53 protein-coding genes (1 of these 53 running past the window's edge) are annotated in these 57,671 nt (G+C 63.7%); 31 read left to right on the forward strand and 22 right to left on the reverse strand.

Translation table 11 applies throughout. From position 1 onward, the window contains the following. Nucleotides 1-30 precede the first annotated feature (30 nt). Complete coding sequence (locus tag QMA15_RS08505; protein WP_007733394.1) at nucleotides 31-567, forward strand: YbhB/YbcL family Raf kinase inhibitor-like protein; 537 nt, start codon at nucleotides 31-33, stop codon at nucleotides 565-567. 58 nt (nucleotides 568-625) lie between these two features. On the opposite strand, the gene QMA15_RS08510 is transcribed toward QMA15_RS08505, so the two are convergent. The 3 genes from QMA15_RS08510 to QMA15_RS08520 form a co-directional block, all read right to left on the reverse strand. Continuing rightward, nucleotides 626-1,696: a quinone-dependent dihydroorotate dehydrogenase gene (locus QMA15_RS08510; protein ID WP_133728089.1), complete on the reverse strand. Its 1,071-nt coding sequence runs from the start codon at nucleotides 1,694-1,696 to the stop codon at nucleotides 626-628. 75 nt (nucleotides 1,697-1,771) lie between these two features. Further along, a complete protein-coding gene (locus QMA15_RS08515) occupies nucleotides 1,772-2,020 on the reverse strand; it encodes a DUF5703 family protein (RefSeq protein ID WP_003946171.1) in 249 nt (82 codons plus the stop codon). Continuing rightward, nucleotides 2,020-3,045, reverse strand: a complete 1,026-nt coding sequence (locus QMA15_RS08520) for a hypothetical protein (RefSeq protein ID WP_019748546.1) — start codon at nucleotides 3,043-3,045, stop codon at nucleotides 2,020-2,022. The genes QMA15_RS08515 and QMA15_RS08520 overlap by 1 nt, the downstream gene beginning before the upstream one ends. Before the next feature lie 183 nt (nucleotides 3,046-3,228). Here QMA15_RS08520 and QMA15_RS08525 point away from each other — a divergent pair, with 183 nt between their 5' ends. Next, nucleotides 3,229-3,651: a hypothetical protein gene (locus QMA15_RS08525; protein ID WP_020969683.1), complete on the forward strand. Its 423-nt coding sequence runs from the start codon at nucleotides 3,229-3,231 to the stop codon at nucleotides 3,649-3,651. Here the strand turns inward: QMA15_RS08525 and QMA15_RS08530 are convergent. From QMA15_RS08530 to QMA15_RS08550, 5 genes are all read right to left on the reverse strand, one after another. Next, nucleotides 3,632-4,495, reverse strand: coding sequence for a heme ABC transporter ATP-binding protein (locus QMA15_RS08530; protein WP_020969682.1), 864 nt, complete (start codon nucleotides 4,493-4,495; stop codon nucleotides 3,632-3,634). The two genes, QMA15_RS08525 and QMA15_RS08530, sit on opposite strands and share 20 nt — an antisense overlap. Then, entirely contained in the window at nucleotides 4,492-5,589 is a 1,098-nt protein-coding gene (locus QMA15_RS08535) for an iron ABC transporter permease (protein ID WP_290284192.1), read from the reverse strand. Before QMA15_RS08535 ends, QMA15_RS08530 begins: the two co-directional genes overlap by 4 nt. 63 nt (nucleotides 5,590-5,652) lie before the next feature. Further along, entirely contained in the window at nucleotides 5,653-6,660 is a 1,008-nt protein-coding gene (locus QMA15_RS08540) for an ABC transporter substrate-binding protein (protein WP_019748542.1), read from the reverse strand. Next, entirely contained in the window at nucleotides 6,657-7,343 is a 687-nt protein-coding gene (locus QMA15_RS08545) for a biliverdin-producing heme oxygenase (protein WP_003946162.1), read from the reverse strand. The genes QMA15_RS08540 and QMA15_RS08545 overlap by 4 nt, the downstream gene beginning before the upstream one ends. Before the next feature lie 92 nt (nucleotides 7,344-7,435). Beyond that, on the reverse strand, nucleotides 7,436-8,371 hold the full coding sequence (locus tag QMA15_RS08550; RefSeq protein ID WP_003946175.1) for an aldo/keto reductase: 936 nt from the start codon (nucleotides 8,369-8,371) through the stop codon (nucleotides 7,436-7,438). A 228-nt stretch (nucleotides 8,372-8,599) separates the two neighbouring features. Between QMA15_RS08550 and QMA15_RS08555 the strand changes: the two genes are divergently transcribed. The 4 genes from QMA15_RS08555 to QMA15_RS08570 are packed head-to-tail and all read left to right on the forward strand — an operon-like array spanning nucleotide 8,600 to nucleotide 11,665. Next, entirely contained in the window at nucleotides 8,600-9,445 is an 846-nt protein-coding gene (locus tag QMA15_RS08555; RefSeq protein WP_019748539.1) for an undecaprenyl-diphosphate phosphatase, read from the forward strand. Between the two features lie 58 nt (nucleotides 9,446-9,503). After that, nucleotides 9,504-10,199 (forward strand): histidine phosphatase family protein, encoded by a 696-nt coding sequence (locus QMA15_RS08560; protein ID WP_019748538.1) that lies wholly within the window; start codon nucleotides 9,504-9,506, stop codon nucleotides 10,197-10,199. A gap of 55 nt (nucleotides 10,200-10,254) precedes the next feature. Then, nucleotides 10,255-10,854 carry a DUF3090 domain-containing protein gene (locus QMA15_RS08565; protein ID WP_019748537.1) on the forward strand — a complete coding sequence of 200 codons (600 nt, stop codon included), beginning with the start codon at nucleotides 10,255-10,257 and terminating at the stop codon, nucleotides 10,852-10,854. Between the two features lie 4 nt (nucleotides 10,855-10,858). Further along, the gene (locus tag QMA15_RS08570) at nucleotides 10,859-11,665 is read left to right on the forward strand and encodes an SCO1664 family protein (RefSeq protein ID WP_019748536.1); all 807 of its coding nucleotides are present in this window, start codon (nucleotides 10,859-10,861) and stop codon (nucleotides 11,663-11,665) included. On the opposite strand, the gene QMA15_RS08575 is transcribed toward QMA15_RS08570, so the two are convergent. Further along, a complete protein-coding gene (locus QMA15_RS08575; protein WP_003946187.1) occupies nucleotides 11,662-12,123 on the reverse strand; it encodes a MarR family transcriptional regulator in 462 nt (153 codons plus the stop codon). The two genes, QMA15_RS08570 and QMA15_RS08575, sit on opposite strands and share 4 nt — an antisense overlap. A 30-nt stretch (nucleotides 12,124-12,153) precedes the next feature. Between QMA15_RS08575 and QMA15_RS08580 the strand changes: the two genes are divergently transcribed. Continuing rightward, the gene (locus QMA15_RS08580; protein WP_244891364.1) at nucleotides 12,154-14,343 is read left to right on the forward strand and encodes an MMPL family transporter; all 2,190 of its coding nucleotides are present in this window, start codon (nucleotides 12,154-12,156) and stop codon (nucleotides 14,341-14,343) included. Nucleotides 14,344-14,353: 10 nt separating this feature from the next. Beyond that, nucleotides 14,354-15,595, forward strand: coding sequence for a cysteine--1-D-myo-inosityl 2-amino-2-deoxy-alpha-D-glucopyranoside ligase (mshC, locus tag QMA15_RS08585; RefSeq protein ID WP_020969678.1), 1,242 nt, complete (start codon nucleotides 14,354-14,356; stop codon nucleotides 15,593-15,595). A 57-nt stretch (nucleotides 15,596-15,652) separates the two neighbouring features. On the opposite strand, the gene QMA15_RS08590 is transcribed toward mshC, so the two are convergent. The 6 genes from QMA15_RS08590 to QMA15_RS08615 form a co-directional block, all read right to left on the reverse strand. Beyond that, nucleotides 15,653-19,828, reverse strand: coding sequence for a TIGR02680 family protein (locus QMA15_RS08590; RefSeq protein ID WP_290283955.1), 4,176 nt, complete (start codon nucleotides 19,826-19,828; stop codon nucleotides 15,653-15,655). Then, a complete protein-coding gene (locus QMA15_RS08595) occupies nucleotides 19,825-21,267 on the reverse strand; it encodes a TIGR02678 family protein (protein WP_021344333.1) in 1,443 nt (480 codons plus the stop codon). The genes QMA15_RS08590 and QMA15_RS08595 overlap by 4 nt, the downstream gene beginning before the upstream one ends. After that, the gene (locus tag QMA15_RS08600; protein WP_070386259.1) at nucleotides 21,264-22,769 is read right to left on the reverse strand and encodes a TIGR02677 family protein; all 1,506 of its coding nucleotides are present in this window, start codon (nucleotides 22,767-22,769) and stop codon (nucleotides 21,264-21,266) included. Before QMA15_RS08600 ends, QMA15_RS08595 begins: the two co-directional genes overlap by 4 nt. A 33-nt stretch (nucleotides 22,770-22,802) precedes the next feature. Further along, the gene (locus QMA15_RS08605) at nucleotides 22,803-23,888 is read right to left on the reverse strand and encodes a hypothetical protein (RefSeq protein ID WP_019748530.1); all 1,086 of its coding nucleotides are present in this window, start codon (nucleotides 23,886-23,888) and stop codon (nucleotides 22,803-22,805) included. Nucleotides 23,889-24,034: 146 nt separating this feature from the next. Continuing rightward, nucleotides 24,035-25,150: an MFS transporter gene (locus QMA15_RS08610; RefSeq protein ID WP_175470298.1), complete on the reverse strand. Its 1,116-nt coding sequence runs from the start codon at nucleotides 25,148-25,150 to the stop codon at nucleotides 24,035-24,037. A gap of 41 nt (nucleotides 25,151-25,191) precedes the next feature. After that, nucleotides 25,192-26,046: a PAC2 family protein gene (locus tag QMA15_RS08615; protein ID WP_223257810.1), complete on the reverse strand. Its 855-nt coding sequence runs from the start codon at nucleotides 26,044-26,046 to the stop codon at nucleotides 25,192-25,194. 168 nt (nucleotides 26,047-26,214) lie between these two features. Here QMA15_RS08615 and metH point away from each other — a divergent pair, with 168 nt between their 5' ends. The 6 genes from metH to hisG all read left to right on the forward strand — a co-directional run bounded on the left by metH (nucleotide 26,215) and on the right by hisG (nucleotide 33,538). Then, nucleotides 26,215-29,784 carry a methionine synthase gene (gene metH, locus QMA15_RS08620; protein ID WP_020907816.1) on the forward strand — a complete coding sequence of 1,190 codons (3,570 nt, stop codon included), beginning with the start codon at nucleotides 26,215-26,217 and terminating at the stop codon, nucleotides 29,782-29,784. Continuing rightward, the gene (locus tag QMA15_RS08625) at nucleotides 29,777-30,475 is read left to right on the forward strand and encodes an HAD family phosphatase (protein ID WP_019748526.1); all 699 of its coding nucleotides are present in this window, start codon (nucleotides 29,777-29,779) and stop codon (nucleotides 30,473-30,475) included. The genes metH and QMA15_RS08625 overlap by 8 nt, the downstream gene beginning before the upstream one ends. 12 nt (nucleotides 30,476-30,487) lie before the next feature. Next, complete coding sequence (locus tag QMA15_RS08630; protein WP_003944828.1) at nucleotides 30,488-31,348, forward strand: rhodanese-related sulfurtransferase; 861 nt, start codon at nucleotides 30,488-30,490, stop codon at nucleotides 31,346-31,348. 3 nt (nucleotides 31,349-31,351) lie between these two features. Then, nucleotides 31,352-32,266 carry a pseudouridine synthase gene (locus QMA15_RS08635; protein ID WP_290283965.1) on the forward strand — a complete coding sequence of 305 codons (915 nt, stop codon included), beginning with the start codon at nucleotides 31,352-31,354 and terminating at the stop codon, nucleotides 32,264-32,266. Between the two features lie 41 nt (nucleotides 32,267-32,307). Then, nucleotides 32,308-32,589, forward strand: coding sequence for a phosphoribosyl-ATP diphosphatase (locus QMA15_RS08640; RefSeq protein ID WP_020907813.1), 282 nt, complete (start codon nucleotides 32,308-32,310; stop codon nucleotides 32,587-32,589). 97 nt (nucleotides 32,590-32,686) lie between these two features. Then, nucleotides 32,687-33,538 (forward strand): ATP phosphoribosyltransferase, encoded by an 852-nt coding sequence (hisG, locus tag QMA15_RS08645; RefSeq protein ID WP_003944905.1) that lies wholly within the window; start codon nucleotides 32,687-32,689, stop codon nucleotides 33,536-33,538. A gap of 46 nt (nucleotides 33,539-33,584) precedes the next feature. Here hisG and QMA15_RS08650 read toward each other — a convergent pair whose 3' ends face one another. Both QMA15_RS08650 and QMA15_RS08655 read right to left on the reverse strand, forming a co-directional pair. Then, nucleotides 33,585-34,394, reverse strand: coding sequence for a thioesterase family protein (locus QMA15_RS08650; protein WP_097387355.1), 810 nt, complete (start codon nucleotides 34,392-34,394; stop codon nucleotides 33,585-33,587). A gap of 1 nt (nucleotide 34,395) precedes the next feature. Beyond that, on the reverse strand, nucleotides 34,396-35,457 hold the full coding sequence (locus QMA15_RS08655) for a RecB family exonuclease (RefSeq protein WP_031333396.1): 1,062 nt from the start codon (nucleotides 35,455-35,457) through the stop codon (nucleotides 34,396-34,398). Between QMA15_RS08655 and QMA15_RS08660 the strand changes: the two genes are divergently transcribed. Next, nucleotides 35,425-36,348: a tRNA (adenine-N1)-methyltransferase gene (locus tag QMA15_RS08660; protein WP_007729892.1), complete on the forward strand. Its 924-nt coding sequence runs from the start codon at nucleotides 35,425-35,427 to the stop codon at nucleotides 36,346-36,348. The two genes, QMA15_RS08655 and QMA15_RS08660, sit on opposite strands and share 33 nt — an antisense overlap. A gap of 64 nt (nucleotides 36,349-36,412) precedes the next feature. Here QMA15_RS08660 and QMA15_RS08665 read toward each other — a convergent pair whose 3' ends face one another. Beyond that, nucleotides 36,413-36,937, reverse strand: a complete 525-nt coding sequence (locus QMA15_RS08665) for a hypothetical protein (protein ID WP_290283972.1) — start codon at nucleotides 36,935-36,937, stop codon at nucleotides 36,413-36,415. A gap of 195 nt (nucleotides 36,938-37,132) precedes the next feature. Here QMA15_RS08665 and arc point away from each other — a divergent pair, with 195 nt between their 5' ends. Then, nucleotides 37,133-38,908, forward strand: a complete 1,776-nt coding sequence (gene arc, locus QMA15_RS08670) for a proteasome ATPase (RefSeq protein ID WP_003944870.1) — start codon at nucleotides 37,133-37,135, stop codon at nucleotides 38,906-38,908. A 118-nt stretch (nucleotides 38,909-39,026) separates the two neighbouring features. Then, nucleotides 39,027-39,704, forward strand: coding sequence for a TIGR00266 family protein (locus QMA15_RS08675; protein WP_290283974.1), 678 nt, complete (start codon nucleotides 39,027-39,029; stop codon nucleotides 39,702-39,704). Nucleotides 39,705-39,786: 82 nt separating this feature from the next. Here the strand turns inward: QMA15_RS08675 and QMA15_RS08680 are convergent, their stop codons facing one another. Further along, nucleotides 39,787-40,344 (reverse strand): NUDIX domain-containing protein, encoded by a 558-nt coding sequence (locus QMA15_RS08680; RefSeq protein ID WP_020969670.1) that lies wholly within the window; start codon nucleotides 40,342-40,344, stop codon nucleotides 39,787-39,789. A 58-nt stretch (nucleotides 40,345-40,402) separates the two neighbouring features. On the opposite strand from QMA15_RS08680, the gene dop reads away from it, so the two are divergent. From dop to prcA, 4 genes are all read left to right on the forward strand, one after another. Then, nucleotides 40,403-41,902 carry a depupylase/deamidase Dop gene (gene dop / locus QMA15_RS08685; protein WP_019748516.1) on the forward strand — a complete coding sequence of 500 codons (1,500 nt, stop codon included), beginning with the start codon at nucleotides 40,403-40,405 and terminating at the stop codon, nucleotides 41,900-41,902. 147 nt (nucleotides 41,903-42,049) lie between these two features. After that, a complete protein-coding gene (locus QMA15_RS08690; RefSeq protein WP_003944925.1) occupies nucleotides 42,050-42,244 on the forward strand; it encodes a ubiquitin-like protein Pup in 195 nt (64 codons plus the stop codon). After that, a complete protein-coding gene (gene prcB, locus QMA15_RS08695; protein ID WP_019748515.1) occupies nucleotides 42,241-43,119 on the forward strand; it encodes a proteasome subunit beta in 879 nt (292 codons plus the stop codon). The genes QMA15_RS08690 and prcB overlap by 4 nt, the downstream gene beginning before the upstream one ends. Continuing rightward, nucleotides 43,116-43,883, forward strand: coding sequence for a proteasome subunit alpha (gene prcA, locus QMA15_RS08700; protein ID WP_019748514.1), 768 nt, complete (start codon nucleotides 43,116-43,118; stop codon nucleotides 43,881-43,883). The genes prcB and prcA overlap by 4 nt, the downstream gene beginning before the upstream one ends. Before the next feature lie 37 nt (nucleotides 43,884-43,920). Here prcA and QMA15_RS08705 read toward each other — a convergent pair whose 3' ends face one another. Next, nucleotides 43,921-45,339: a phosphatase PAP2 family protein gene (locus QMA15_RS08705; protein ID WP_290283978.1), complete on the reverse strand. Its 1,419-nt coding sequence runs from the start codon at nucleotides 45,337-45,339 to the stop codon at nucleotides 43,921-43,923. Nucleotides 45,340-45,483: 144 nt separating this feature from the next. Here QMA15_RS08705 and pafA point away from each other — a divergent pair, with 144 nt between their 5' ends. The 7 genes from pafA to QMA15_RS08740 all read left to right on the forward strand — a co-directional run bounded on the left by pafA (nucleotide 45,484) and on the right by QMA15_RS08740 (nucleotide 54,101). After that, nucleotides 45,484-46,842 carry a Pup--protein ligase gene (gene pafA / locus QMA15_RS08710; RefSeq protein WP_007729869.1) on the forward strand — a complete coding sequence of 453 codons (1,359 nt, stop codon included), beginning with the start codon at nucleotides 45,484-45,486 and terminating at the stop codon, nucleotides 46,840-46,842. A gap of 110 nt (nucleotides 46,843-46,952) precedes the next feature. Then, entirely contained in the window at nucleotides 46,953-47,966 is a 1,014-nt protein-coding gene (locus QMA15_RS08715; protein WP_031333394.1) for a YafY family protein, read from the forward strand. Next, nucleotides 47,966-48,943, forward strand: a complete 978-nt coding sequence (locus tag QMA15_RS08720; protein WP_021344321.1) for a YafY family protein — start codon at nucleotides 47,966-47,968, stop codon at nucleotides 48,941-48,943. Before QMA15_RS08715 ends, QMA15_RS08720 begins: the two co-directional genes overlap by 1 nt. Nucleotides 48,944-49,077: 134 nt before the next feature. Beyond that, a complete protein-coding gene (tatA, locus tag QMA15_RS08725; protein WP_003944836.1) occupies nucleotides 49,078-49,353 on the forward strand; it encodes a Sec-independent protein translocase subunit TatA in 276 nt (91 codons plus the stop codon). A 73-nt stretch (nucleotides 49,354-49,426) separates the two neighbouring features. After that, nucleotides 49,427-50,455, forward strand: a complete 1,029-nt coding sequence (gene tatC / locus QMA15_RS08730; RefSeq protein ID WP_019748510.1) for a twin-arginine translocase subunit TatC — start codon at nucleotides 49,427-49,429, stop codon at nucleotides 50,453-50,455. A 48-nt stretch (nucleotides 50,456-50,503) separates the two neighbouring features. Then, a complete protein-coding gene (locus tag QMA15_RS08735) occupies nucleotides 50,504-53,215 on the forward strand; it encodes an RNA helicase (RefSeq protein ID WP_290283983.1) in 2,712 nt (903 codons plus the stop codon). A 52-nt stretch (nucleotides 53,216-53,267) separates the two neighbouring features. Beyond that, nucleotides 53,268-54,101 (forward strand): DUF4333 domain-containing protein, encoded by an 834-nt coding sequence (locus QMA15_RS08740; RefSeq protein ID WP_020907805.1) that lies wholly within the window; start codon nucleotides 53,268-53,270, stop codon nucleotides 54,099-54,101. 4 nt (nucleotides 54,102-54,105) lie between these two features. Here the strand turns inward: QMA15_RS08740 and QMA15_RS08745 are convergent, their stop codons facing one another. Continuing rightward, nucleotides 54,106-55,071 (reverse strand): 5'-3' exonuclease, encoded by a 966-nt coding sequence (locus QMA15_RS08745; RefSeq protein WP_029255395.1) that lies wholly within the window; start codon nucleotides 55,069-55,071, stop codon nucleotides 54,106-54,108. Between the two features lie 37 nt (nucleotides 55,072-55,108). Here QMA15_RS08745 and QMA15_RS08750 point away from each other — a divergent pair, with 37 nt between their 5' ends. After that, entirely contained in the window at nucleotides 55,109-56,245 is a 1,137-nt protein-coding gene (locus QMA15_RS08750; RefSeq protein ID WP_021344317.1) for a Xaa-Pro peptidase family protein, read from the forward strand. Here the strand turns inward: QMA15_RS08750 and QMA15_RS08755 are convergent, their stop codons facing one another. Further along, nucleotides 56,246-56,671: a PPOX class F420-dependent oxidoreductase gene (locus QMA15_RS08755; RefSeq protein ID WP_019748505.1), complete on the reverse strand. Its 426-nt coding sequence runs from the start codon at nucleotides 56,669-56,671 to the stop codon at nucleotides 56,246-56,248. Nucleotides 56,672-56,701: 30 nt separating this feature from the next. Between QMA15_RS08755 and QMA15_RS08760 the strand changes: the two genes are divergently transcribed. Both QMA15_RS08760 and cbiE read left to right on the forward strand, forming a co-directional pair. Beyond that, a complete protein-coding gene (locus QMA15_RS08760) occupies nucleotides 56,702-57,463 on the forward strand; it encodes an SDR family NAD(P)-dependent oxidoreductase (RefSeq protein WP_021344316.1) in 762 nt (253 codons plus the stop codon). Continuing rightward, nucleotides 57,460-57,671, forward strand: partial view of a precorrin-6y C5,15-methyltransferase (decarboxylating) subunit CbiE gene (cbiE, locus tag QMA15_RS08765; RefSeq protein ID WP_279163880.1) — the 5' end (the start) only. Its footprint extends 1,072 nt past the window's final position; 212 of the gene's 1,284 nt are visible here — the first part of the coding sequence; its start codon is at nucleotides 57,460-57,462; its stop codon lies off the right edge, out of view. The genes QMA15_RS08760 and cbiE overlap by 4 nt, the downstream gene beginning before the upstream one ends.

Below are 57,671 nucleotides of genomic sequence, written 5' to 3' on the forward strand. Positions count from 1 at the left end.
TCGAGCTCTCTTGTCACAGAAAGGATTCGCATGGCGCACGATCCGTACGAACCATTGCCGAAGTTGCCGAGTTTCGAGCTGACCAGTGACGACATCACTGCGGGCCAGCCGCTGAAGCTTGCTCAGGCCAGTGGAGCCTTCGGAGTTCCCGGTGGCGAAGACATCTCACCGCAGCTCTCGTGGTCCGGCTTTCCAGCCGAGACGAAGAGCTTCGTCGTGACGGTGTTCGATCCGGACGCACCGACGGCGTCAGGATTCTGGCACTGGGCCGTGGCGAACATCCCCGCTTCCGTCACCGAACTCCCGGCCGGTGCCGGCGCGGCGGACAGCGATGTCCTGCCTGCCGGAACCGTCACCCTCCGCCACGACGGTGGCGGGTTCGGTTTCATCGGTGCAGGCCCGCCTCCCGGGCACGGTCCGCATCGCTACATCGTGGCGGTGCATGCCCTCGACGTGGAGACGCTCGACGGCGTCACCCCTGACTCGTCGCCGGCGTTTCTCGGTTTCAACGTGTTCCATCACGCGATTGCGCGTGCAACCCTGACCGGGACGTTCGAGGTCGAATAGTCACTTTGCTGTGCGCCTTTATTAACCGCGGGCGGTTAATAAAGGCGCACAGCAGTTCCTAGCGAGGGTTCTCAGCTCCCACAGCCTGGGCAATTGACGAGAAACCGGCTGCGCGGACCCGCTTGGCTATGCCCTTGTGGATGCTGCGAGCCCAGAACGGTCCGCCGTAGATGAAGCCGGTGTACCCCTGCACCAGCGTCGCGCCGGCGAGGATGCGCTCCCACGCCTGGTCGGCTGTTTCGATACCGCCGACCGAGATGATGGTCAGCTTGTCGCCGACTCGGGCGTACAGGCGCCGGAGCACCTCGAGCGAGCGGTCGGCCACCGGTGCACCGGACAGCCCGCCAGCGCCGAGTGCAGCTACCTCGGCATCCGGGGTCTTCAAACCGTCGCGGCGGATCGTGGTGTTGGTCGCGACGATTCCGGCAAGCCCGAGTTCGACTGCCAGATCGGCGACAGCGTCGACGTCCTCGTCCGAGAGATCGGGCGCGATCTTCACCAGTACCGGCACGCTGACGGTGTCGAGTACGGCCTGCAGGATCGGGCGCAGAGATTCGACGGCCTGCAGATCACGGAGTCCGGGCGTGTTCGGCGAGCTGACATTCACGACCATGAAGTCGGCCAGCGGACCCAGAAGCTGGGCGCTGGCCGTGTAGTCGGCAGCGGCGTCGACAGCTTCGACGATCTTGGTCTTGCCGATGTTGGCACCGATCGGCACCGTGACGCGGCGCTGTCGCAGGAAATTCGCCGCGTGACCAGCGCCGTGGTTGTTGAAGCCCATTCGGTTGATCAGAGCGCGGTCGGCCGGAAGTCGGAAGAGACGTGGCGCGGGGTTACCGGGCTGAGCTTGGGCTGTCACTGTTCCGACCTCGGCGAAACCGAAGCCCAACGGGCCCCAGGCGTCGACTCCGGTGGCGTCCTTGTCGAATCCTGCGGCCAGGCCGAGAGGTGCCGGGAACGTCAGACCGAAAGCCTGACTGCGCAGAACCGGGTCGTCGACGACAAGGACTTTTGCGACCAGCCAGCGAAGGGGAGCGAACCGTGTCACCAGTTTCATCGCGGTGAAGGCAATGTGGTGGATGCGTTCCGGTGGGACCCGGAACATCAGGCTCAGCAGCAGTTGGTACACGATTCTCCAGCTCTTCGATGGTGTGATTTTGTCAGCGGTTTCGATAGCGGCGGGTTCTGGTCGTCTGTTGAACGATCAGTGCTGAATGCCGTCCGGATCGGTCACGTGCAGCGGCGTCTTCTTTCGCTTGAGGAGCACGCGACGGCTGCCGTCGGGGTAGAGACGGACTCGGGAGAGTTCCCACCCGCCGAACTCGGCGGAGATCGCCAGGCGCATCGACGCCGTGACCCGCGAAACGTTCGGCGGTAGCCGGAGCGGCACGTAGTCGAACTTGTCGTCCGACGTCTCCCACTGCGCGGGGATCCCGCGCGTACGCTTTTCCATCAGTTCTCCCGTGACGGGATGACCTGCAGCCCGTCACCGGTTGCCGATCCGACGATCAGATTGCCGTTGGAAGAGTCTACGGCCAACGAATTCGGCTGTCGCACCGTCTTGAACCGTCCGGTCTCCACGGGGATGCCGGACGACAGATCGAAGCCGACCACTTCGTTGGTCGCCGTCAGTGTCACCCACACCCGATCCGCGGTCTCGTCGTAGGCGACGGCGTAAGGCGATTCGCCGACGGGGTAGCGCTGGTGCATCAGGAGCGGATCGGCAGTGAAGACGAGCAGTTCGTTGCCGGTGGTGTCGGTGACAAGGATGCGTCCGAAGCGATCGGTGGCCAGATGAGTTGCGCCCTCACCGGCGCGAAGAGCGACGCCGAGTTTGCCGTCTTCGAGATTGATCGCCGTCAGCGAGGTCTGACGGTGATCGAGGGCGCTCAGGTTGTCGCCGGTAACCGCAAGTTCGTCGACGGATGCAAACCCCGAAACCGTCTGTGACTGATCGGTCTTCGGGTCGACGATGTGAACTGAACCATTGTCCGTGCCGATCGCGATGCGGCCGTCGGTCAGCTCGACCGCGGAGTTCGCCTGGCCGTCGACCGGTATGGACGTCTGTTCGCCCGATGTCAGATTCAGCTTCACTACCTGGCGATCCATCGCCAGCAGAGCGCTACCGTCGGAGCCGATCGAAACGTCGCGTACGTCTGAATCCAGAGCTATCGGACGACCTGCGGAGGCGGGGTCGGCGCCGGCCAAACTGTCCGAAGGAACGACCAGCACCGATCGTGGGTCGTTGGCAACCAGAACAGCGCTGCGCGTGATCGGGTCGAATGTGATGGAATCGATCAGACCTGAATACGGGTGAACCACGCCGTCCGGGGTGCTGGTGGTGGCCGGTGAGACCGCTGCCGTAGCGGGATCGATCGTGATGAGGTCGTCTCCGCCATCTCCGGAAGAACATCCTGTGACCAGCAGAACCGCCGCCCCCATTGCTGCTGCAGTGGTGCGGATCCCTAGGCGAGCCATGTGTAGTTCCTCTTTTTCTTGTCATCTGTTCTTCACGCAGTGCGACTGTCATCGATCATCCCTGATCGCAGTCGGGCGCCGTTCATCGCGTCGAGGAACTACCGACCATTCCGCTCACACCCTTGACGCGATACCGTACGAACAGCGGTTGCGGTTGACGCTGCAATCACCGAGGAGATCATTGTGATTCCCACAGAACCCACCGATTCCGGCGCACAGCCGCCCGAACCGGCGCGGCCGGGCTTCGAGATCGAGGACCTCACCGTCGGCGCTCATGCACACGGTTTCGGCAGGTCCGACGGTCGAACTTTCGCGTTCCGCGTACGCAAGAGCGTGCTGTTCGTCGAGGTATACGGCGAATACTGCGAGCACAGTGTGCCGACCCCTTCGGACGTTGTCGCCACGGCGGAGCGATCGGTCACCGACATCGATCTGACCGACGAGCGAAGCATCGCCGGTGTGGTGCGCGACGCAGTTCTCTCGACCGAGACTGATTGGTCACATCCGGACGTCGGTGACGGCGTTCGTCAGGGCGAGGGACGCAGCCTGCCGACGGTGAGAGCAGTCCTGAACAGGCTGGGATCGATCATCGATTCTGTTCGGTGAATTCTCGGCGCGGGATAACCAGCGTTGCTCCGGTTGTCGGATGCGGGAACACCTCGACCGGATAACCGTAGACGCGGGTCAGAAGCTCTTCGTGTAGCACCGATTCCGGGGGACCGTCGGCGGCGATGCGTCCATTCTCGAGTACGACAATTCGGTCGGCATACGCCGCTGCCAACGCGAGATCGTGCAACACGACGACGACGGCATCGCCGTCCGCAGCGCGAGCGCGCGCCACGGACATCACCGCTTCCTGGTGTCCGAGATCGAGTGCTGCAGTCGGCTCGTCCAGCAGGATGGTCGACGTTTCCTGTGCCAGTACCCGGGCAAGAGCGACCCGCGCCTGCTCGCCACCGGACAGCACGGCGAATGGCCGATTGGCGAACCCCTCGACATCGCAGGTCTTCATCGCCGCGGTGATAGCAGCGCCGTCGCGGTCTTCTCGGCGCGTTCCGGCCCATGGCGCACGTCCCATGCGAACGACCTGGCGAGCGCTGAACGAAAATCCGATCGTGTGTTTCTGGGGGAGAACCGCGCGTCGGCGCGCCATGTCGATCGGCGACCACTGAGTGAGGTCAGTGCCTTCGACGTCCACCCGCCCAGCGATGACGGGCTGATCACCGGCCAACGCCGCAAGAAGAGTCGACTTACCGGCGCCGTTCGGTCCGACGAGGACGACGAGCTCGCCTGCCCGGACTTCGATGGATACGCCTTCGAGAATGTGTCGACCACCGCGTTCGACGGTGATGTCGCGCGCTTCGAGGGTGACATCACCGACGCCAGGGCTTTCCGGTTCGGGGGTGACGCGGCCGAACAGTTCGCGCCAGTTTCTTACGAGGCTGCTCATGCCCACCCGCCCTGTTGCGCGCGTGTTCGTCGGAGAAGCCAGAAGAAGAAGGGGCCGCCAACCAGAGCGGTCAGCATTCCGAGGGGCAGGTCTGCGTTGTCGATCAGCGACCGCGAGCCGAGATCTGCGACAAGCAGAACCAGTGCGCCGGCAAGGGCGCTCGCCGGAATCAGCGCGCGGTGGCCGGGGCCGACAAGAATGCGCATCAGGTGCGGAACGATCAGTCCGACGAAGAGGATGATGCCGGTGAAGGCAACACTCGCCGAGACCAGGAGAGCGACGATCAGAACCGCGAACTGGCGCAGCCGTTCGACGTTGACACCCAGGTGACGAGCTGCGTGTTCACCGAGTGCGAGAAGGTCCAGACGTGGAGCGATCATGACCGTCGCGGCAATGCCGACAACGGTCATCGGCGCCACGATCATGACGGCATTCCACGACGCTCCGTTGAGTGAGCCGAGTTGCCAGAACACGATCTGATCGCGAGCGGACGGGCTGGCGACGAAGGTGAAGAACGCGATGAGTCCGCCGGCGAACGCATTGATCGCGACGCCGGTCAGCACCAATGTCACGACTTCGGTTCGGCCTTCGTGGCGCGCAAGCAGGTAGACCGCCGCGGTGGTGAACAGCCCGGCGACGAACGCCGCCGCAGCAACGGCCCAGCCGGCCACGAACGTGCCGCCGACGACGATGACAGCGCTCGCGCCAACTGCAGCGCCCGCGGACACTCCGATCACCCCGGGCTCCGCGAGTGGATTGGAGAACACACCCTGCAGGAGCGCACCGGAACATCCCAGCGCCGCGCCGACACAGATGGCGAGCACGACGCGGGGGAAACGAACCTCCCACAAAGTCACTTCACCGCTGGGATGGGCGGGCATCGGACCGAGATCGAGCCCGATGCGGTGCAGGATGCTGCCCAAAACCTCGAGAGGCGATGTCGGAACTTGACCGATGCACGCCGACAGCACTGCGACGATCACCAGGGCGAGAGTCAAGCTGACCAGAACCGCACTCACCCGCGACCGCGACGCGGGGCCAGACGCCGACTTGTCGGCGCCCCCGACGTCATGTGAATCCTCGGCTGCGGTCACAGACTTACCTGCTTCGGAACTACCTGTTTCTGTACTCACGAATCAGCACTCACAAATCTTTGCTCACGATCCACCGGGCTCGTAGATCGCTTCGGCGAGTGCCGCCATGACGCGTCCGGTGTTCGGCCCGAAGCTGAGCAGGACACCGTCCTCCATGTCGACTACTCGTTTGTTCTTTCCGGCCGGCGTCTGAGCGATGCCAGGGACCTTTTCGAGGCCGTCGATTCCGCCGATCGATGCCAATCCGTCCGTCATCATCAGCAGGGCGTCAGGCGCTGCGGCGATGAGCGCTTCGCTGGTGATGGGTACGAACTGTTGTGTGATGCCCGAGGCGGTACCCGCATCTGTGGCGCCGAGGGCCTCGATCAAGGAATCGGCACCCGAACCTTCACCACCGATCATGGTGATGGCCGATCCGCGCATGTAGAGGAACGCGATCTTCAGTGGATCGCCGTCGTTGGGAACCAGATCGCGCGCAGCAGCGATCTCCGATTCGGTTCGATCGATCAGCGCTGCGCCCTGGGCCGGAACGCCGAGCGCGTCGGCGACTGCTTGGATCTGCCCCGGCACACCTTCGAGGGTTCGGGTCGGGTCGAAGAACACCACGGGAACACCGGCGGCGCGCAACTGATCCTGGACGCTCTTGGGCCCGATGCTCGTGTCAGTGAGAACCACGGTGGGATTCAGATCGAGGATGGCTTCGGTATTGAGCGATTGGCCGCCGACCGTGACAACCGGTACGTCCGCGACCGCGGGGAACTTGGCGGCGGTGTCGCGGCCGACAAGGTTGTCACCGAGGCCGAGCGCCACAGTTGTCGTTGCGAGCGTCCCGTAGCGGTCGGCCGCAACGATCCGGCTGTTGTCGGTGATGGTCACGTCGACGCCGTCGAAGCTCTTCACCGTCACGGGCAGCGTTGCGGTCGGGTTGTCGGACACGGGAACCGGGCTGGAATCTTCGAGTACTGCGGTCCGGGCACCCTGAGATGTCGTGGAGTTGTCGCTCGATCCGCAAGCCACCAGACCGAAACCGGCTGCTGCGACCAGTGCCGCCGCGGCCAAGCGCTTCATCATTTGACGAGGTAGCTCTCGATGTCGCCTTCGAGGTCGGCGAACAGGTCACCGTTGAGGCGGTACGCCAGATTCACCTCGTCGATGAAACGCTGCTGTTCTTCGGCCGGAATCTGCAGCGCATCCAGATTCGAGCGGTAGTCGTCCTTGAAAGGCTTCGGCTTGGGGATGCCTTCGAAGATGTAGAAGCGAAGTCCGTCGGTCTCGAATCCGTAGGCGCGCTCGAGCATCCGGCGGATGATCTGTCCGCCCGAGAGGTCACCCATGTATCGCAGGTAGTGATGTGCGACGAAGCCGGCGGGCCAGTCGAACGCCACTTCCTTCAGGCGGGCGATGTAACGCTCAGTTGCCGGCAAGGCCACGAGTTCGTCGCGCCAGTTCGGTCCGCCGAGGAACTCGAGATCGGCTTCGAGCGAAGCCACCCGCAACAGATCCTCGGACAGGAACGGAGCGACCAACTCGTTGTCGGCGTGTGTGCGGCCGGCCTCTTCGAGGCTCGTGTAGACGAGGTACGTCTGTCCCAGAAGAGCGGCGTAGCCAGCCGTGGTCAGCTCACCGCCGAGAAGCGCGCCTACGAATCGGGACTGCTCCGTCTCGCGGTGTGCTGCGTCCGTCTCGGTCTTGATTCGTTCGGAGAAGGCGGGGCCTGCGTCTGCGGAAAGGCTGTCTACGTCGAGCGTGGTCATTGATTCTCCTGAGGCTGTAGTCAAGCGTTGCCTACTAGGTTAGCCTGCCCTCGCCAACACGATACCTTCGGTATTTCGATCAGCGGGACAGATCAAGCGCTCACATCGTCGAGAGCCGCGGCAATCGCTTTCGGAAGTTCCAATTCTTCGGTTGCCAGTACTCCTGTCAACTGGGCGAGATCCCGCGTGCCGACGACGGCGCTGGCCACCCCGGCGCGATCGCGCGCCCAGGCCAGTGCCACCGCCAGTGGGGAAGTACCCAGACCGTCGGCGGCGGTAACGACGGCGTCGACCACCCGGATCGAGGAATCGGTCAGATAGCTCTGTACATCTTGCGAATGTGCTTCGTCGGCGCCGCGGGAATCGACGGGAATGCCGTCGCGGTACTTGCCGGTCAGAACACCGCCCGCCAGGGGTACTGCGGCGAACACTCCGACGCCGTGGTGGGCCGCCGCTGCGAACAATTCTTCCTCGACGCCGCGCGCGAGCAACGAGTACTCGGCCTGCGTCGCGGCGAGTGTTGTTGCGCCACCGGCTCCGACGGCCGTCGCGAGCTGCCAGCCGAGGTAGCCGCGCACGCCCACATACCGCACCTTGCCGCTCGAGACCGCGTAGTCGAGGGTTGCTGCAACCTCGTCGACGGGCGTGAGCGGATCCCAGGTTGCGACCTGCCACATGTCGAGGAAGTCGGTTCCGAGTTCACGAAGAGTCGCGTCGAGCTGACGGAGCAATCCGCGCCGCGAGCAGTCGACGCGGTCGGTGCCGATCGGAGTGGGATCGATGCCGGCGCTCGAGCTGATGATGAGTTCGTCACGTGGAACGACGTCGTCGAGCAACTCGGCGAGGATCCGTTGCGCCGCACCGGCGCCGTATGCGGGCGAGGTGTCGACCAAGGTTCCGCCGGCCTCGGCGAAGGCGAGCAGCTGCGCCGCAGCCTCGTCGCCGTCCGTGTCGCGTCCCCATGTCAGTGTGCCGAGCCCAAGTCGCGAGACCCGAAGTCCGCTCGTTCCGACAGATCTGTGCTTCATAACCGCCTGCATCTCGCGCCCGACTCGTGTGCGCAAGTGCGGCACCCGAGAGATCTCACCACGTGCAGACTAGTAGGCGCTCGCCTCGAGTCGGGGTATTCGGACACGGACGTGCCGGGCGCGGCGCGGCGTCGTGGGCCCCGGTAGCGTGGCGCCGGTGAAACGTGAACCCGACACACGAAACCTGTGTGCAGTAACCCCATTCGAATCAGCCGGGATCGGTGAGTGATGGGCGAAGCGATGACCTGGCTCCAGGCCGTGATCCTGGGCCTCGTGCAGGGATTGACCGAGTTCTTGCCCATCTCGTCTTCCGGACATTTGCGAATCGTGTCGGAGATATTCTTCGGCAGTGACGCCGGTGCGTCGTTCACCGCGGTGACGCAGCTCGGCACCGAACTGGCTGTGTTGATCTACTTCGCGCGCGACATCGTGAGGATCATCACTGCCTGGTTCCGGGGTGTGTTCAATGCCGAGCACCGGGGCGATCTCGATTACCGGATGGGCTGGTACGTCATCATCGGTACCATTCCGGTCGGCATCCTCGGGTTTCTGTTCAAAGACCAGATCCGTACCGGCGCACGCAATCTGTGGCTGATTGCCACGATGTTGATCGTGTTCGCGCTCGTCATCGCCGCTGCCGAGTACTACGGACGCAAGACGCGCCCGATCGAATCGCTCACAGCGCGCGACGGCATCATCATGGGTTCGGCTCAGGCACTCGCGCTCATCCCGGGTGTCTCACGTTCGGGTGGCACGATCAGTGCCGGTCTTTTCCTCGGACTCACCCGTGAGGCCGCAGCTCGTTACTCGTTCCTGCTGGCAATCCCGGCGGTTCTCGCCTCCGGTTTGTTCAGCCTCCCGGATGCCTTCGAGCCGGCCGGTGAGGGTCTGAACGCGAGCGGTCCGCAATTGCTGGTGGCAACCGTCATCGCCTTCGCGGTCGGTTACGCAGCGATCGCCTGGCTGCTTCGATTTGTTGTCGATCACTCCATGTACTGGTTCGTCGGATACAGAATCGCTCTCGGCGTAGTCGTCCTTGCGCTGCTGGCCACAGGGGTCGTGTCCGCGACATAGAGCCCGTTTCGACGTCGACCACCCGTCCGTGCGGCCACCGCCCCATTAGGGTTGTGGAATGACAGTTGTCCTACTGCGGCACGGGCGGTCGACGTCCAACACTGCCCATACCTTGGCCGGTCGAACGCCGGGTGTGGAACTCGACGACCACGGCCGGAAACAGGCCGAAGGCGTCGTCGATCGGCTGGTCGGTCTGGACATCGCGGAGATCGTCCGCTCGCCGCTGTTGCGGTGCGAGCAGACGGTCGGCCCCATTGCCGTCGACCGTGGTCTGACGCCGGTGGTCGAGGATCGCCTGATCGAGGTCGATTACGGCGACTGGACGGGTCGCCCGCTCAAGGAGCTGTTGGAAGAACCGCTCTGGAAAGTGGTGCAGCGCCACGCTTCCGGCGCAGTCTTTCCCGGCGGTGAAGGGCTGGCCCAGGTACAGGCGCGAGCCGTTGCCGCGATCCGAGAGCACGATGCACGGCTGGCCGAAGAGCACGGCAAGGACGTCGTCTGGATCGCCTGCACACACGGTGACGTCATCAAATCGGTTCTCGCCGACGCGTTTGCGATGCACCTCGATTCGTTCCAGCGGATCGTCGCCGAGCCGGCCTCGGTCAGCGTGATTCGCTACACGGCCACACTGCCGTTCGTTCTTCGAGTCAACGACACCGGAGACGTGCTCGCAGCGATCAGTGCAGCGAAGACCGCGACCAACGGTTCGGCTCCCGCGCAGGAGTCCGTCCCCGGTGGAGAGGTCGGTGCGTGAGCTGTGACGGATAATGGGTATTCAGTGATGTTCTGCTCGAACTCGAGGAGGTGCAATGTCGCGCGCGATTCACGTATTTCGCACTCCTGACCGATTTGTCGCAGGAACGGTGGGCGAGCCCGGTGACAGGTCTTTCTATCTCCAAGCCGTGCACGATTCACGGGTGGTGAGTGTGCTGCTCGAGAAGCAGCAGGTTCAGGTCCTCGCCGATCGCATGGGCCTTCTCCTCGAAGAGGTACATCGACGTTTCGGAACCGAGGTTCCGCCGCAGGCCGACGATGTCTCCGATCTCAGCCCGCTGGTCACACCGCTCGACGCGGAGTTCCGGGTCGGCACGATGGGGCTCGGTTGGGACGCCGATGCCGGTGCGGTCGTCGTGGAGTTGCTTGCCGTCAGCGAGACGGAGTTCGACGAATCGGTTGTCCTCGACGACGCCGACGACGGTCCGGACGCGGTCCGTGTGTTCCTGACCCCGGAACAAGCGCGCGAATTCTCGCTGCGGTCCGAACGCGTCATCGCGGCGGGACGCGCGCCATGCCCTCTGTGTGGTGAGCCGCTGGCGCCCGAGGGGCACGTGTGCATCCGAACCAACGGATACCGGCGCGGCGAGTCCTTCGGTTTTGCGATCGACGACGCAGACGACGACGAGGTCTGACGTCGTGTCCGAACCTGGTGTGCCGGACGTTCTGCTCGAGGGTGATCTGACCCTGATCGGCCAGATCACCACGGCAAGCAACGCCACGCTGGTGTGCGAGTCGACTCTGGGGGAGCAGTCCACCCGTGTGGTCTACAAACCGGTGCGGGGTGAACGCCCACTGTGGGATTTCCCGGACGGCACTCTGGCCGGGCGTGAGGTTGCGTCGTACCGCGTGTCCGAGGCGCTGGGCTGGGGAGTGATTCCGCGAACAGTGTTGCGGGACGGCCCTTTCGGGACAGGCATGGTGCAGCGCTGGATTGACACCGTCGATCGCCGCGCGGATGGATCCGGCGGACTCGAGATGGTCGACCTGTGCAGTCCCGGCAATGTTCCGCCAGGGTGGTTCGAGGTCCTGCAGGCCTTCGACTCGGAGGGCGAACCAGTCTCTCTGATCCATGCGGACGATCCACGGCTGCAGCGAATGGCCGTTCTGGACGTCCTCATCAACAACGCCGACCGCAAAGGTGGTCACGCCCTCGAAGGCGTCGACGGCTCGGTGTACGGCGTTGATCACGGAATCTGTCTTCACTCGGAGAACAAGCTGCGGACCGTGTTGTGGGGGTGGGCCGGGCAGCCCGTACCCGGTGCTTTGATCGCCGACGTCGCCGAATTCGCGACAACTCTCGATGGAGATCTCGGGGACGAGTTGTCCGAACTGATCACCGAAGAGGAAATCGTGGCCTTGGCGGTCCGGGCGATGCAGTTCGCCGAGTCCGCGGTAATGCCCGAACCGAACGGCCATCGAACGATTCCCTGGCCGGCTTTCTAGTCTCGAGACGTTTCCTGCTGTTCGCGAGTTGCCGTCTTCAATCCGGGTGAGCGAACCAATCGCAGTAGTTGTTCGCGCAGCGCGGCGACGTCCCCGACGCCGACGGTCAACGCCGCATCTTCCTTCTCGAGCGTCAGTAGTCGCTCGTACGTCAGTCTTCCGGCGTCGGTTATCGCGATCACGCGCCGGCGCTCGTCCCGCGGATCGGTGTCACGCGTGACGTAACCCGCTCGTTCGAGACGGTCGATCGTGCGGCTCATCGTTTGATCGGTGACGCGGGCGTTCTTCGCGATGTCGCGTTGAGATGCCGCCCCACCGGCGATCGAGTGGAGCACGATCAGGCCCGCGTGCGTCATGTCCTGAGACCGCAGAACCTTCTCCCACGAGTGCTCTACCAGGCGCGCAGCGGTGGACAACAGCCGGCCGGTTGGCCAGTCGTCCAGGCCGTCGCTGCTCATGTTTTTGCCTTCCGTTTGCAATTACTCAGCATGCTGAACAAAATAGTCGGCAAGTCCTCTCTGCTGCCGATCCCTGGAGACCCAGTGAGCACACCAGTACAAAATCGTCCTGTTCGTCGCCTTCGATGGATTGTGCCAGCTCTCCTTGTGATCGGCTGGCTGGCAATCGGAGGATTCGGCGGCCCGTTCGCCGGAAAGCTCAGCACCGTGCAGCAGAACGACAACACGTCGTTCCTGCCGGCGTCGGCCGAAGCCACCGAGGTGGCAAAGCTTCAAGAGAGCTTCACGGACACCCGCTTCGTGCCGGCCATCGTCGTGGCGGAACGACCAGGTGGCCTCGAGCCCACCGACTCCACCTTCCTGTCCCAGACCGTCGATTCGTTTGTCGGTACCGAGGGATTCGGTGACGCGTCATCGCCGCCGATCCCGTCGGCCGACGGCCAGGCGTTGCAGATGTTCCTGCCGGTCGACAGCACCCTCGAGGTCAAGGACAGCGTGAAAGCGCTGCGCGCGGCGCTGGAGTCGAGCCCTGACGGACTGACAGTCAAGGTCACCGGCCCCGCTGGGCAGGTTGCGGATCTGTCGGCAGCATTCGCCGGTATCGACGGACTGCTGTTGTTGGTAGCCGGATCGGTCGTGATCCTGATCCTGATCATCGTCTACCGGAGCCCGATCCTGCCGTTCGTGGTGATCTTTTCGGCGATCTTCGCACTCGGATTGTCGAGCTTGCTCGTGTATCTGCTCGCCGACGCGGACGTCATCGCACTGAACGGTCAGAGCCAGGGCATCCTGTTCATCCTCGTGTTCGGTGCCGCCACCGACTACGCGCTGCTTCTGGTCTCTCGCTACCGGGAAGAATTGCGGATCGAGAAGGACAAGTACGCAGCAATGCGGACTGCGTGGCGCGCGACGCTCGAACCCGTCGCGGCGTCTGCCGGAACGGTCATCGCGGGCGTTCTGTGCCTGTTGCTCTCCGACCTGAACTCGAACCGCGGACTCGGTCCGGTGGCCGCCATCGGTATCGCCGCGTCCTTCCTCGCATCGATGACGTTCCTACCTGCTGTCCTCGTTCTGTTCGGGCGGACTGCGTACTGGCCGACCAAACCGAAGTTCGACGCCGACCGCGAGCACCACGACGAGGCGAACGATCACCGGTTCTGGGCCGGGCTCGCTGCTCGAATCGGACGGCACCCGCGCCGCTTCTGGGTGGCGTCGACGCTGGTGCTTGTGATCTTCGCGCTGATGATGCCGCAGTTCAAAGCCAGCGGTGTCTCTTCGTCCGACATCTTCTTGCTCGACGTCGATTCGGTTGCAGGCCAGGAGATTCTCGGCGAGCACTTCGACGCGGGTTCGGGTTCCCCGGCCGTGGTCATCGCGAATGCGGATCAGGTGGACGCCGTCGCGGCAGCCAGTCGCGTGGAGGGCGTCAGCGACGTGAGCGTCGTACAGAACGGGGGAGTCCCTCTGGTTGTCGACGGACGAGTCTCACTGCAGGCGACGTTGACTGACGCTGCCGACTCACTCGAGGCCGAAGACACCATCGTGCGACTACGTGATGCAGTTCACTCCGTGGACGGCGCCGACGCGTTGGTCGGTGGCGTCACTGCGACCGACCTCGACACGAAGACCACCTCGACACGGGACCGGACACTCATCATTCCCGTGGTGATCATCGTGGTGTTCGTGATTCTCTCCCTGTTGCTGCGTTCGCTTCTCGCACCGCTGCTTCTCATGGGCACCGTTGTGCTCTCGTTTGCTGCGACACTGGGCATTTCGTCGCTGGTGTTCGACCACGTCTTCGGGTTCCCCGGCGCGGATCCGGTGGTCCCGCTGTTTGCGTTCGTGTTCCTGGTGGCTCTGGGAATCGACTACAACATCTTCCTCATGACGAGGGTGCGTGAGGAAGCGCTGAAGATCGGCACTCGGGCGGGTGCGCTGCGGGGACTCACCGTGACCGGCGGGGTGATCACGTCTGCCGGAGTTGTTCTGGCAGCAACCTTCTCGGCGTTGGCGGTGATCCCGCTGTTGTTCCTCGCGCAGATCGCGTTCATCGTGGCGTTCGGTGTCCTGCTCGACGCTCTGATCGTCCGATCCTTGCTGGTCCCGGCCCTGACCTACGACATCGGTCAGAAGATCTGGTGGCCGAGCAAGCTCGCGTCGACGCCCGAACCGGAGCAGGATCAGCCAGCACCTTCCCAGCCTCAGAGCAGTCTCCACTAGGCTCGGCAGCATGCAGTCTTGGTCCGATACCGCACTCCCGTCCGTTCCCGGTCAGGGGCCGCCGTTGCGGCTGTACGACACAGCCGACCGTCAGGTTCGCCCCGTCACCCCGGGCAAGAAGGCGACGATGTACGTCTGCGGCATCACCCCGTACGACGCCACCCACCTCGGTCACGCCGCCACCTACCTCACGTTCGACCTCGTGAACCGCATCTGGCGCGACGCCGGACACGACGTCCATTACGTCCAGAACGTGACCGACGTGGACGACCCGCTGTTCGAGCGGGCTAATCGCGACGGCGAGGACTGGATCGTCCTCGGCATGCGTGAGACCGCGCTCTTCCGGGAGGACATGGAAGCGCTGCGCGTGCTTCCGCCGAAGGACTACATCGGGGCCGTCGAATCGGTGAACGAAGTAGTCGAGTTGGTGGAGAAATTCGTAGCGTCCGGCGCCGCGTACATCGTCGACGACGCGGAGTTCCCCGACGTCTACTTCCGCGCCGACGCGACCGAGCAGTTCGGCTACGAGTCGGGCTACGACCGCGCGACGATGGAGAAGTTCTTTGCCGAACGCGGCGGAGATCCCGATCGCGTCGGAAAGCGCAATCCGCTCGACGCTCTCGTCTGGCGGGCGGAGCGTCCGGGCGAGCCTTCGTGGCCCTCACCCTTCGGACCGGGGCGCCCCGGTTGGCACATCGAGTGCGCGGCCATTGCGCTCAACCGCATCGGCTCCGGCTTCGACGTCCAGGGCGGTGGCAGCGACCTGATCTTCCCGCACCACGAGTTCTCGGCAGCACATGCCGAATCGGCAACGGGTGATCGCCGTTTCGCGCGGCACTACGTGCACACGGGCATGATCGGCCTCGACGGCGAGAAGATGTCGAAGAGTCGCGGAAACCTCGTCTTCGTCTCGAAACTGCGCGGTGAAGGGGTCGATCCCGCAGCAATTCGTCTCGGATTGCTCTCCGGCCACTACCGCCAGGATCGCGCGTGGACCGATCAGGTCCTCGAGGATGCTCAGTCGCGTCTGAAGGTATGGCGCGAGGCAGCGGCTCTCGATTCCGCGCCGTCAGCCACCGACACTGTTGCGCGGTTGCGTCAGCATTTGGCCGACGATCTCGACACTCCGAAGGCGCTCGACGCGCTCGACGGTTGGGCACGCCGCGCCATCGAGGGCGGCGGATCCGACACGCAGGCACCCGGCGAGTTCGCCGATGCCGTCGACGCCCTGCTGGGTATTTCGCTTCGCTGAATCCCTGCTGTGCGCCTTTATTAACCCCGGGCGGTTAATAAAGGCGCACAGCAGTTTCTAGGCGTAGTCCAACGCACCTTCGGCTGGTGTCGGCACCCGGCGCCGTAGCGGCGAGCCCAATGCCCGCGCCAGATCCGTTCCGTCGTGCTCGGCGAGCAGCTCACCGTTCGACCACACCAGCAGCGCGGCGCTGACAGCTTGTTCGGCCGTGGAGTGCGCGAGGTCGTAGTGCGCACAGCCGGGGACGTCCGCGTACGTGATCCACAGGTCGTAGCCGGTCATGAAGAGATCCAGGTCGAACTGAACGCTCAAGCCGAGCAGCTCGCTGCGTCCGTTGTCGTCGACACCGGCGAAGGCCTCGTCCAGTGCCAGCAGACGCGGGGCGTGCGGGTCGGCCGAGTCCAACATGACGTGCGCCGCGGCGAACAAAGGAAGGTGCAGCGAAACCGACTGCTCGCCACCGGACAGTGCGCTGTGCCGCGCGACGGTAAGGCGGTCTTCCTTGCCCTCACCGCTGATGAGGGTGAACGAGAACACGCGCCACTGCCTGTAGTCGAGCGCCGAGGACAGGATTTCCGGGTACGAGCGTTCGGGGTGCGCCGCGCGGGCGGTACGGATCTGGGTCGCGAAATGAGCTCGCAGAGTAGCGAGTTCATCGACGCCGAGGGCTGACGCATCTCGATCCAGCAGCTTGGAGATCGCCCGCGAGCTGTCGTCGAGGTTGTCGGCGAGCACCCAGTGAACGCCGATGGTGTTGCCCGAGGACATCCGACGCTCACGCATCTCCGTGCCCATCTGTGCGATCAACACGCGTGCGTCGACCGTGCGCTCGTGGATCTGCTGAGCCAATCCGGTCAGCAGGGCATCTTCGAGAATTCGACGCTCGGATTCGGTGAGCAACTGCTCCTGATCGCCGCGAGCATCGTGGATCCGCGTTGCGAATTCACCGATCGACGAATAGCCCTGATCGTCCTGCACTCGTACGACGGTCAGTCCGTCCGGTGCATCCCATTGCAGACGGTAGTCCTGTCCGGCCGCTGCGAGTTGGGCGTCGAAGTCCTGCAACGCCGAGGTCAGTGCCGTGCGGGTTGCCTTGCGGGCTCCGTCGGTGACGCGTACCGCCGAGGTCGCAGCCTCGAGCGCTCGGTACAACTTGTCGACGTCTTCGGGGAGGACGGGCGGGTGGGCCGCGTCCTCGCTGCGGTCTTCGTTCTGGATGCGGTAGACCAACTGATCGGGGCTCATCCACGCCGCTGAACTTGCCGGCCAGCTCAGATGTTCCTTGACGCCCAACAACTCGAGAAGGTCCGGGCGAGCATAGGGTGCGAGTCGCTCTGCATCACTGCGGGTTTCGGTCAGGGTGTGGCGCAACGTCTCGACGGCGGTGTTGTACGCACCCTCTGCCGTGCCGATCTGGAGGACGGCGGCGTCGTACGCCTTTCGTGCTGCACGCTGTTCGACCTTGCATTCTTCGATCTTCGCGCGGGCTTTTGCCAGGTCCAGGTCGATCTGCTCGGCGCTGGCCCCGAGAGTGTCGCGCAGTGTCTCGAGGCGCTGGACCTGCTGAAGCAGACTCTCCTCGGCGATGGCGGCCTCTTCGGCGAATTCCTCCGCATTGGCGCGTGATTCGTCGAGACGGTCGCGAGACTCGCGTTCGAGTTCGACTTCCTTGGCATGCTCCCGTCGGCAGCGCAGCGCCAGTTCGCCCTGCTTCTCGAAATGACGGATCGCCGCCGCGAGGGAGTCGAGTTCACGGCCGACGTGCGGGGTCCGGTGCTGCGACGCCGTCGCCCGGAGTTGCTTTTCCTTCGCCGCGAGATCGGCGATCGCCGCATCGAGTTCGCGTTGTGCCGTTTCCGTGGCCTCCGAGCGAGTGCGGAGTGCACCGGCGGATTCGGTGACGGTTTTGAGTGCACGGAGGATCGATCCTGTCTTCGGCAATTCCTTTGCCGCAGAGTTGATTCGGCTCAGTTGCTCGTTGGTCTGCGTCACCAGTGCCTTGGCTGCATCGACTGCCGCGGCAAGTTCTTCCAGAGCCGCGTCGATCTCGGTGATCCGAGCTTCGCGTCGACGCGCCCGCGCTGTCGTGCCGATGTACTCGGCGTCGGCCTTGACGTGCCGGCCACGCGCGACACCTTGCCAGAAGCGGCCGTCGACGCCGATTGCGACGATTGCATCGGAGTCGCCCGGTGCCTCGACGAGACTGATCGACGCGAGAATGTCCTGTACCCGAGCGTCGGGTACGTCGGCATTGCCTTCGACCTCGAGGACGTCGGCCAGCGTTCGTCCCTTCGGGCGCTGCTTGACCGGCAGAGCGGTCAGGAACTGCTCACTGACGTGATCGGGAATCGTTTCGTCGGGGCAGACCCAGCCGTCCAGCAGATTTGCCGCCTGGAGTGCGGATTCGATTCCCGTGGCCACGTCTGGTTCGACGGAATCGGCGAAGCGCACCAGCTGCCACAGCGGCGCCCCACCCAGATCGCTGCGGTTGTCGGTCCGTGCGTGGAAGGCCGGCGGAGCGTCGTCGTGTTCCGCCGAGACGGCCTTGCGCTCGGATTTCAGAGCTGCGATGGAGGCGTGTGATGCAGATATTTCAGCTTCGGCCTCACGACGTCGCTCGCGCAGCGTCTCGGTGCCTGCCTCGGTGTGCTCGGTGAGAACTGCGGACAGCGCCGGAGCGTCCTCGTCGCCGACCTCGGCGAGCGCCGCGTCGAGAGCCTCGAACAGCGAGGTGTCGGCGCCGACAGCCGAAAACAGGGAGGAGTGGTCGGTCCACCACGCGCGCAGCCCGCTGGCGCACTGACTGCGTGCGAGTTCCACGGCAGCTTCGCCTTCGAGCACAGCGGCCTTGGACGCTTCGAGCAGCTCTTGTCCACGGCGCGAGCTGTTTTCGGCCCGGGTTCGTTCGGTAGCGGCCTTCTCGACTGTCGCGAGCGCGGTGCGGACGACGCGTACGTCGCCGTCACGTTCCTCGGCATGGCCACGCACTGCTGCGGTGATCTGGTCGCTGCGTGAGCCGTCGGGCAGGGGAGTCCAGACGATGCCGGCGTCCTCGGCGGCTGCCTGCAGTTCGTCCTCGGCACGTGAGAGTGCTTCGGCTGCACGCTTGACCGACGATGCAGCCTTGTCGGCTTCGTCGCCGCGCTGCGCGAGTGCGGCCTGCGCCTTCCTCGACTTGTCTGCCTGTTGCTCGGTCGAGAGCTTGAGCGTCGAGACGGCCTGGGCGAGATCGTCGAGTTGCTGTTTGCCTTCGTAGGCGCTCGAGCGTTGCAACGCTTCGACGTTGGCGCGCGCGTTCTCGAGTGCCTGCTCGGCCTGGTTGAAGCGCTCCTCGGCTGCTGCCCGGGCTTCACGGCTGCGGGTCTGGGCGAGCGACGACTCGTCCATGGCGGCAACGCCTCTGGTGACTGCTGCGAGGCGGGTGCTGACCTGTTCGATCTCTCCGCGCGACTGTTGACGCAGGTACTTGGTGTAGACGCCGATGAAACTCTGCGCTGCCTGATCGGCGGCTGCGAGCCCCTCGAGCGCGTGGCCGACCTCTTCCATATCGCTGAACGAACGCGCAGCTTCGAGGACGAGTTGGTCGTCGAGTGGACGGAGGCCGTCGGTGAGCGCTTGCGAAAGGCCCTTCGGATCAAGGTTCTTCGCGAGCTGGGGACGGCGAAGCGTGAGAATGAGATTGATCAGCTGGTCGTAGCGCTGCACTCCGAGACCGAACATTCGCGCGTCGATCGCGGTGCGGTAGTCGAGGGGACGGTCGGTGATGGAATCGCTGCCGAGTTGTTCGGCCAACTGCTTCTTGGTGAGAGGACGATCGTCGTTGCCGATCAGCGAGAAGTCGACTCCGACGCGGCCGTCGGCGACGAAGTACCAGCGGGTGACCTTGTCGTTGGTGCGGGTTGCCCGCATGCCGATTCCCACGGTCACCGACTCGGGATCTTCGAGGGAGCCGCGGCAGAACTCCATCCACACGTAGGAGTGCGCGCTGTCCTGGCCCCGGTAGAGAAGGTTGGACTTCATCGTGCGCTCTTCACCGGCGAAGGGGTTGAGGCGCCGCGGTTCGATGCGGCCGTCGAAAACGAACGGGAACAAGACCTCGAGGGCCTTGGTCTTGCCGGATCCGTTTGGCCCTCGTAGGACCAGTCGGCCGTCGGCGAACGAGAACTCCTGGTCTCGGTAATCCCAGAGGTTGATGATTCCAGCCCGAGTAGGTCGGAAGCGGGCGTTGCTCATACGTTCTCTACCTCTGATAGTTCGCCGTTGGTGGAAGATTCGGGGCCGAATTCGTCGACCGGATCCGGTGCGGAGTTGTCTACCGCGAAGTCGATCTGAGGATCACGTTCGCGTACGGAGACCACGACGTCGCGGTACCGGGCAAGGACGGGCAACACCAGTACGCCGCCGTCGACCGCATGCGTCAGGCGCAGACGTTGCAGCAACCCGAGCGCCTGCTTGCGCAGCCCGTTGTGATCGGCCTGCCATTGCGCTGCGAACGTGCGTCCGAACTGGTCCACCAACTCGGTGACCTTGTCGGCGAGCCAGTCGTCGTCGATCATCGGGTACGTGACGGGTTCCGGGGGCTCGGCCGGTTCGCCGGCGGGCAGCACGAAGTCGTCGTCCTCGTCGGCGAGGTCCTCGAAGATCCCGGCCTCGGGGATGGCGGCATCGAGTTGTTCGATCAGGTGATCGTCCGACACGTGCGGGATCGGAAGTTTCGGCAGCTCCGGAGCGTCGACGTCGAGTACGCGGTCGGCAATCTCGCCGGCGAGGAGTAGAGCTACCTGGGCGATAGTTCCGGTGCTCGGGAAGCGGACGTCGGAGAGGCGACCGGTGGGATCGATCATCGCGATTCCCTCGGCGCGACGCTCGGCCACCAACCCCGTCAGTAGTTCGACTTCCGACGCGGTCTTGGGCTGCGCCAAGGCGATCAATTCGTGCTGATCGAGTTCACCCGCCAGTACGACCGGCCGCTCGACCAGAGCCCGACGCACTCGGCGTCCGATCTCTTTCGCGTCCACAGGAATTCCGTCGTCCTCGGCAGCGCTCGAGGTCTCCGTGGCCAGGAGTCCGCGGATGGAGTGCAGGTGCTGCAGTGCGCGCGGCGGACGGAACAGGGCTACGACGACGGAACGGTCGATGTCGTAGAGCGCTTCTCCCGCTTCGGGATTGGACGCCCAGCCGTTTGCGTCACCGTCGGCGAGTGCGATGGCGCCTCTGACGCCGAGCCAGCCCACTGCGTCGACGAAGGCGTCGCGGTCCGACGCACGATCGGTGGAGAGTTCGACGCCGTCGACTTGCGCAGCGTCGGCCGCGACGTGATCGGCCAACTCCGACAACGTGATCTGGTTCCCGGCGCGGCCCAACGCGGCCAGGCACAGTGCCAGGTAGGCGTAACGCGTGCGATCGAAGGTTCGCTCGGAGGCAGTTCGGGCCGGTGCCGACGGGTTGAGTCGATCCGACACCGTGAACAGGCGCGCGGTGGTCTCCGTCACCTCGAGGCGGTAGCCGAACAGTTCGAGTAGGTCGTCACGCAGCTCGGTGGCCCAACGGCGCAAGAGCGGCAACGCAATTCGATCCGGGTACGTCGAGGTGATCAGGTGGTTGGACAGGATCACTCGCGCCGCGCGTTGATACGAGTCGAGGGCAAGGGGCGTGATCTCGCGAGCTCTCATCGAACACTGACCTCGATGCCGTCGAGGTGCATACGCCCGCGGGCGGTCTTGATGGTGGTCGAACCGTCCGAGGGACTGAGCGTCAGCTTCACCCCGTTCTCACTACCGGTGGAGCTCTTGACGCGTCCCACCACCGGAACGCGCGCGGTCAGTGCTGCATTGAGCAGACTCAGCAAAACTTCGGTCTCCTGCTCGTTGAGTTCACGCTGATAGACGCCGTTGGACGCGAGTGATTGCGCCGCGGCGCTGCGCGTACGTTGCGCTGCCAACTGCTCTTCGCGTAGGCGGCGGATGCTGCCGTCGTTGCGGGCGACCTTGCTCGGCAATCCTGGTGAGGGCGGGCGGCCGGTTTCGGCGAGTGTTCGCGCGATCTCGACCGGCGGTGCCTCCCACCACGAACGTGAGTGAGAAATGATGTCGGCGTCCGGATGCACCATCGAGAGGTGGCGTGGACGGCCGAGGTCGAACACTGCCTGGAACAGAGCATGAGCTGCGTCTTCGGACGGCGTGGCGGCGAACCAGCCGGCGAGGTGCCGGAGCTGGCTCTCGCGGCTGACGCCGCCGCGACGGGTTTCCGTGACGCGGCGAAGGAGCGCCAGAACCGCGGCGATCGCGCTCATCGTGCCCTCACGTAGACGCTCGGACTCGCTGATCCCCGATTCCGCGGAGACGAACCAGGCGGTCAATCCTCGCCAACGCGCAGCCCAGTCGTCTTCGCGTTCGGTGATCGGGACGAACACCCGTTCGTCACTGGCGGCGGCGAGGCGGATCATGCGATCGACCCCGGTGGATTCGACGTGCTCGATCGCTTCCTTGAGCTTGGGGGCGTAGCGCGCCAGATCGGAGCTGAACTCCCGCATGTGCGTGAGCAGAGCGTCCTTGTGCGTGAGGAAAGCCTGCGGAGTGATCTCCGTGGTCCGTACGAGGTCCCCGAGGGTCAGATAGAAGTGCGCGGCTCGATCGGCCATGTCGGAGAGCGTCGAGTCGAGGCGCTTGAGCTTGCGGAAGATCAGGTCGCCGTCGGAGCTTCGGTTGGCCTCGGCGAGTTCGGACATGTCTGCGAGCAGGTCCGGCAGAGCGAGGCGCGAGAGCGAGGCCGAGTCCAGGCGTGCGGCGAGAACGTCTTCGACTGATCGATAGACCTGGTATCCGGCCTGACCGAACTGGTAGACGAAGTGGCGATTGCGGTACTCGGCCAGCGTGGACGCGCGGGTGCCGTCGTAGCTGCGCTCGAGGATCTCCCACACATGGAGCTGATCCAACAGGGGAGTGACCTCTGCTGCCGACAGATCGGCCGCCGGATCCGATCCACCGATCTTCTCGAGGATTTGCGCGACGGCTCCGGCATGCAGCAGGACGGTGTAGTTGGCGCGAGCATGGTCGAAGGCACGAAGTACCCAGAGGTACTCGGCCCGTTTTTCCGCGATCGTGAACGAAAACAGCTTCAGTCGATTGGTGTCGGCGTACGCGGCGTAATCGGGCGCACTCGTTTCTTCCACCATGACAGGGTAGGCGAGAGACGCCCCCTCTTTTTCCTACGGGCGATCCGTAGCAGGGGATGCGGCGCGTCGCCACTGCGATTCGTTCTCGATCATCCATGTGAGCAGGTGCTCGGCCGCCGCCTCGTCGGAGTCCGGGCCGACCAGCAGATCGGCGAACGCTTGGCTAGGGGCGACGATGCGGATGCCGTCGCGGGTGAGCAATCGGTCGAAGGCAGACGGTGAGAGGGGAGCGGTGATCCACACGTCACCGCCGGATTCCACCCGCCGTAGTCCGAGAGCGTCGGCGAACTGATCGACGTTGTCGGCATGGAAGTGGGCACGTCGAGTGGGCGCGTACCGAGCAAAGGGTGCCGCGGCCACCGAGGCGGTACCGGCGTAGATGTGACCGCTGAGCTGACGCAGTTGATCGAATAGTGCTTCCAACCCGTCCGGCGCGTGAAAGCCGTGAGGCGTCGGCGCTTTGGCGCCGGCTTCGGCCGCCCATTCACGAAGCATCTTCGGCCAGCGGACGTCACCGATCCCGCCGCGGGGGAGCCTGGTCACCAGTTCACGATCCGACAGTGTCTGAACCACCCGATAGGTTGCTCCCGTCGACGCACCGGCCAGGCGCACCAAGGCAGTGATCGCCAGCGGCGCCGCGAAATCGGCAAGCGCACGCACGACCCGAGCTGACGGATCGCCCGTCAGTTGTCCGGAAGGACGTCCGGGCCCCCGCCACGGATCGGCGTCGGCTCCGCGTCCACGCACCCAGACGGCGGGTCGATCAGCGGTCAACGACACATTGCCCGTGGCGTCTGCGTACGAGATCGCGTGGGAATCGAGCTGCCGGCGGACCGGCTCGGACAGATATTTTGCGCACACGAAGCCGGGTTGACCGGTGGGGAAGCGATCGGCGATACCGGGAACGTCGCTGCTCAGGACACCGTGAGCGGCGTAGACGCCGAATTTGGCCACCGCGCCGTCAGGGGAGCGGAGGTCGAGTCGAAGTGGCGCCTCGGACAGGTCGGGGGAGCGCTGCGTCGACAAAGACCAGGTAGGAGGCAAATTTTCTTCGATCACGGCAACCGATCGCCGAAAAATGTCGATCGGCCGTTCCGGTTCCGACTCAGATTCGCTCATGTTCCAATGGTATCAATATCTGTCGACGACGGAAACAGAAGATTTTCCGAATAATATTCGCCCTGACAGCCTCGCGACAACGGTGGTCGCTTTCGCCGACAAACTCACTACCTACACAACTTCAAATTCGAAACTGCCGAGACCGATCAGCGTTGCTTCGGCATGATCAGGGGAGCGACGACGGCGAGCAATACTGCGGGGATCAGGAAGCTCGCGGCAGGCGAAGAGTCGTAGATCGGTGTCAGGGCCAGGGGAGCAAGAGCGGCGCCGCCGAAGCGCATCGCTTGGACGACCGACACGGCGCCTCCGCGATTGGGCCCCGCAGATCCGAGGACCGCCGCGTTGACGCCGACAAGGACGAACTGGCTTGCGACGCCTGCGACAAACCATGCGATCGCGATCACCGGCACCAAGCCGGCAAGGCCGACGACGGAGACCAGAACTGCTCCGCCCAGGGCGCCGATCATCACGGAGGAGCGTGCGCCGATGCGATCGATGAGGATTCCGATGCGCCGGGCCGAGAGGATGCCGGCCACGCCGAAGACGGTGAGCAGTAGGCCGCGGACGGTGGGGGACAGCCCGAACTCGTCTTCGAAGCGGAAGGCGAGCAGGAAGCTCAGTCCACCGAGGGCGCCCCAGCCGAGCAATGCAGCGATACCGATGCGGAGCACTTCGGGGCGTAATGCATCGCGGAGACGGGCGGGAGTGGTCGCTGCCGGTGCTTCGGACTTCGGAAGTCCGACGGCTCCCAGAATGCCCGCGACCACTGCGATGACGAGAAAGGCCAGACGCCAGTCGAATTCGGCCGCCAGTCCGCCGATCAACGGAGCCGACGACTGCCCTGCGGCCTGGAATGCGCCGAAGGCACCGAGGGCTCGACCCAACCGAGCCTGCGGAGTTGCGGCCGCCAACGAAGCAAGCAGCAGCGGCGTGGTGAATGCGTTCGCGGAGCCCTGCAGTACCCGGGCGGCCAGGAAGATCTCGAGTGTCGGGGCGAGGAAGCATGCCAACGACGCGAAGACGTAGACGCCGTATGCGATCCGCACCGTCCGGACCTTGCCCCACCGCGTCCCGAGCGTCCCCGACACCAACATCAGAGCGGCGAAGGGGAGCAGGTACGCGGTGAGGGAGGAGGCGGCCGCCGACGGGCCGACCCCTAGATCGTCACCGATCTCGGGGAGGATCGAGGCAACCACGCCGCCGCCGAACGGGCCGAGGAACCCGCCGGCGTACAGCGCGATCAGTTGAAGCCGGAGGCGCAGTGGGCGCTGTGTACTTCCACCTTCTTCTGGAGTGTTCTTGCTCACAGTCCGAAGCTGCCGGGGCCTCGCCGTCTGAGGTAGCGCTCGAATTCCGCGGCGATGGCGTCGCCGTCGATCTTGGAGATTGCTTCGCTGATGTCGGTTTCGGCGTCTCCCCGCTCTTCCAGGGTGCGCACGTATTCGCCGATTTCCTCGTCGTCCGCAGTCATTTCGTTGACCGCTTCCTCCCAATCCTCCGACTGAGCTGGGAGTTCACCGAGGGGGACCTCGATGTCGAGAACATCCTCGACTCGTTGAAGGAGGGCCACTGTGGCCTTCGGGTTGGGTGGCTGCGAGACGTAGTGCGGAACCGCTGCCCAGAACGAAATAGCGGGTACACCAGCACGAACGCACTCATCCTGAAGAACTCCGGTGATGCCTGTCGGGCCTTCGTATCGGGTCTGTTCGAGGTTGAATCGTGCCGCGGATTCGCTGCTGTACGCCGTGCCCGTGACCGGCACCGGGCGGGTGTGCGGAGTATCGGCGAGCAGGGCTCCGAGGATGACCACGGTCTTGACGTTCAGTTGGTCGATCAACTCGAGCAGATCCTCGCAGAAACTGCGCCACCGCATGTTGGGTTCGATCCCGCGAAGAAGGACGATGTCGCTCTCACTGCCGGGAGGCGAACAGACCGACAAACGTGTTGCCGGCCACACGATTTCGCGAGTGACACCGTCGACCTGACGGACCGTGGGACGGTTGACCTGGTAGTCGTAGTAGTCCTCGGAATCGAGTTCGGCGAGCGGCTGGGCATCCCAGATCAGCTCGAGATGTTCGACCGCACCGCTGGCTGCGTCACCGGCGTCGTTCCAGCCCTCGAAAGCTGCAACGAGGATGGGATCACGTAGGACAGGGATGTCGCCCTCGAGGCGGTCACTGCTGTCGACGGCAAAGCCGCCAGGGCTCTCGAAGGCCGCGGAATCGTCGAAATCGACCGGGCCGTCGGGAGTGACGGGGAACTCACTTGGACTCACCCACCCAGCCTACGGCCAGAGCTTGTCGGTGCGCCCACTACTCTGGACGGCATGTCTGCCCCATTTAACTCTGCCCTGCTTGATGCGCTGAAACAGCGCGTTGTCATCGGCGACGGAGCGATGGGCACCATGTTGCAGGCCGCGGACCTCACCCTGGACGACTTCCTCGGCCTCGAGGGGTGCAATGAGATCCTCAACGACACCCGTCCCGACGTGCTCAAAGACATCCACCGTGCGTACTTCGCCGCTGGTGCCGATGCCGTCGAGACCAACACCTTCGGTTGCAACCTGCCCAACCTCGCCGACTACGACATCTCTCACCGGATCCGCGAACTCGCGGAAAAAGGCACTGCTCTCGCCCGTGAAGTAGCGGACGAGATGGGACCAGGCCGCGACGGCATGGCCCGATTCGTACTCGGCTCGATGGGACCGGGAACCAAGCTCCCCAGCCTCGGACACGCACCGTACGCAGTCCTTCGTGACGCGTACACCGAAGCTGCGCTCGGCATGATCGACGGTGGCGCCGACGCCATCCTCGTCGAAACCTGCCAGGACCTGCTTCAGGTGAAGGCTGCCATTCTCGGCAGTCAGCGCGCGATGGAGCAACTCGGACTGCGGTTGCCGATCATCACGCACGTGACGGTAGAGACAACTGGAACGATGCTCCTGGGCAGTGAGATCGGTGCGGCGCTGACGGCACTCGAGCCACTCGGTATCGACATGATCGGCCTGAACTGTGCCACCGGGCCGGCCGAGATGAGCGAACATCTCCGGCACCTGTCCAAGTACTCGACGCTGCCGGTGTCGGTCATGCCCAATGCCGGTCTGCCGCAGCTCGGCCCCAAGGGCGCCGAGTACCCGCTGACCGCCGACGAATTGGCCGAAGCCCTCAGTGGTTTCGTTTCCGAGTTCGGACTCGGCCTCGTAGGCGGCTGCTGCGGTACGACACCCGAGCACATCAGCGCGGTCGCCGACGCGGTCCGTCAGGTCGAGAAGGCCCAGCGCACCCCGATCCACGAGCCGAGTACCTCTTCGCTGTACTCGGCGGTGCCGTTCGAGCAGGACGCCAGCATCCTGATGATCGGTGAACGCACGAACTCCAACGGCTCCAAGGCTTTCCGCGAGGCAATGCTCTCCGCGGACTACCAGAAGTGCCTGGACATCGCCAAGGACCAGACCCGCGACGGCGCACACATGCTCGACCTCAACGTCGACTACGTGGGCCGCGACGGTGCCGCCGACATGTCGGAACTGGCCAGCCGTCTGGCGACGTCCTCGACGCTGCCGATCATGCTCGACTCCACCGAGCCTGCCGTGTTGCAGGCCGGTCTCGAACACCTCGGTGGCCGCTGCGCTGTCAACTCCGTCAACTACGAGGACGGCGCCGGCCCCGAATCGCGTTTTCACAAGATCATGACGTTGGTCAAGGAGCACGGCGCGGCGGTCGTCGCCCTGACCATCGACGAAGAGGGCCAGGCTCGCACCGCCGAGACCAAGGTCGCCATCGCCAAGCGTCTGATCGAGGACATCAAGGGAAACTGGGGACTCGCCGAGTCCGACATCATCGTCGACGCCTTGACCTTCCCCATCTCCACCGGTCAGGAAGAGGTGCGACGCGACGGCATCGAGACCATCGAAGCCATCCGTCAGCTCAAGGCTGCGTACCCGGAACTGCACTTCACCCTGGGTATCTCGAACATTTCGTTCGGTTTGAACCCGGCCGCACGGCAGGTCCTCAACTCGGTGTTCCTGCACGAGTGCACCGAGGCCGGTCTGGACACGGCGATCGTTCACGCGTCCAAGATTTTGCCGATGGCGCGAATTCCGGACGAGCAGCGTGAAACCGCACTCGACCTGGTCTACGACCGTCGTAGCGAGGGCTACGACCCGCTGCAGAAGCTGATGGCTCTGTTCGAGGGTGTCTCGGCTGCGTCGGCGCGCGAGTCCCGTGCGCAGGAACTCGCCGGACTTCCGTTGTTCGACCGGCTCGAGCGTCGCATCGTCGACGGCGAGCGCAACGGCCTCGACGACGATCTCACCGAAGCAATGACGGTCAAGTCCCCGATCGAAATCATCAACGAGACACTGCTTTCGGGCATGAAGACCGTCGGTGAATTGTTCGGTTCCGGACAGATGCAGTTGCCGTTCGTTCTGCAGTCCGCCGAGGTCATGAAGGCAGCAGTTGCGTTCCTCGAGCCGCACATGGAAGCGACGGACGACGACGGCAAGGGCCGCCTCGTCATTGCGACGGTCAAGGGCGACGTCCACGATATCGGCAAGAACCTTGTCGACATCATCTTGAGTAACAACGGTTACGACGTCGTGAACCTCGGCATCAAGCAGCCCATCGCGACCATTCTCGATGCTGCGATCGAGCACAAGGCCGATGTCATCGGCATGTCCGGACTGCTCGTGAAGTCGACAGTGGTCATGAAGGACAACCTCAAGGAACTGAACTCTCGCGGTGTCTCGGAACAGTTCCCGGTTTTGCTGGGTGGTGCCGCGCTGACGCGTTCGTACGTCGAGAACGATCTGCAGGAGGTGTACGAGGGCGACGTCAGCTATGCCCGCGACGCTTTCGAGGGTCTGAACTTGATGGACCAGATCATGACGACCAAGCGCGGCGGCGGCCCGGCGCCGGACAGCCCGGAGGCCATCGCTGCTCGCGAGAAGGCTGCCGAGCGTAAGGCTCGTCACGAGCGTTCCAAGCGCATCGCCGAAAAGCGTAAAGCTGCAGCGGTTCCCGTCGTCCTGCCGGAGCGTTCCGATGTCGCTACCGACATTGCGGTGCCGACACCGCCGTTCTGGGGCTCGCGCATCGTCAAGGGAATCTCTCTGTCCGAGTACTCGGGGCTGCTCGACGAGCGCGCTCTCTTCCTCGGCCAGTGGGGCCTTCGCGGTCAGCGCAAGGGCGACGGTCCGACGTACGAGGAACTGGTCGAGTCGGAAGGCCGTCCGCGGCTCCGGTACTGGCTCGATCGGCTGACGTCCGAGGGCATCCTCGCGCACGCCGCGGTTGTGTACGGCTACTTCCCGGCGATCTCGGAGGGCGATGACGTCATCGTGCTCACCGAACCGAAACCGGATGCACCTGAACGGTTCCGGTTCACCTACCCGCGTCAGCATCGCGACCGTTTCCTGTGCATCGCTGACTTCGTGCGCTCGCGTAAGGAAGCAGAAGCGACCGGTCAGGTCGACGTTCTTCCGTTCCAGTTGGTGACGATGGGTCAGCCGATCGCGGACTTCGCCAACGAGTTGTTCGCGTCGAACTCGTACCGTGATTACCTCGAGGTTCACGGAATCGGCGTCCAGCTCACGGAATCTCTGGCCGAGTACTGGCATCGACGCGTTCGTGAAGAGCTTGTGCTTCCCGAGGGGCATACCGTCGCGGAGCAGGACCCGACCGAGGTTGCCGGTTACTTCGATCTCGAGTACCGCGGCGCTCGTTACTCGTTCGGATACGGCGCGTGCCCGGACCTCGAGGACCGTGCCAAGTTGGTGGCGTTGCTCGAACCCGAGCGAATCGGCGTCGAATTGTCCGAGGAACTGCAGCTGCATCCCGAGCAGTCCACGGACGCTTTTGTCCTGCACCACCCGGAAGCAAAGTATTTCAATGTCTGAGTTGTTGACCGAGGTATCCGAATCGACCCTCGGTGGTGTCCTGTGGGACATGGACGGCACCCTGCTCGATTCGGAGAAGCTGTGGGACATCGCGCTTCGTGAGTTGTCCCTACGCCTGGGCGGACCGATGACGGAAGCGACACGCATCGCCGTCATCGGTGCGTCGAGCCCCTTCGCCCTGGCGACGGTGTTCGACGCCCTCGGCTTGGAGAAGCATCCCGATGCCGTCGCCGAGGCGAAGGACTGGATGTACACCCGCGTCGGCGATCTGTTCGAGGACGGCGTGACCTGGCGGCCGGGTGCTCGCGATGCACTGGCGACCGTGCGTGACGGTGGTCTGCGTTCTGCACTGGTCACCAACACCGAGCGAGTACTGGTCGATCGGGCACTAGGCATGCTCGGCAGTGAATTCTTCGACCACTCGGTGTGCGGCGACGAGGTTCCCAACGGAAAACCGGCGGCGGATCCGTACCTGCGCGGAGCGCATCTGCTCGGACTCGAGCCGGCGCAGTGCCTCGCCATCGAGGACTCGCCGACCGGTACTGCGTCGGCAAGCGCCGCGGGCTGCGCGGTGCTCGTCGTTCCGTGTGAGGTCGATGTCCCGGCGGGTCCTGGACGCGTGTTTCGAGAGTCTCTGGTGGACTTGTCCATTCACGATCTTCACGACGTTCACTCGAGCGCGGCACGTTAGGCTGGATTTGCTGTGGCTATTCCGAAAATTGTTCTGTTTTACCAGTTCACGCCGTTGGCGGACCCGGAAGCGATCAAGCTGTGGCAGCACAGCCTGGCCGAGTCCAACAACCTGACGGGCCGGATCATCGTCTCGCCTCACGGAATCAATGCGACGGTCGGCGGAGACATCGAGGATGTCAAGCGATACGTCCGCGGAACGCGTGGCTACGAGCCGTTCCGTACCGCTGACATCAAGTGGTCGGACGGACTCGGAAACGACTTCCCTCGCCTCAGCGTCAAGGCTCGCTCGGAGATCGTGACGTTCGGAGCCCCCGACGAGCTGAAAGTCGACGAGAACGGTGTTGTCGGTGGCGGAGTTCATCTGGCGCCCAAGGAACTACACGAACTCGTCGACAGTCGCGGTGACGACGTTGTGTTCTTCGACGGCCGCAACGCCTTCGAAGCCGAGATCGGCCGCTTCCGGGATGCGGTAGTTCCGGACGTCGCCACCACCCGCGATTTCGTCGACGAACTCGACAGTGGAAAATACGACCATCTCAAGGGCAAAGCCGTAGTCACCTACTGCACTGGCGGAGTGCGCTGTGAGGTGTTGTCTTCGCTGATGCGCTCACGCGGCTTCGACGAGGTCTACCAGTTGGACGGCGGAATCGTCCGTTACGGCGAGACTTTCGGCGACCGGGGCCTCTGGGACGGCTCCCTGTACGTGTTCGACAAGCGGATGAACATCGAGTTCTCATCCGAAGCCAAGACACTCGGCGTGTGTGTCGATTGTGGTACTCCGACACCGCGGTACCGCAATCGGATCGACGGCGACGGCCGCACCCTCGAATTGCTCTGCGAGAGTTGTTCACCAGACCTCGAGCAGGACTGAGTAGTGCCCAAGGCTCCGTTGCCGATCCGAAACGGTCTCGGACCCGACCGGCTGCGGATGCCGGCGGAGTCGTCGGCGCATACCGTCCTCGAGCATCTGATCGGCGAGCACCCGGGGGAGCGGGACCTGTGGGCGGACCTCGTGAATGCCGGAGACGTCGTCGACGAGCACGGGCGGAAGATCACGAGCCGAACGCCCTACCAGCCGACCCGTTTCGTGTACTTCTACCGCGAGCCGGCCCCCGAGATTCCGGTTCCGCACGAGATCGAGATCTTGTACCGCGACGACTCCATTCTCGTGATCGACAAACCGCACTTCCTGGCGACCATTCCACGGGGAGCGCACATCGTCGAAAGCGCCGTCGTGCGACTGCGTCGTGATCTGGATCTTCCGGATCTTGCGCCCGTTCATCGCCTCGACCGAATGACGGCGGGTGTCATCGTATTCACGGTGACACCGGACCTACGACGGCCGTACCAGGAACTTTTTGCCGAGCAGCGGATCGTCAAGGAATACGAGGCGATTGCAGGCTTCGATCCGGAACTGACTTTCCCTCGCACGGTGCGTAGCCGCATCAACAAAGTTCACGGCGAGATGACGGCTACCGAGATCGATGGCGAGCCGAACAGTGAGACTTCGATCGAACTGATCGAGACGATCACCGACTCGGCCGGCCGGACTCTCGGTCGATACAGGTTGCTGCCACGGACCGGCCGTACCCATCAGCTTCGGCTGCACCTCAACTCGCTGGGCGTCCCGATCGTCGGTGACAATTACTACCCCGAGTACCTTCCCGCGGTGCCCGGCGACTTCTCGACTCCGTTGCGATTGTTGGCGCGGGCGTTGGAATACCCGGATCCGATCACCGGGAAGACTCGCAGGTTCGTGAGTTCGCGCAGCCTCGACGCAGGCCTGTGAACACCGCTGTTCGTGGGCGTGTGCAAACCGCTTCCGTCCTCGTGAAAGAATGTGTACCCGTGAAGACCTTCGAATCCTTGTTCGCCGAATTGACCGAGCGTGCTGCTACTCGCCCTGAGGGGTCCGGCACTGTCGCCGCCCTCGACGCCGGTGTGCATGCTCAGGGCAAAAAGGTCATCGAGGAAGCCGGTGAAGTGTGGATCGCTGCGGAATACCAGAGCGATGAGCAGCTAGCCGAGGAAATTTCCCAGCTGCTGTACTGGACGCAGGTGTTGATGGTCGGTCGCGGACTGACCCTCGAGGACGTGTACCGACATCTGTGATCGGAGCTGACCAGCGAGATGTTCGCCATCTCGCTCGTCCAGGGCTTCCGATTCATGTCGTCTCACGTCACCCACACCTTCCGAAAGGACATCCACCATGCTGCGCGTAGCAGTTCCCAACAAAGGCTCACTGTCCGAGTCCGCCGCCGAAATTCTCAGCGAGGCCGGCTACCGTCGACGCACCGATTCCCGTGATCTGACGGTCCTCGATCCTGCCAACCAGGTCGAGTTCTTCTTCTTGCGTCCCAAGGACATTGCGATCTACGTCGGCTCCGGTGAGCTGGATCTCGGCATCACTGGTCGTGATCTCGCCGGCGACTCGGGCGCTCCCGTATCCGAGCGTCTGTCACTGGGCTTCGGCCGTTCGTCGTTCCGCTACGCAGCACCGGCAGGCAAGGACTGGGCCGTTGAGGATCTGTCCGGCCTGCGCATTGCGACGTCGTACCCGAACCTTGTCCGCAAGGACCTCACCGATCGCGGACTCGACGCAACCGTCATCCGTCTCGACGGAGCAGTGGAGATTTCGATTCAGCTCGGTGTCGCCGACGCGATCGCCGACGTGGTCGGGTCGGGTCGTACTCTCCGCCAACACAACCTCGTTGCTTTCGGTGAATCGCTCTGCGATTCCGAAGGTGTCCTGATCGAGCGCACCGGCGCTCCGCAGGACGATCCCGCACGCAATCAGCTCATCGAACGCGTACGCGGAATTGTCTTCGCGCAGCAGAATCTGATGATCGACTACGACTGCCCGCGCACCATCCTCGACGACGCCATCAAGATGACTCCGGGTATGGAGTCGCCGACCCTCTCGCCGTTGGCTGACCCCGACTGGGTCGCGGTTCGCGCGATGGTTCCGATCAAGGGGCACAACCAGGTGATGGATGCCTTGGCGGAACTCGGCGCCAAGGCCATCCTCGCGTCGAACATCCGCTCGGTACGCGCTTTCTGATCACTGTCTGAAAAGATTTACGCGCATTCGCGCCCGTTCCTGGAAATCAGGAACGGGCGCGAATCTGCAAAGTCTGGGCGATACGGCCGACGGCACCCTGCTCGTCGTAGAGCACTCCCGCACACATGCCGACGCCATCCGGACCGGTTGTGGTTTCGGCGGCGACACCGACCCACTCGCCCTCGGGCACACGGAAGATATGCACCGTGAGATCGGTGTTGAGGAACGTCCAGTGCTCAGGGTCGAGCTTGGCGCCGACGCCGTTGGAGATGTCGGCCACCGCGAACAAACGCTCGAGGGCAGACATCTTCTCGCCCTCGACCAGCTCGGGCTTGGGGCGCGCCCATACCTTCCCGGTTCCCGCGCACCCGATCGGAGCAATCCAGGACCAGTCGAGGGTCTTGAGGTAGCCGACGCTCCAGAGACCCTCGAGAACGCCCGGGGTGCCGCTGTCACGGGGTTCGAGCGGGGGATCGACTACGTGGACGACCTCGCCGGTATCGACGGTCTCCATCCGCCATGCCGTACCGCGCGCAACCGCGCGGGCAGATCCGTCGGCGGTGGTTGCCCACAGCTCGGCGACGATCAATTCGATTCGGCGACCGGGGCGTTCGATCCACGACCGGACTTCGAGGTCGGCAATCGGAATGGGCCCGAGAATCTCGACGACGACGCGCGTCAGACGGGTTTCGTCGCGCGCACCGCACCGCTCGAGGGCTCGTACCAACAGCGCCGACGGGGGAGCACCGTGCTGCAGTGTCGGGCCCCAGATGCTGACAGTCGCCTGCGTGCTCGCGAACCGCTCGTGCCCTTCCTCCGTGGTTCCGAGGTAGCGGTAGTACGAACTGTCCGTCATGTTATGAATTCTCCTTTGCAGCAACAGGTTCGGTGCTCAGCAGGTCCGGCCAACCTGGATACGGCGGTGGTGTTCCGCCGAACGAGGGGCACAGTGACTTGTGATCGCACCAGTCGCACAGTTTGCCAGGCTTGGGTCTGAAGTCTCCGGTCGCACCTGCTGCGAGAATCGCTTTCCAAATGGCGGAGAGGGTCCGCTCGAATCGAATGAGCTCGTCGTGATCCGGGGCGTACGTGAGAATCGAGCCGGAGGCCAGATAGATCAGGCGCAGTTGCGCGGGAACGATTCCGCGAGTGCGCAGTAGTACGAGCGCGTAGAACTTCATCTGGAAGAGCGCTTTGGACTCGGTGAACTCGCGGGGTGCCTTTCCGGTCTTGTAGTCGACCACCCGCACCTCACCGGTCGGTGCAACGTCTATCCGGTCGACGAAGCCGCGGAGTCGAACGCCGTTCTCCAACTCGGTCTCGACGTAGACCTCGCACGCCTCGGCATCGAATCGAGTGGGATCTTCGAGCGTGTAGTACGTCGCGACGAGCTTGCCGACTTCGCCGAGAAACGCGTCCAGCTCGTCTTCCGGAATCAGATCAGCCGCTTCGGGAGACTCGGCACTGACACGTTCCCACGCGGGACGGACGAGTTCGGCTGCGCGATCGGGAACCCGGTGACCGGTGGGGAGTGCAAACAGCGCTTCCAGGGCCGCGTGGACGACGGTGCCTCTGACCTGGGCTCTGGTAGGTGTTTCCGGAATTCTGTCGACCGCTCGGAACCGGTAGAGCAGGGGGCATTGCTTGTAGTCACCCGCACGCGAAGGAGAGAGCGCCGGCCGACTACGCGGGCGCTCCTGTGATGTTGCACCCGTTGGAGTGGGGGTTGGCAATTCGACAGAGCTCACACCTGGCAGGCTATGCGGTTGGTCCGACAACTCCGTCGGAGCCGGTGGCGAGGACACCGGAAACAAGCGAACAGGGATCATCTGCGCATGGCGAACGAGCTGCAACCAGAAGAAGGCACGACCGAAGTGGATGAGGTTGTGCAGTCCGCTGTCGCCGAGATTCCCGAACAAGAGCTTCCGGAAGCTGATCTCACTGCGCCGGGCAAGCGGCCGTCGGGGCCGTTTCGCGTCGGCGACCGGGTCCAGCTGACCGACGGCAAGGGACGCCACTACACGATCGTGCTCGAGGCGAACCGCGAGTACCACACCCACAAGGGCGGAATCGTTCACAACGATTTGATCGGCGCCGACGAGGGCAGCGTCGTCAAGTCGGTCAACGGCACGCCCTATCTCGCCCTGCGTCCGCTACTGGTCGACTACGTGCTGTCCATGCCGCGCGGTGCACAGGTCATCTACCCGAAGGACGCAGCTCAGATCGTCCACGAAGGCGACGTGTTTCCAGGAGCGCGCGTGCTCGAAGCCGGAGCCGGCTCCGGCGCACTGACGTGTTCACTGCTGCGTGCCGTCGGACCCGAGGGCAAGGTCATCTCCTACGAGGTTCGCGACGATCATGCCGAACACGCGGTTCGCAACGTCGAGACCTTTTTCGGTGAACGTCCGCCGAACTGGGAACTGACCATCGCCGATCTGGCAGAGTTCGATCCGGAAGCGCACGGCGGCAAGGTCGATCGCGTCGTACTCGACATGCTGGCTCCATGGGACGTCCTGCCCGCCGTCTCGAAGGCGCTCGTGCCAGGCGGCGTGTTGATCGTCTACGTCGCGACCGTTACTCAGCTCTCGAAAGTCGTCGAAGCGATGCGTGAGCAGGAATGCTGGACCGAGCCACGGTCGTGGGAATCGATCGTGCGCGGTTGGCACGTCGTCGGATTGGCGGTGCGTCCCGAGCATCGGATGCAGGGCCACACCGCGTTCCTCGTGAGCGCTCGTCGTCTGGCCGAAGGAACGGTCACCCCGAAGCCGCAGCGGCGCGCGGGCAAGGGCTCGAACACGGCAGCCAAGTAGTCATACGAAATCAACAAGAGCGGCGATCCGGATTCCGGATCGCCGCTCTTGTCGTAGCTGGAAGTTATGCGGTGCAGGAAGCGCGGCCCATTTCCAGGAGCACGCATGCCGAGGTGTCGGACAGCTTCCAGGAGCCGTCTTCGAGCTCCCAGGTCCACGGGGTGGCGGGTGCGGCGCCGTGCGGGCTGACGACGGCGACGTCTGCGGTTGCGGTCTGACCGTCGACCTTGACGTTGTCCACGTTGAACGCGATCGCGTAGGCCGGGTTACCGCCCAGCGCAGCACTCATCGTCTCGATGTTGGCCTGACGCTTGGTTCCGTCGACGACCAAAGCGGTCTTCTCCTCGATCGGCTTGGCCGGATCGATCAGAGCGACGAGCGAAGCGTTGAGCTCCTCGGCCGTCGGAGCCGTTGCGGCAGCGGCAGCAGGCGTCGTAGCGGAAGCCGAGGCCTTGGCCGTGGTGCTCGAGGCGGCGACCGAAGTCGAGCTGGCAGCCGTCGAATCCTTGTCGTCGTCCGAGCTGCATGCACCCATGGTCAGGACGGCAGCGACGGCACAAGCGCTGATGAGAGTCTTGCGGATGATCACAGCGTTACCTTTCGTTGTAAAGAGAGACAGGCGCTGTCTCCATCTTGTAGGCAAGGCTAACATGACCAAAACCTGGCTCGAGACCAGTCGGCACGGTCCGTACTCACGTGTGAATTCGCACTCGCGCACCGTGTCTGGCGACACTTGGGGCCTTATGCCGGTAGCGTTGATGGATCGCACTGGGAGGAGACGCACATGAGCTCGACAGAGAACCCGGATTCGGTTGCGGCAGCAGAAGAACTCCACGCGCTACGAGTGGAAGCACAAGTACTGCGCCGACAACTTGCACAATCGCCGGAGCAGGTGCGTGAGCTGGAGTCGAAGGTGGACTCGCTGTCCATCCGAAACAGCAAGTTGATGGACACCCTCAAGGAGGCCCGTCAGCAGCTCATCGCACTTCGTGAAGAAGTCGACAGACTCGGTCAGCCGCCGAGCGGTTACGGAGTCCTTCTCTCGGTACACGAGGACAAGACCGTCGACGTGTTCACGTCGGGTCGCAAGATGCGATTGACGTGCTCACCGAACATCGACACGGACACCCTTGCCCTCGGACAGACGGTGCGCCTCAACGAGGCACTCACCATCGTCGAGGCCGGCACCTACGAGCAGGTCGGTGAGATCAGCACGCTCCGTGAGGTACTCGACGACGGACTGCGCGCACTGGTGGTCGGTCATGCCGACGAAGAGCGCATCGTCTGGCTCGCAGCGCCGTTGGCAGCCGTCTTCGCCGACCCCGAAGCCGACATCATCGCGTACGACGCCGATTCTCCGACCAGGAAACTGCGTCCGGGCGACTCGTTGCTTGTCGACACCAAGGCCGGGTACGCCTTCGAGCGCATCCCGAAGGCCGAGGTCGAAGATCTGGTTCTCGAGGAAGTTCCGGATGTTCACTACGACGACATCGGTGGTCTCGGGCGTCAGATCGAACAGATCCGTGATGCCGTCGAACTCCCGTTCCTCCACAAGGACTTGTTCCACGAGTACTCGCTGAGGCCGCCGAAGGGTGTACTGCTCTACGGTCCGCCTGGTTGCGGTAAGACGCTCATCGCCAAGGCCGTCGCCAACTCGTTGGCCAAGAAGATCGCCGAAGCTCGCGGTCAGGACAGCAAGGACGCCAAGTCCTACTTCCTGAACATCAAGGGCCCGGAACTTCTGAACAAGTTCGTCGGCGAAACCGAGCGTCACATCCGGATGATCTTCCAGCGTGCTCGTGAGAAGGCGTCCGAGGGGACGCCGGTGATCGTCTTCTTCGACGAGATGGACTCGATCTTCCGTACCCGTGGTTCGGGAGTCTCTTCCGACGTGGAGACAACGGTCGTCCCGCAGCTGCTCAGCGAGATCGACGGTGTGGAAGGGCTCGAGAACGTCATCGTCATCGGCGCTTCCAACCGTGAGGACATGATCGACCCGGCCATCCTGCGTCCGGGCCGACTGGACGTGAAGATCAAGATCGAGCGCCCCGACGCGGAATCCGCTCAGGACATCTTCTCGAAGTACCTGGTGGACGGTCTGCCGATCAATGCGGACGACCTCGCCGAGTTCGGTGGCGATCGCACCGCATGCTTGAAGGCGATGATCGTTCGCGTCGTCGATCGCATGTACGCGGAGAGCGAAGAGAATCGTTTCCTCGAGGTCACCTACGCCAACGGCGACAAGGAAGTTCTGTTCTTCAAGGACTTCAACTCGGGTGCGATGATCCAGAACATCGTCGACCGCGCCAAGAAGTACGCGATCAAGTCGGTACTCGACACCGGTGCTCCTGGCTTGCGTGTGCAGCACCTCTTCGATTCCATCGTCGACGAGTTCGCCGAGAACGAGGATCTGCCCAACACCACCAATCCTGATGACTGGGCACGTATTTCGGGCAAGAAGGGTGAGCGGATCGTCTACATCCGCACTCTCGTCACCGGTAAGAACGCCAGTGCCAGCCGCGCGATCGACACAGAGTCGAACACGGGCCAGTACCTGTAGCGAAACCAACACCGATCGGGCCGGCCACTCCACGGGAGTCGTCGGCCCGATCTGTGCGTCGCTGCCGTTCCCTCCGTTGCGATTGGACCGGTCGGTCGCGCTGGTTTAGAGTCCCGCCGTGCAGATACATCTTCGACACAATCCGTCGTCCACTGTCGCTCGCTGCTACCTCGCGCCCGGCGAACCGCTGCGCGTGGAGAGCGGGGCAATGCTCGCGCATTCCGCCGGCGTAGTTCTCGAAGCGAAGGCGCAGGGCGGCGTCCTGCAGGGACTCAAGCGGTCGATGCTCAGTGGGGAGTCGTTTTTCGTCACGACGTATACCGCTCCGCCGCAAGGTGGTTGGGTCGACGTGACCGGCGTGCTTCCCGGCGATCTGATCCCACTGACCATCACGTCCGATCGCCCGTTCTTCCTCAACCGTGGAACCTGGTTGGCCAACTCCTACGGCGTGACCGTCGAGTCCAAGTGGGGAGGCATGTCCAACCTCTTCGGCGGTGAGGGTGGATTCGGTCTGCGGGCAAGTGGCGACGGTGAAGTAGTGCTGGCCGTCTACGGCGCGATCGACGTCATCGACTTGCAGCCAGGCGAGATGGTCACGATCGATACCGGTCACGTGGTCGCCTACGACCTCGGGATGAACTTCAACATGCGGCGCGCCGTTCAGGGGCGCACCATTCAGTCGATGAAGTCCGGTGAAGGATTTGTCTTCGACTTCACCGGCCCAGGACGCGTTCTCGCGCAGACCCGCAACCCCAGCGCGTTTGCTGCTTGGCTCTCGGCGATCACCCCGGGCTGATCACGGTCGCGGCAGTGTTCAGTCGCAGCGGTGTTCAACTCCAGCGGTGTTCAACTCCAGCGGTGTTCAACTCCAGCGGTGTTCAGCTCCAGCAATAGTCGGCCAGCAGCGCGCGTGAGTCCGGAACGAACGGCCACGACGGGTCCTGCAGGTGGGCGCCGAGTTCTTTCGGCGTCCACCACCAACCTTCGGCGATCTCGCTGGGTTGATGTGCCATCGGCCCGTCGTATCTGAGTTCGAACGCAAACAGGTGACAGCGCAACGGAGAGTTGTTCCACTCGCCGTCCCAGGAGATTCGAGCGATCTCCGTCAGTTGGAGTGGCTGATCTGCTGTTCCGAAGATTCCGAGTTCTTCACCGACTTCACGGATCGCGGTTTCCTGCGGCGTCTCACCTGGATCAACGACACCTCCGGCAAGACAGTCGTGATAGCCCCCGAACACCGCTTTTGTATCAGTTCGGCGATGGACGTAGATGCGGGAGCCGTCCCCGGTGCGAACCAGGACGCCCGCACTCGCGTGCCAGAGCCCACCCGAGTAGACGACGGAACGTGGTGCTCGGCCGATCGGATTACCCGTCCGGTCGTACACGGCGACTACCTCGTCCGCGGGATTCAGGTCTGCGGTGAGAGGTTGGTGCATTCCTCCAACTGTGCCACGCCTGTGGGTGCCGCGCCGCAATCACATAGGCTCTTGTGTCATGCAGCGGATCATCGGTGTCGAGGTCGAATACGGAATATCTTCACCCAGTGAGCCGTCGGCGAATCCGATTCTCACTTCAACCCAGGCGGTGCTTGCCTACGCCGCCGCAGCGGGCGTGCCACGGGCCAAGCGCACACGCTGGGATTACGAGGTCGAATCTCCGCTGCGAGATGCCCGAGGCTTCGATCTGGGGCGAATGAGCGGGCCTGCACCGGTCATCGACGCGGACGAGATCGGCGCCGCGAACATGATTCTCACCAACGGGGCACGGTTGTACGTCGACCACGCCCATCCGGAGTATTCGGCCCCCGAGGTCGCCGACCCGCTCGATGCCGTGATCTGGGACAAGGCCGGCGAACGAGTGATGGAGGCAGCTGCGCGGCATGCCTCCAGCGTGCCGGGTGCCCCACGGTTGCAGTTGTACAAGAACAACGTCGACGGCAAGGGTGCGTCGTACGGCACGCACGAGAACTACCTCTGCTCGCGTGACACCCCGTTCGCCTCGATCGTGACCGGCTTGACGCCGTTCTTCGCGTCCAGGCAGGTGATCTGCGGTTCCGGTCGTGTAGGTCTCGGTCAGTCCGGCGACGAGGCCGGATTCCAGCTTTCGCAGCGATCCGACTACATCGAGGTCGAAGTAGGCCTCGAGACCACGCTCAAGCGCGGAATCATCAACACCCGCGACGAACCGCACGCGGATGCGGACAAGTACCGCCGGCTGCACGTCATCATCGGTGACGCGAACCTCGCGGAGATGTCGACCTACCTCAAGGTGGGAACAACCGCGCTGGTACTCGACCTGATCGAGGCGGGCGTCGACCTCACCGATCTGCAACTGGCACGTCCGGTCACAGCCGTCCACCACATCAGCCACGACCCCACTCTTCGCAAGACCGTTGCGCTGGCCGACGGTCGTGAACTGACGGGGCTTGCGCTGCAACGTATTTACCTCGAACGTGTCTCGAAGTTCCTCGATCGCGAGGCGGATCGTGATCCGCGAGCGGACGATATCGTCGCCAAGTGGGCGATGGTTCTCGATCTCCTCGAGCGCGATCCCATGGAGTGCGCGAACATCCTCGACTGGCCGGCCAAACTGCGCCTGCTCGAAGGTTTCCGCAATCGTGAGGGACTCGCGTGGTCGGCTCCGCGATTGCATCTGGTGGATCTGCAGTACTCCGACGTGCGACTCGACAAGGGCCTCTACAACCGTCTGGTTGCTCGCGGCTCCATGGAGCGGCTTGTCACCGAACAGCAGGTTCTCGACGCGGTCACGAACCCTCCCACCGACACTCGCGCATACTTCCGTGGCGAGTGCTTACGCCGATTCGGTGCCGATATCGCGGCCGCGAGCTGGGATTCGGTCATCTTCGATCTCGGCGGCGAGTCGTTGATCCGCATCCCCACCCTCGAGCCGCTTCGAGGTACCAAAGCGCACGTCGGAGCGTTGCTCGACTCCGTTGACAGCGCCGCGGAACTGGTTGATCAGCTCACTCACTGAAACAGCTGATGCGGCTCGCCGTCGCGTCTCTCCACACCTGACGGTGCCGCTCGGTAGGGTGAAGGTCCGAGCGGGATCAGTTACCGACTCTGCTGGGCCGAACAGGATGCTCGCGAGAGCTCCCTTCACACAAGGAGGTCGACGGCGATGGCTCAAGAACAGACGCAGCGTGCCGGTGGCGGCGAAGACGACGAAACCACTGGTGGCGACGGCAGTGCCGGCCAGGAACGTCGTGAGAAGCTCGCTGCAGAAACCGACGACCTGCTCGACGAAATCGACGACGTGTTGGAAGAGAACGCCGAGGACTTCGTCCGTGCCTATGTCCAGAAGGGCGGCCAGTGACGGTGGATCGCGCGCCCCGGATCACCGACGGGGACACACGGTTGAGCTTCGGCTCGAATCTGTCGTCATTCTCGGAATACCTTCGGGTGCATGCACCGGAGCATCTTCCGCAGAACCGCTTCGCCGACACAGGAGGTGTTGTCATGGGCGGGGGAGACGTAGCTCCGCACGGCACCACCATCGTCGCGATCAGCTATGCGGGTGGAGTTCTGCTCGCTGGTGATCGCCGAGCGACGATGGGCAACCTCATCGCCAGCCGTGACGTGCAGAAGGTGTACGTCACGGACGACTACTCGGCTGCGGGTATCGCCGGTACGGCCGGGATCGCAATCGAACTGGTCCGGCTCTTCGCGGTCGAGCTCGAACATTACGAGAAGATCGAAGGCGTCCCACTCACGTTCGACGGCAAGGCCAATCGACTTTCGTCGATGGTTCGAGGAAATCTCGGAGCAGCGATGCAAGGTTTGGCGGTCGTGCCATTGCTCGTGGGTTACGACCTGGACGCGGTCGATCCGTCGAGGGCAGGTCGCATCGTCTCCTACGACGTCGTCGGTGGGCGATACGAGGAGCGCGCGGGCTATCACGCAGTCGGATCCGGTTCCCTGTTCGCGAAATCGGCGCTCAAGAAGCTGTATTCCCCGGGAATCGACGAGGACACCGCGCTTCGGTTCGCAGTCGAGGCGCTGTACGACGCGGCAGATGACGATTCGGCTACCGGTGGTCCTGATCTGACACGCGGGATCTATCCGACAGCGGTCACCATCACCTCGGCCGGTGCCGTGGAGTTGTCGACGGCCAAGGCTGCCGAGATCGCAAGGGAGATCGTCGCGGCTCGTACTGCGACAGCGAGTCCGGAAGGGGAGTCTGCGCTATGACGATGCCGTACTACGCATCAGCCGAACAGATCATGCGCGATCGTTCGGAATTGGCGCGCAAGGGAATTGCCCGCGGACGCAGCGTCGTCGTTCTCACCTACCGCGACGGAGTGCTCTTTGTCGCCGAGAACCCGTCGAGGGCGCTGCACAAGGTCAGTGAACTGTACGACCGTCTCGGATTTGCGGCAGTGGGCAAGTACAACGAGTTCGAGAATCTGCGCCGCGCGGGCATCGTCCACGCAGACATGCGTGGGTACTCGTACGACCGTCGGGACGTCACGGGGCGTTCCCTCGCCAATGCGTACGCACAGACCTTGGGAACGATCTTCACCGAGCAGCCCAAGCCGTACGAGGTCGAGATCTGCGTTGCCGAGATCGGCCGTTTCGGGAGTAGTACGCCGGCTCAGCTCTACCGGATCACGTACGACGGTTCCATCGCGGACGAGCAGGAATTCGTGGTCATGGGCGGTACAACCGAACCGATCGTGACGGCGATGCGCGAGTCCTACCAGCGAGACCTCGACCTCGAATCCGCGGTGCGGCTCGCGGTTGGGGCGCTTCAAAAGGGCGGTCCGGCGCCGGCCGGAACTACTGAGGCGGAACCGCGAACACTCGATGTGAGTGCACTCGAGGTTGCCGTTCTCGACAGCAACCGTCCACGCCGTGCGTTCAAAAGAATCGCTGGTTCGGCATTGGAAGAGATGCTTCCAACTCCGGCAGCAACTGAGGACGCGCCGCCGGCAAACGGCGACGCACCCTCGTAGTTGCTGCGTCGGTCTGGGAGTTACTGCAGGTCTGGGGTTACTGAGTGATTCTGTAGACGGCCACCGCGCCCGGTTCGGTGTCGAAATCGAACCGGCGCGCGTCTGCCACCACTTCACCGTCGGTGGCGATGGCGACCGGTGAATCGGCCACTCGAACCGACATCGAGGACACGAGTTCGCGAACGTAGACCCGCGAGCTGCCCAATGTTCCTGTGGCAGCAGCAAACAGCAGGCGTGAACGCGAGAACTTCTTGTCCGCGCGCAAGTAGCGGACGTCGAGCAGTCCACGGTTCATCTCCGGACGCGACATCGGCACCTGATCAGCGGGGGAGTATCGCCCGTTTCCGACGAACAGCATCCAGATGGTGGTCCGCTTCCCGTCGATGGTGACAGTCATCGGCTCTGCCGCTGCGAGAACCCGGATCATTGCAGCACCAGCGGCCGGCCACTTACCGAAACGCGGTTCCCACTTTTCCCTCAGACGCACAGCGTCCGGGTATCCGCCCAGGCTGGCTGTGTTGAGAAACCGTGCAGTCACTCCGGAATCCGTGCGCACCACCGCGTGGTCGACAAATGCCGCCTGACCGGACTCGACTGCCTGTGCGGTCTCCTCGACATTCACCGCCCCGACGTCGCGGGCGAAATGGTTCAACGTTCCGCCGGGAAAGACCGCAAGTGGTAGCTCGTGCTTTGTCGCCGCGGTCGCGACCGTGACCACTGTTCCGTCGCCGCCGCATACTCCTAACGCTTTCGGCGAGAGTTCGGGGATCTTGGCATCGATCTGCATGTCGAAGTCGATGTCCGCGTCGAACTCGTAGACGATGGCCTCCGGTAGCAGTTCTCGAATCGATTCCACGATCCCGTCGTCCTCGGAGCCTGAACCAGGATTGGTGAAGACCAACAAGCCTTCTCCGCGCGCGAGCGCAGGAACCACACACTCGGGTCCGAGTTCGGCGGGTTCTTCGTCTCGCACCGCCCACCAACGACGTGTGCCGGCAGCGATTGCGCCGCCGACCGCGAGGCCTGCGAAGACGTCGGACGGCCAGTGCACTCCGTTGTGAACGCGTGAGTACGCCACTGCTGCGGCCAGTGGCGCGAGTGCGGCGCCCGCCGCCGGGGACTCCATGGCCACTGCCGCGGTGAATGCCGCGGCAGAAGACGAATGCCCGGAGGGGAACGAGGACGACGTCGGAATGTCGACGCCTCGCTTCGGGCTCAGCCAGACACGCGCCGGTGGGCGCCGGCGGGGGAAGAGGGGCTTGAGTATGCCGTTGGCCAGCGCGCTCGAACCTGCCAGCGTGAGCATCCCACGTGCCGCTGCCCTCCTGGGGCGGCCACCGATCATCGCGAGCAAGGCCGCGACAACCATCCACAAAACGCCGTGATCGGCAGCTCTGGAGAGAAACCGCATGGTCGGGTCGAGCACGGAAGGGCGCAGTGCTCCAGTGCTTTCCATGACTTTGACGTCGCTTCGGACAACTTTTCGGCGAATAAGGCTCACACCGTCACACTATGCCGCCGCCCGACGTTGTCGAGTCGTGACTTACGACGCGATCGAAGTACACGGGTGAACCTCGCATTCTGGTTGTAGTGTCGAAGTGTGCAGAGACGAATCATGGGTATCGAGACGGAATTCGGCGTTACCTGCACCTTTCACGGGCACAGGCGACTGAGCCCCGACGAGGTTGCTCGTTACCTCTTCCGTCGTGTCGTGTCGTGGGGTCGCAGCTCCAATGTCTTCCTCCGTAACGGAGCCCGCTTGTACCTGGATGTGGGTTCGCACCCGGAGTACGCGACCGCAGAGTGCGACAGCCTCATCCAGTTGGTCAATCACGACCGTGCCGGTGAGCGAGTGCTCGAAGAACTGCTGATCGACGCCGAGGCGAGACTCGCCGAGGAGGGGATCGGCGGCGACATCTACCTCTTCAAGAACAACACCGACTCGGCCGGAAACTCGTACGGATGCCACGAGAACTTTCTCGTCGCGCGCGCCGGTGAGTTCTCCCGCATTTCGGATGTCTTGTTGCCGTTCCTCGTCACGCGCCAGTTGATCTGCGGCGCCGGCAAGGTGCTGCAGACGCCGAAGGCCGCGACGTTCTGCCTCTCGCAGCGTGCGGAACACATCTGGGAAGGTGTCTCGTCGGCGACCACGCGCTCGCGTCCGATCATCAACACCCGCGACGAACCGCATGCCGACGCCGAGAAGTACCGCCGACTGCACGTGATCGTCGGCGATTCGAACATGGCCGAAACAACGACGATGCTCAAGGTCGGTTCTGCAGCACTCGTGCTCGAGATGATCGAAGCCGGGGTTTCGTTCCGCGATTTCGCTTTGGACAACCCGATTCGTGCCATCCGCGAGGTGAGTCACGACGTGACGGGTAAAAAGCCTGTCCGTCTAGCTGGTGGTCGTCAGGCCAGTGCCCTCGACATTCAACGCGAATACCACGCCAAGGCAGTCGAACACCTGCGTAACCGCGAACCGGACCCGCAGGTCGAGCAGGTAGTCGACCTGTGGGGTCGCACCCTCGATGCCGTCGAAGCTCAGGATTTCGCGAAGGTCGACACGGAAATCGACTGGGTCATCAAGCGCAAGCTGTTCCAGCGCTACCAGGACCGTCACGGTTTCGACCTGTCCGATCCCAAGATCGCGCAGCTCGACTTGGCGTACCACGACATCAAACGCGGCCGGGGTGTCTTCGACGTGCTGCAGCGAAAGGGCTTGGTCAAGCGGGTCACCGAGGACGAGACGATCGACGATGCCGTCGAGAATCCGCCGCAGACCACGCGCGCCAAATTGCGAGGCGACTTCATCACTGCCGCCCAGGCCGCAGGCAGGGACTTCACGGTCGACTGGGTTCACCTCAAGCTCAACGACCAGGCGCAGAGAACGGTGCTCTGCAAGGATCCGTTCCGTTCCGTCGACGAGCGTGTCGAGCGTTTGATCGCTTCGATGTAGGTCACCCACTTTCACGATTTACAACACGGCAGGTCTGTTTTGCGGCGACGCGCCGGGCACGAAAGTGTCCGGCGCGCGTTCGGTTATCGGATAGCCACTAGGATTTCGGCGTGGCGACATCAAAAATCGAGCGGTTGATGAACCTGGTGATCGCATTGCTGTCCACCAGACAGTTCCTCACGGCGGAGAAAATCCGCGACAGTGTGGCCGGGTACAACGATTCCGCGAACTACGAAGCGTTCAGTCGCATGTTCGAACGCGACAAGAACGAACTTCGTGACCTGGGTGTCCCGTTGGAAACCGGTCTGGCAGGACGGTTCTCGACGGTCGAGGGTTATCGGATCAATCGCAATGCCTATGAGCTTCCGGACGTTGACCTCACCAGCGAGGAATCTGCTGCGGTTGCCGTCGCCGTGCAGTTGTGGGAGTCGCCGGAACTGATTTCGGCAGCCCAGAGTGCACTACTCAAACTCCGAGCGGCCGGCGTCCAGGTCGACTCAGAAGTCAGTGCCGCGCCGGTCACGGCGATTCCCGCGCGCACCCGCGGTTCGGAGCCCGCGCTCGGCAAGCTGCTTGCAGCCGTCGACGCCGGACGAGCAGTTCATTTTCAGCACCGCGGCGCGTTGAACGAACCGTTCACCGAGCGCACCGTCGAGCCGTGGGGCGTAGTCACGCACAACGGCAAGTGGTATCTGGTCGGGCACGACGTCGACCGTGATGCGGTGAGGACCTTCCGGCTCTCCCGGATCGGTGACGATGTCAGGGAGTTCGGCCCGGCCGGTTCGGTTCACAAACCCGAAGGTGTTGATCTTCGCGAGGTCGTCGACCGCGTGACCGGATCGGGAGTCGTCACCGGAACCGCCACGGTCTGGGTCGCAGACGGCCGCGCACATGAGCTTCGGCGGCTTGCGACGTCGTCGTCCGATCGGCGGCTGACCGATCGTGATGGCAGCGTGCTGGCCATTCCCGTCCGATCCTGGGAATGGACCGCTCGGTTGATCGCCGGTCACGGTTTGGATGCACTGGTGTTGGACCCACCGGATTTGCGTGCTGAGGTCGTCGCGAAGCTTCGCGCCGCCGCGGCGAGCCCGGCCACCAGCAATGACGGACAGGGGGAAAACTGATGAGCAATCGACTGTCATCGCGGTTGGCACGGCTGCTCAACCTCGTGCCGTACTTCATCGCAAATCCGGGCATCAGTCCCGCCGAGGCGGCCGAGGAACTCGGCGTCAGCACGACTCAACTGATGACCGATCTGAATCAGCTGTGGGTGTGCGGACTGCCCGGGTACGGTCCCGGCGATCTCATCGACCTGTCCTTCTCCGAGGAAAGTATCGAGGTCACGTTCTCGGCCGGGATCGATCGCCCGCTGCGCCTCACCTCTACCGAAGCGACGGCATTGCTGATCGCCCTTCGGTCGTTGGTGGAAATGCCGGGCATGGTCGATCCGTCGTCGGCCCAGCGCGCTATCGCGAAGATCGAGGACGCAGCAGGCTCGGCCGCGGCACGAGCTATCGGTCAGGACCGGGATACATCGCCGGCGCCGGACATCGCCGAAGACCCGATCGCCGCGACGGTCAGAGCCGCGCTCGCAGACAAGACCGCCCTGCGATTGACGTATTATTCGGCCTCGCGTGACGCGGTCTCCGAGCGCATCGTCGATCCCGTTCGTATCGTGTTGGTCGACAACTACAGCTACCTCCAGGCCTGGTGCCGTCAGGCCGAGGGTGTGCGGTTGTTCCGATTCGATCGGATCGATGCCGCCGTCCAACTCGACGAGCCCGCCGACCCGCCGCCGCAGGCCCTCGAGGAAGATTCGAATCTCGAGTTGTTCAGCGGCGACGGTTCCCTTCCGGAAGCACGGTTGTTCATCACCAAAGAGTGGGTGTGGATGCTCGACTACTACCCGATGGACGTCGAGCACGTGAACGACGACGGGTCGGTCGAGGCGACGATGAGTTTCGGAACACTCGAATGGATGGCAAGGCTGGTGTTGGGATTCGGTGAGGGAGTTCGGGTCCTTCATCCGCCGGAACTGGTCTCCGAAGTCCATGATCGGGCCGTTGCGGCACTCGACGCCTACGACGTAATCGGTTCGTAAAAGTTGGGGAAACTCCGCGTTCAGTGGGTTCGCAGGAAACAAACAGGTAAAAGGTAGCTGAAGTAAGTGCTTTGACACCTCCGAGCGCCGGTTGTGTCCGGTAGCATCGAGGAATCTGATCATGGGAGGTCGTTATGGGTGCAATGCAGCCGATGCATTGGCTGATTGTCGCTGTTGTCGTCGTAATTTTGTTCGGGTCGAAGAAGCTTCCCGATGCAGCACGCGGTCTGGGTCGTTCACTCCGCATCTTCAAGAGCGAAGTCAAGGAAATGCAGAACGACGATGCGGCGCCCGCAAGCGCGCCGGTCGCACAGCCTGCTCCGGCACAGTTGCCGACGGCCAACACCGCGGTGGTCGCAAACGGTGCAGCAGCACCTGTTGCGCAGCCGACCGAAGTCAAGCCGCTCTAGTACACACTGCGTTCTAGCCGGGGTGAAATATTCGTTCACCCCGGTTGTCTGCTGACCAAGACCAGGATGCACAGTGCGTATTCCGTTAGATCCGCGTAACCGCAAGCGGAAGGTCAACCCAGACGGCACCATGTCGTTGGTCGACCACCTGTACGAATTGCGGACTCGTTTGTTGTTCGCATTCCTCGGCGTGATCATCACCACGGCGTTCGGCTTCTTCTGGTACTCACACTCGATACTCGGTCTCGAGAGTCTGGGCGATCTGCTTCGTGGACCGTATTGCGAGCTTCCGTCCGAGAGTCGCGCCAACCTCAGCACCGACGACGCGTGCCGATTGCTGGCGACCGGGCCGTTCGAGCAGTTCATGCTGCGATTCAAAGTGGCGCTCACCGCCGGCATCGTTCTTGCCTGCCCAGTGTGGCTTTACCAATTGTGGGCATTCATCACCCCGGGGCTCTACGCCAAAGAACGTCGATACGCGGTCGGATTCGTCACCGCCGGTGCCGCACTCTTCATTCTCGGCGCGATCCTGGCGTACCTCGTCGTGGCGAAGGCTTTGCACTTCCTCCTGACCATCGGTGACAACGTCCAGATCACCGCGCTCAGTGGTTCGGAGTACTTCGGCTTCATCATCAACCTGCTGCTCATCTTCGGTGTCAGCTTCGAAATTCCACTGCTCGTCGTCGTGCTGAACTTTGCCGGCATTCTGACGTACGAGCGTTTGAAGGCCTGGCGTCGAGGATTGATCTTCGGGCTTTTCGTATTTGCTGCAGTCGCCACGCCGGGTTCGGATCCGTTCTCGATGCTGGCGCTCGCGCTGGCCCTGACGCTTCTCTTCGAGGTCGCTGTTCAGATCGCTCGCCTCAACGACAAACGTAAGGCCAAGCGAGCCGGTGAAGACTGGGGCGCACTGTCCGACGAGGAAGCGTCCTCCATCTCGTCTCCGTCCGATCTGAACGAGGCTTTCGACAATCCGACCAAACCCAAGGCCGAATCGAGTGGTTTGTTCGGACGTAAGTCCAAGTCCAAGGCTCCGGTTGCGGAGAAATCCGACACCGGCGGCGACAACGCGCCCGGTCAGGATTTCACTGACACCCTCTGAGCGCCGTGCCACCACGTCGGCGGCGTGTGAAACCCTGACGAGGTGGTTATGAACAAGAGTGAACTGAGCACGTTTGCGTCCAGCCTGAAGTTCGAACTCGATCCATTCCAGGTGAAGGCATGCGTTGCGCTCGAAGCGGGCCACGGAGTCCTTGTCTGCGCGCCGACCGGCGCAGGCAAGACCGTGGTCGGCGAGTTCGCTGTCCACCTGGCTCTCGCGGCGGGCCGCAAGTGTTTCTACACGACGCCGATCAAGGCGTTGAGTAATCAGAAGTACGCAGAACTCGTCGAGCGGTACGGCCCGAGCGAGGTCGGCCTGCTGACGGGTGATTCGAGTATCAACTCCGACGCACCGGTGGTCGTCATGACCACTGAAGTCCTGCGGAACATGCTCTACGCAAATTCCGAGGCACTGCGCGGGCTTTCGCACGTAGTCATGGACGAAGTGCACTACCTGGCGGACCGGTTCCGTGGTGCGGTGTGGGAGGAAGTGATCCTGCACCTGTCCGAGGATGTTCGGCTGGTGAGTTTGTCGGCGACCGTGAGCAATGCCGAAGAATTCGGCTCCTGGATGGAAACCGTCCGCGGCGACACCACCGTGGTCGTCGACGAGACGCGGCCGATCCCGCTGTGGCAGCACATCATGGTCGGTCGACGGATCTTCGATCTCTTCGACAGCCGCAGTCATCCTGCGGCTGGGCCGAAGACCGTGCTCGTCGATCAGGATCTGGTTCGCCACGTCAAGCAGCGTCAGGCTCTCGAACGCGTCGAGAGCTGGCAGCCGCGTGGCCGCGGGCGTCGTGGCAGCTACCAGAGTTCCAACGATTTCCGACCCTTGCCACGACCTGACGTCATCGCTCAGCTGGACCAGTCCGGACTGCTCCCGGCCATCACCTTCATCTTCAGCCGCGCCGGTTGTGATGCGGCTCTTGCACAGTGCCTGCGGTCCCGACTGGATCTGACTTCGCCGGAGCAGGTTCGCGAGATCGACACCATCATCGAGAAACACACCGGGGAACTACCCGAGGAAGATCTCGAAGTTCTCGGATATCGGGACTGGTGCAAGGCACTGCGACGAGGACTGGCCTCTCACCATGCCGGCATGTTGCCGGCATTTCGCCAGACAGTCGAGGAACTGTTCGTCAAGGGTCTCGTGCGGGCGGTCTTCGCGACCGAGACGCTGGCCCTCGGCATCAACATGCCGGCACGCACGGTGGTCCTCGAACGTCTGGTCAAGTACAACGGTGAATCGCATGCCGAACTGACACCGGGGGAGTACACGCAGCTGACCGGTCGGGCAGGCCGACGCGGCATCGACGTCGAAGGGCACGCTGTGGTCCTGTGGCAGCCCGGGGTCGAGCCCACGGATGTCGCCGGCTTGGCGTCGACCCGGACGTTCCCGCTCCGCAGTTCGTTCCGCCCCTCGTACAACATGTCGATCAACCTCGTCGAACGCATGGGCGCGGCCGATTCACGGAAGCTGCTCGAGCGTTCCTTCGCACAATTCCAAGCGGATCGCTCGGTGGTCGGCCTGGTGCGTGGCATCGAGCGGAACGAAGAAGCGCTGAAGGGTTTGCAGGAGAAACTCGGCGGTGCGGACGGCGAATACTTCGAATACTCGTCGTTGCGTGAGCGGCTCAGTGCGCGCGAGCGCGCCCTCGAACGTAAGGGCCGCGAGGACCGACGCGGAGATGCGGTGGAGTCCCTCCGTGCACTCGCCCGCGGTGACGTGATCGCAATTCCCATCGGTCGTCATTCCGGGGTGGCAGTGGTCCTCGTCCCGGACAACGATCCGAAGGACCCGCGTCCGCTGGTTCTGACTGCCGATCAGTGGGCCGGCCGACTCTCCTCGGGTGATTTCCCGGAAGCAGCCGACGTTCTGGGAAAGATGCGCCTGCCCAAGCATGTCGATCACCACACCGCAAGGATCCGGCGCGATCTGGCCTCGGCGTTGCGTAGTACCGGGATCAGTGCCCCCAGGCGGAAGAAGCGCCACAAGGCGGGCGCGTCCGAAGACGCCGAGGTCGCTACTTTGCGACGCGCCATTCGTTCGCATCCGTGTCACAGCTGGCCCGATCGTGAACATCTGAGCCGGATCGGTGAGCGCTACAACCGACTGGCCCGGGAAACGCAGTCGATGAGGGAAAAGGCAGCGGCCACCACCAACTCGTTGGCGCGGACGTTCGACCGCATCATTGCGCTACTCAAAGAGCGTGAGTACATGACTGCCGAAGCAGCGCCCGAAGTCACCGAATCCGGACGACGACTCAGCCGCATCTACTCCGAAAGCGACCTGCTGGTCGCCGAGTGCCTGCGGACCGGGGCGTGGACAGGTCTCAGCCCGGCCGAGTTGGCGGCCGTCGTCTCCTCGGTGGTCTACGAATCACGTCGGGACGGCGACACCGTTGATCGGGTGCCGACAGCGGCGCTTCGTCACGCCCTCAACGACACTCAACGATTGTGGAGCGAACTGCGGTCGGACGAGATTCGTCACAAGCTGCCGCCGACGCGGGAACCGGATCTCGGATTCGTCACCGCCGTTTATCACTGGGCGAGTGAGAACTCGCTTGTCGACGCACTGATCGCGGCCGGAGTGCAGGGCCGTGCGTTGTCTGCGGGTGACTTTGTACGTTGGTGTCGTCAGGTGATCGATCTGCTCGATCAGGTCCGCCTGACATCGACGGATGCCGACGTCGCGAAGACTGCGGCGCGGGCGGTAGCTGCAATTCGTCGCGGGGTAGTTGCTGTCGACGCAGCATGACCGCAACTATGTGGTTTGATTCGCAGACTGGTATTTCGAGTGGGAGGCGAACATGAGCGGGCCTTACGGACCGAACGATCCGAATCGGCAATGGGGTCCTGGTGATCAGCAGCAGCCGAACGAGCAGCAGTGGGGGCAGAATCCTCAGCAGCCGGGCGGTCAGCAGCAGCCTGGTCAGCAGCCCGGCCAGCAGCAGCCGTGGGGTCAGCCTGGTCAAACACCGCAGCCCGGTCAACAACCCGGCCAGCAACAGCCGTGGGGACAACCTGCCTACGGCCAGCCCGGGCAGCCTGGTGGTCAGCCTGCGTACGGTCAGCCGCAGCAACCTGGACAAGGACAACCCGGCCAGCAACAGCCGTGGGGACAACCTCAGCAGCAGCCTCCCGCTCAGCCGTGGGGTCAGCCGGGGCAACAGCAGGCACCTGACGCAACCCAGGCCTGGGGTCAGCCGCCTGCTGCCGCACCTCAGCAGGCATGGGGCGCCGCCGCTCCCGGCCAAGCGCCGGGACAGCAGAATCAGTGGAACCAGGCTCAGCCGTTCCCGAGTCCCGGTGCGCCCGGAAACCAGTCGGGTAAGTCGAAGAAGCCCTTGATCTTCGGTGCGATCGGTGTTCTCGTCGTTCTTGCTGCTGTCGTGGTGGCCCTGGTGTTCGGTGTCTTCGGCAAGAACACACTCGATCAGAGCGCGGCTCAGGCCGGCGTCGAGAAGATCGTCACCGAGTCCTACGGGGCAAAGAACGTGAGCAACGTTCAGTGCCCCGCGGACCAGGAAGTCAAGTCAGGCAACAAGTTCACCTGCACGCTTTCGATCGCGGGTGTGAAGTCGAACGTGACTGTGACGTTTGTCGACGACAACGGCACGTACGAGGTCAGCCGCCCGAGCTGACGCTCTACTGGTCGGAACGGCCTGCCGCCGCAGCCGCGAGCGCGGCGGCAAGCCGTCCGGCCGAGCGCTCGATGTTCAGCGAGGCCGCCACTTCCTCGAAGCGTGCGGGATCGGCGGGGGTCGCCGGGAGTTGGTCGTCCTTCGAGAACTGAACGTCCGCGTCGCGAACCACTCGTACTACCGGCAACGCAGCATCAAGGTAAGCGATGGCCTCTGGTGAGGTGAGTTTTGCGCGAATTCCCTTGGCCATGTCGGATTCCGGATCAGCTGCGGCCGCGCGAAGTCCGGCCAACGAGCCGTAGCGCAGCATCAGCGTCGACGCAGTCTTCTCACCGACACCCTTGATGCCGGGTAGACCGTCGGAGGCGTCTCCGCGCAGTACCGCGAGTTCGGCGTATGCCTCGCCCGCACGGTCACCGGGTACTCCGTACTTCTCGGCAACCTCGACCGGTCCGAAGAGTTCGGCCCTGGACAAGCCACGGCCCACGTAGAGGACACGAACGGGCACGTACTCGTCGGTGACGACCTGCAAAAGGTCTCGGTCACCACTGACGACGACGGTGAGATCTTCGCGCTCGGTGGCGGCGAGCGTTCCCAGCACGTCGTCGGCTTCGAGTCCGACGGCACCCGCCGTCGCGATTCCTGCTGCTGCGAGCACGTCCATGATCATGTCGACCTGAGGCGTCAACGTGTCCGGAACTTCTTCGGACGAACCGTCAGAGCCTTCTTCGACGCGATGCGCTTTGTACGTCGGGACTGCATCGACGCGGAACTGCGGTCGCCAATCCAAGTCCAGGCACACCGCGAGACGACTCGGCTGGTGTTTGGTGATCAGGGAAGCCACCATGTCGGTGAAACCGCGCACGGCATTGACAGGTCTTCCGTCGGGGTCGACGAATGACTCGGGCAGCGCGTAGAACGCACGAAACCACAGGCTGGCACCGTCGAGGAGAAGCAATGGCCCACTCATGGTCACCATCCTGCCAGTCGGCACTAACCTGTAAGCCATGACGTCTCCAGCCGAACAGGATTCCCGATTCTCCAGCGCCGTGTACGGCGCACGTATCGCTCGCGCCGCGGAGTTGGCTCGATCAGCAGGACTCGACGGTCTGGTGGTGACTCCAGGCCCGGATCTGCGGTACCTGACGGGTTCTCGGGCCGACTCCTTCGAGCGCTTGACCGCGTTGGTCATCGCTGCGGACACGGCGAAGGCGTCTGTCGTGCTTCCTCGCTTGGAGTTGGCGTCGTTGAAGGAATCGGCGGTGGGCGATCTCGGGCTGACCGTCCTCGACTGGGTCGACGGTGTCGACCCGTATGCGATTGTGGCGGCGCAACTCCCGACCGGCGCCAAGGTTGCGGTGACGGATGCGATGCCTGCATTGCACCTGATCCCGCTCGCAGACACCTTGGGCGCGTTGCCGATCCTCGCTACCGGCGTCTTGCGTGAATTGCGGATGGTCAAGGACGACGCCGAGATCGAGGCGTTGCGACGGGCCGGTGCGGCGATCGACCGTGTTCACGCCCGCATGGCCGAGTTCTTGATCGTCGGCCGTACGGAAGCCGAAGTGGGCGAGGCAATTTCGGAGGCGATTCTCGAAGAGGGGCACACCGAGGCCGCGTTTGTGATCGTCGGATCAGGCCCGCACGGCGCCGATCCGCATCACGAGGTTTCGGACCGGGTGATCGAGAGCGGCGATGTCGTCGTGATCGACATCGGCGGACCGGTCGAGCCCGGCTACAACTCGGATTCCACCCGCACGTACAGCATGGGACAGCCGTCCGCCGAGGTATCAGCGCAGTTCGCGGTACTCGAAGCGGCACAGCAGGCTGCCGTCGATTCGGTGCGGCCAGGAGTATCCGCAGAATCCGTCGACGTTGCCGCCCGCGAAGTGCTTGCCGCACAAGGTCTTGCGGAGGTCTTCGTTCACCGCACCGGTCACGGTATCGGGCTGTCCGTGCACGAGGAGCCGTACATCGTCGAGGGCAACACCATCGAACTCGTCGAAGGTATGGCCTTCAGCATCGAACCGGGAATCTACTTCCGCGGCAGTTGGGGTGCCCGTATCGAGGACATCGTCGTCGTGACCGCCGACGGTTGCGAGTCGTTCAACAACCGTCCGCACGGCCTGACTGTCCTCGGCTGATCAGCTTTCCTTGAACGCCGCGGACCCGAGGATGCGTGTGACGTCGATTTCGATGACCACGCGCGCTGGGTTGACCCGTGGCTGGCGGTACCGCTCGGCATAGCGCCGAACGGCGTCGGCCACGGAGTCCTCGTCGGCGAGCACGCGTGCCGGCCCTTCGAGCGTGAGCCAGCGACCACCGTCGACCGAACTGACTGCGGCGTATCCGCCACGCGCTGCGTTGATCGCCTTCTGTGAACCACCGCTGGTGATCACGCGCGCCTTTCCGGCTTCCTGGTCCCAGGTGAACCCGACGGCCACGACGTGTGGGGTGCCGTTCGGACGCAACGTCGTGAGTGTCGCGAGGTGGTATTCACCGACGAACTTCAGCCCGTCTTCGGTGAGAGTCTGCTGTGCCGATGGCGTGGTGGAGGGGGTGAGCGTCATGCCACGACGGTAATCCAGGACACTGGAGCGGTGACTGCGGGTGCGAACGTGAATGACATCGAGACGGTACTGCTCCTCGGCGGACGAAGTGAGATCGGCCTCGAGATCGCGGTCAGGCTCGCGCCGGGCCGCAACATCGTTCTGGCTGCCAGACGCAGCGGCGAGCTGTCGGAGCAGGAGCAGATGCTCAGGAACGCCGGAGCGGTCGGCGTCTCCACCGTCGAGTTCGACGCCGACGCCGTCGACACGCACGGAGACCTCCTGGGCGCCGTAGTCGCCGAGCACGGTCGGATTTCGGTTGCAGTGCTGGCCTTCGGAATTCTCGGCGATCAGGCGCGTGCCGAAACCGACGCGGCGCATGCGGTCGCGGTGGTGCACACCGACTACGTGGCGCAGATCAGCATCCTCACGCACCTCGCGGAGATCATGCGCCGACAGGGAACCGGAAAGATCGTGGTGTTCTCGTCCGTCGCCGGCGTTCGGGTTCGCCGCGCCAACTACGTCTACGGGAGCGCAAAGGCCGGCTTGGAAGGTTTTGCCAGCGGTCTGGGCGACGCGCTGCACGGTTCGGGCGTGCAGTTGATGTTGGTACGGCCAGGGTTCGTCATCGGGAAGATGACGGAGGGGATGTCGCCTGCCCCGATGTCGAGCACTCCGTCGCAGGTCGCCGACGCCGTCGTACGGGGACTGAACTCCGGGGCGACGCGGGTGTGGGTTCCGCGAATTCTGCAGCCGGTGTTCTTCGTCATGCGGCTTCTGCCTCAGACGATCTGGCGCCGGATGCCGCGATGACCGCACACCCGGTGGTGATCGTCGGCATCGGCGCCGACGGCTGGGAAGGGCTGTCCGAGAGCGCGCAGGGTGCAATCCTCGGTGCGGAGGTCCTGATGGGGTCGCCGCGCCAGCTGGACTTGGTCCCGGCGGCGCATCTCGGGGCACGGCGTGCGCCCACCAGGCTCACCTGGCCGTCTCCGATGATTCCGGCGTTGCCGTCGATGTT

Origin of the sequence: Rhodococcus sp. APC 3903, assembly GCF_030407755.1 — a bacterium.
Classification (GTDB): domain Bacteria; phylum Actinomycetota; class Actinomycetes; order Mycobacteriales; family Mycobacteriaceae; genus Rhodococcus_F; species Rhodococcus_F erythropolis.

Coding starts and splice junctions, on each gene's coding strand:
- QMA15_RS08540 (WP_019748542.1), bottom strand. CDS start 6,660: ATGATGAAGCGCTTGGCCGCGGCGGCACTGGTCGCAGCAGCCGGTTTC.
- QMA15_RS08550 (WP_003946175.1), bottom strand. CDS start 8,371: ATGAAGCACAGATCTGTCGGAACGAGCGGACTTCGGGTCTCGCGACTT.
- QMA15_RS08735 (WP_290283983.1), top strand. CDS start 50,504: ATGAACAAGAGTGAACTGAGCACGTTTGCGTCCAGCCTGAAGTTCGAA.
- QMA15_RS08575 (WP_003946187.1), bottom strand. CDS start 12,123: ATGAGCAGCGACGGCCTGGACGACTGGCCAACCGGCCGGCTGTTGTCC.
- QMA15_RS08560 (WP_019748538.1), top strand. CDS start 9,504: ATGACAGTTGTCCTACTGCGGCACGGGCGGTCGACGTCCAACACTGCC.
- QMA15_RS08605 (WP_019748530.1), bottom strand. CDS start 23,888: ATGAGCGAATCTGAGTCGGAACCGGAACGGCCGATCGACATTTTTCGG.
- QMA15_RS08600 (WP_070386259.1), bottom strand. CDS start 22,769: ATGGTGGAAGAAACGAGTGCGCCCGATTACGCCGCGTACGCCGACACC.
- prcA (WP_019748514.1), top strand. CDS start 43,116: ATGACGATGCCGTACTACGCATCAGCCGAACAGATCATGCGCGATCGT.
- QMA15_RS08520 (WP_019748546.1), bottom strand. CDS start 3,045: ATGGCTCGCCTAGGGATCCGCACCACTGCAGCAGCAATGGGGGCGGCG.
- QMA15_RS08595 (WP_021344333.1), bottom strand. CDS start 21,267: ATGAGAGCTCGCGAGATCACGCCCCTTGCCCTCGACTCGTATCAACGC.
- dop (WP_019748516.1), top strand. CDS start 40,403: ATGCAGCGGATCATCGGTGTCGAGGTCGAATACGGAATATCTTCACCC.
- QMA15_RS08680 (WP_020969670.1), bottom strand. CDS start 40,344: ATGCACCAACCTCTCACCGCAGACCTGAATCCCGCGGACGAGGTAGTC.
- QMA15_RS08505 (WP_007733394.1), top strand. CDS start 31: ATGGCGCACGATCCGTACGAACCATTGCCGAAGTTGCCGAGTTTCGAG.
- QMA15_RS08705 (WP_290283978.1), bottom strand. CDS start 45,339: ATGGAAAGCACTGGAGCACTGCGCCCTTCCGTGCTCGACCCGACCATG.
- QMA15_RS08580 (WP_244891364.1), top strand. CDS start 12,154: ATGCTGAACAAAATAGTCGGCAAGTCCTCTCTGCTGCCGATCCCTGGA.
- QMA15_RS08545 (WP_003946162.1), bottom strand. CDS start 7,343: ATGACCACGCTCGACGTAGACAGCCTTTCCGCAGACGCAGGCCCCGCC.
- QMA15_RS08745 (WP_029255395.1), bottom strand. CDS start 55,071: ATGAGTGGGCCATTGCTTCTCCTCGACGGTGCCAGCCTGTGGTTTCGT.
- metH (WP_020907816.1), top strand. CDS start 26,215: ATGTCTGCCCCATTTAACTCTGCCCTGCTTGATGCGCTGAAACAGCGC.
- arc (WP_003944870.1), top strand. CDS start 37,133: ATGAGCTCGACAGAGAACCCGGATTCGGTTGCGGCAGCAGAAGAACTC.
- QMA15_RS08690 (WP_003944925.1), top strand. CDS start 42,050: ATGGCTCAAGAACAGACGCAGCGTGCCGGTGGCGGCGAAGACGACGAA.
- QMA15_RS08565 (WP_019748537.1), top strand. CDS start 10,255: ATGTCGCGCGCGATTCACGTATTTCGCACTCCTGACCGATTTGTCGCA.
- QMA15_RS08740 (WP_020907805.1), top strand. CDS start 53,268: ATGAGCGGGCCTTACGGACCGAACGATCCGAATCGGCAATGGGGTCCT.
- QMA15_RS08720 (WP_021344321.1), top strand. CDS start 47,966: ATGAGCAATCGACTGTCATCGCGGTTGGCACGGCTGCTCAACCTCGTG.
- tatA (WP_003944836.1), top strand. CDS start 49,078: ATGGGTGCAATGCAGCCGATGCATTGGCTGATTGTCGCTGTTGTCGTC.
- QMA15_RS08515 (WP_003946171.1), bottom strand. CDS start 2,020: ATGGAAAAGCGTACGCGCGGGATCCCCGCGCAGTGGGAGACGTCGGAC.
- QMA15_RS08625 (WP_019748526.1), top strand. CDS start 29,777: ATGTCTGAGTTGTTGACCGAGGTATCCGAATCGACCCTCGGTGGTGTC.
- QMA15_RS08650 (WP_097387355.1), bottom strand. CDS start 34,394: ATGACGGACAGTTCGTACTACCGCTACCTCGGAACCACGGAGGAAGGG.
- QMA15_RS08555 (WP_019748539.1), top strand. CDS start 8,600: ATGGGCGAAGCGATGACCTGGCTCCAGGCCGTGATCCTGGGCCTCGTG.
- QMA15_RS08590 (WP_290283955.1), bottom strand. CDS start 19,828: ATGAGCAACGCCCGCTTCCGACCTACTCGGGCTGGAATCATCAACCTC.
- mshC (WP_020969678.1), top strand. CDS start 14,354: ATGCAGTCTTGGTCCGATACCGCACTCCCGTCCGTTCCCGGTCAGGGG.
- hisG (WP_003944905.1), top strand. CDS start 32,687: ATGCTGCGCGTAGCAGTTCCCAACAAAGGCTCACTGTCCGAGTCCGCC.
- QMA15_RS08755 (WP_019748505.1), bottom strand. CDS start 56,671: ATGACGCTCACCCCCTCCACCACGCCATCGGCACAGCAGACTCTCACC.
- QMA15_RS08530 (WP_020969682.1), bottom strand. CDS start 4,495: ATGAGCAGCCTCGTAAGAAACTGGCGCGAACTGTTCGGCCGCGTCACC.
- QMA15_RS08750 (WP_021344317.1), top strand. CDS start 55,109: ATGACGTCTCCAGCCGAACAGGATTCCCGATTCTCCAGCGCCGTGTAC.